This is a genomic window from Schinkia azotoformans LMG 9581 (assembly GCF_000307855.1).
Taxonomy (GTDB): Bacteria; Bacillota; Bacilli; order Bacillales; family Bacillaceae_J; genus Schinkia; species Schinkia azotoformans.
In genome coordinates this window covers 1-57,671 of the sequence record NZ_AJLR01000034.1, presented here as the reverse complement: position 1 = coordinate 57,671, position 57,671 = coordinate 1, and the positions used below count along the sequence as shown (strand labels likewise).

60 protein-coding genes and 2 tRNA genes (1 of these 62 running past the window's edge) are annotated in these 57,671 nt (G+C 36.6%); 44 read left to right on the top strand and 18 right to left on the bottom strand.

Going from position 1 to position 57,671, the window contains the following annotated elements; genetic code table 11:
* Positions 1-126 carry the 3' portion of a hypothetical protein gene (locus BAZO_RS22635; RefSeq protein ID WP_003329666.1) on the top strand. The gene continues 15 nt to the left of window position 1, outside the view, so only the last 126 of its 141 coding nucleotides appear in the window; its start codon lies beyond the left edge, outside the window; the stop codon is at positions 124-126.
* Positions 127-267: 141 nt separating this feature from the next.
* On the opposite strand, the gene BAZO_RS22545 is transcribed toward BAZO_RS22635, so the two are convergent.
* Both BAZO_RS22545 and metA read right to left on the bottom strand, forming a co-directional pair.
* Positions 268-408, bottom strand: a complete 141-nt coding sequence (locus tag BAZO_RS22545) for a hypothetical protein (RefSeq protein WP_162137830.1) — start codon at positions 406-408, stop codon at positions 268-270.
* Positions 409-554: 146 nt separating this feature from the next.
* Positions 555-1,463: a homoserine O-acetyltransferase MetA gene (gene metA / locus BAZO_RS02490; protein WP_003329665.1), complete on the bottom strand. Its 909-nt coding sequence runs from the start codon at positions 1,461-1,463 to the stop codon at positions 555-557.
* 131 nt (positions 1,464-1,594) lie between these two features.
* Here metA and BAZO_RS02485 point away from each other — a divergent pair, with 131 nt between their 5' ends.
* Together BAZO_RS02485 and BAZO_RS02480 are read left to right on the top strand one after the other, a co-directional pair.
* A complete protein-coding gene (locus tag BAZO_RS02485) occupies positions 1,595-2,122 on the top strand; it encodes a hypothetical protein (RefSeq protein ID WP_003329664.1) in 528 nt (175 codons plus the stop codon).
* Between the two features lie 14 nt (positions 2,123-2,136).
* Positions 2,137-3,480, top strand: coding sequence for a DEAD/DEAH box helicase (locus BAZO_RS02480; RefSeq protein ID WP_003329663.1), 1,344 nt, complete (start codon positions 2,137-2,139; stop codon positions 3,478-3,480).
* Positions 3,481-3,521: 41 nt separating this feature from the next.
* Here the strand turns inward: BAZO_RS02480 and BAZO_RS02475 are convergent, their stop codons facing one another.
* Positions 3,522-3,770 (bottom strand): hypothetical protein, encoded by a 249-nt coding sequence (locus BAZO_RS02475; protein ID WP_003329662.1) that lies wholly within the window; start codon positions 3,768-3,770, stop codon positions 3,522-3,524.
* A gap of 229 nt (positions 3,771-3,999) precedes the next feature.
* Between BAZO_RS02475 and BAZO_RS02470 the strand changes: the two genes are divergently transcribed.
* From BAZO_RS02470 to BAZO_RS02445, 6 genes are all read left to right on the top strand, one after another.
* Entirely contained in the window at positions 4,000-4,650 is a 651-nt protein-coding gene (locus BAZO_RS02470; RefSeq protein ID WP_003329661.1) for an HD domain-containing protein, read from the top strand.
* Positions 4,651-6,567, top strand: a complete 1,917-nt coding sequence (locus BAZO_RS02465; RefSeq protein WP_003329659.1) for an ABC-F family ATP-binding cassette domain-containing protein — start codon at positions 4,651-4,653, stop codon at positions 6,565-6,567.
* A gap of 37 nt (positions 6,568-6,604) precedes the next feature.
* The gene (locus BAZO_RS02460) at positions 6,605-6,832 is read left to right on the top strand and encodes a hypothetical protein (RefSeq protein WP_003329658.1); all 228 of its coding nucleotides are present in this window, start codon (positions 6,605-6,607) and stop codon (positions 6,830-6,832) included.
* Between the two features lie 106 nt (positions 6,833-6,938).
* A complete protein-coding gene (locus tag BAZO_RS02455; RefSeq protein ID WP_003329657.1) occupies positions 6,939-7,904 on the top strand; it encodes an AAA family ATPase in 966 nt (321 codons plus the stop codon).
* Between the two features lie 2 nt (positions 7,905-7,906).
* Positions 7,907-9,202 carry a DUF58 domain-containing protein gene (locus tag BAZO_RS02450; RefSeq protein WP_003329656.1) on the top strand — a complete coding sequence of 432 codons (1,296 nt, stop codon included), beginning with the start codon at positions 7,907-7,909 and terminating at the stop codon, positions 9,200-9,202.
* On the top strand, positions 9,202-10,542 hold the full coding sequence (locus tag BAZO_RS02445; protein WP_003329655.1) for a hypothetical protein: 1,341 nt from the start codon (positions 9,202-9,204) through the stop codon (positions 10,540-10,542). Before BAZO_RS02450 ends, BAZO_RS02445 begins: the two co-directional genes overlap by 1 nt.
* A 32-nt stretch (positions 10,543-10,574) precedes the next feature.
* Here BAZO_RS02445 and BAZO_RS02440 read toward each other — a convergent pair whose 3' ends face one another.
* Both BAZO_RS02440 and BAZO_RS02435 read right to left on the bottom strand, forming a co-directional pair.
* Positions 10,575-11,318, bottom strand: a complete 744-nt coding sequence (locus BAZO_RS02440; RefSeq protein ID WP_003329654.1) for a C40 family peptidase — start codon at positions 11,316-11,318, stop codon at positions 10,575-10,577.
* Between the two features lie 72 nt (positions 11,319-11,390).
* Positions 11,391-12,206 (bottom strand): polysaccharide deacetylase family protein, encoded by an 816-nt coding sequence (locus BAZO_RS02435; protein WP_003329653.1) that lies wholly within the window; start codon positions 12,204-12,206, stop codon positions 11,391-11,393.
* Between the two features lie 109 nt (positions 12,207-12,315).
* On the opposite strand from BAZO_RS02435, the gene BAZO_RS02430 reads away from it, so the two are divergent.
* The 12 genes from BAZO_RS02430 to BAZO_RS02380 all read left to right on the top strand — a co-directional run bounded on the left by BAZO_RS02430 (position 12,316) and on the right by BAZO_RS02380 (position 24,579).
* Positions 12,316-13,098 (top strand): class I SAM-dependent methyltransferase, encoded by a 783-nt coding sequence (locus tag BAZO_RS02430; RefSeq protein ID WP_003329652.1) that lies wholly within the window; start codon positions 12,316-12,318, stop codon positions 13,096-13,098.
* A 42-nt stretch (positions 13,099-13,140) separates the two neighbouring features.
* Entirely contained in the window at positions 13,141-13,287 is a 147-nt protein-coding gene (locus BAZO_RS21505; protein WP_003329651.1) for a YuzL family protein, read from the top strand.
* A gap of 138 nt (positions 13,288-13,425) precedes the next feature.
* Positions 13,426-14,592, top strand: a complete 1,167-nt coding sequence (locus tag BAZO_RS02425; protein WP_003329650.1) for an LL-diaminopimelate aminotransferase — start codon at positions 13,426-13,428, stop codon at positions 14,590-14,592.
* Positions 14,593-14,606: 14 nt separating this feature from the next.
* A complete protein-coding gene (locus BAZO_RS02420; protein ID WP_003329649.1) occupies positions 14,607-14,864 on the top strand; it encodes a hypothetical protein in 258 nt (85 codons plus the stop codon).
* 109 nt (positions 14,865-14,973) lie between these two features.
* Positions 14,974-15,624 carry a YpjP family protein gene (locus BAZO_RS02415; RefSeq protein ID WP_003329648.1) on the top strand — a complete coding sequence of 217 codons (651 nt, stop codon included), beginning with the start codon at positions 14,974-14,976 and terminating at the stop codon, positions 15,622-15,624.
* 327 nt (positions 15,625-15,951) lie between these two features.
* Positions 15,952-16,713, top strand: a complete 762-nt coding sequence (locus BAZO_RS02410) for a C40 family peptidase (RefSeq protein WP_003329646.1) — start codon at positions 15,952-15,954, stop codon at positions 16,711-16,713.
* 232 nt (positions 16,714-16,945) lie between these two features.
* A complete protein-coding gene (gene yppF / locus BAZO_RS21500) occupies positions 16,946-17,119 on the top strand; it encodes a YppF family protein (RefSeq protein ID WP_003329645.1) in 174 nt (57 codons plus the stop codon).
* 236 nt (positions 17,120-17,355) lie between these two features.
* Entirely contained in the window at positions 17,356-18,093 is a 738-nt protein-coding gene (locus BAZO_RS02400; protein ID WP_003329644.1) for an anthrax toxin lethal factor-related metalloendopeptidase, read from the top strand.
* A gap of 135 nt (positions 18,094-18,228) precedes the next feature.
* On the top strand, positions 18,229-18,861 hold the full coding sequence (locus BAZO_RS02395; RefSeq protein WP_003329643.1) for a TetR/AcrR family transcriptional regulator: 633 nt from the start codon (positions 18,229-18,231) through the stop codon (positions 18,859-18,861).
* A gap of 79 nt (positions 18,862-18,940) precedes the next feature.
* Entirely contained in the window at positions 18,941-22,090 is a 3,150-nt protein-coding gene (locus tag BAZO_RS02390) for an efflux RND transporter permease subunit (RefSeq protein WP_003329642.1), read from the top strand.
* A 16-nt stretch (positions 22,091-22,106) separates the two neighbouring features.
* On the top strand, positions 22,107-23,384 hold the full coding sequence (locus BAZO_RS02385; protein WP_003329641.1) for an efflux RND transporter periplasmic adaptor subunit: 1,278 nt from the start codon (positions 22,107-22,109) through the stop codon (positions 23,382-23,384).
* A gap of 184 nt (positions 23,385-23,568) precedes the next feature.
* Complete coding sequence (locus BAZO_RS02380) at positions 23,569-24,579, top strand: AI-2E family transporter (protein ID WP_003329640.1); 1,011 nt, start codon at positions 23,569-23,571, stop codon at positions 24,577-24,579.
* 16 nt (positions 24,580-24,595) lie between these two features.
* Here the strand turns inward: BAZO_RS02380 and BAZO_RS02375 are convergent, their stop codons facing one another.
* On the bottom strand, positions 24,596-26,029 hold the full coding sequence (locus BAZO_RS02375; RefSeq protein WP_003329639.1) for an ABC transporter substrate-binding protein: 1,434 nt from the start codon (positions 26,027-26,029) through the stop codon (positions 24,596-24,598).
* A 209-nt stretch (positions 26,030-26,238) separates the two neighbouring features.
* Between BAZO_RS02375 and BAZO_RS02370 the strand changes: the two genes are divergently transcribed.
* The 4 genes from BAZO_RS02370 to BAZO_RS02355 all read left to right on the top strand — a co-directional run bounded on the left by BAZO_RS02370 (position 26,239) and on the right by BAZO_RS02355 (position 27,860).
* Positions 26,239-26,529 carry a phospholipase A2 family enzyme gene (locus BAZO_RS02370; protein ID WP_003329638.1) on the top strand — a complete coding sequence of 97 codons (291 nt, stop codon included), beginning with the start codon at positions 26,239-26,241 and terminating at the stop codon, positions 26,527-26,529.
* Between the two features lie 136 nt (positions 26,530-26,665).
* Positions 26,666-27,121 carry an Hsp20/alpha crystallin family protein gene (locus tag BAZO_RS02365; protein ID WP_003329637.1) on the top strand — a complete coding sequence of 152 codons (456 nt, stop codon included), beginning with the start codon at positions 26,666-26,668 and terminating at the stop codon, positions 27,119-27,121.
* A gap of 39 nt (positions 27,122-27,160) precedes the next feature.
* A complete protein-coding gene (locus BAZO_RS02360; protein WP_051015742.1) occupies positions 27,161-27,538 on the top strand; it encodes a hypothetical protein in 378 nt (125 codons plus the stop codon).
* Between the two features lie 31 nt (positions 27,539-27,569).
* Positions 27,570-27,860: a hypothetical protein gene (locus BAZO_RS02355; RefSeq protein WP_039956918.1), complete on the top strand. Its 291-nt coding sequence runs from the start codon at positions 27,570-27,572 to the stop codon at positions 27,858-27,860.
* A 160-nt stretch (positions 27,861-28,020) separates the two neighbouring features.
* On the opposite strand, the gene BAZO_RS21495 is transcribed toward BAZO_RS02355, so the two are convergent.
* Entirely contained in the window at positions 28,021-28,128 is a 108-nt protein-coding gene (locus tag BAZO_RS21495) for a YjcZ family sporulation protein (RefSeq protein WP_081585626.1), read from the bottom strand.
* A 139-nt stretch (positions 28,129-28,267) separates the two neighbouring features.
* Here BAZO_RS21495 and BAZO_RS02350 point away from each other — a divergent pair, with 139 nt between their 5' ends.
* From BAZO_RS02350 to BAZO_RS02325, 6 genes are all read left to right on the top strand, one after another.
* Positions 28,268-30,463, top strand: coding sequence for a DNA topoisomerase III (locus BAZO_RS02350; RefSeq protein ID WP_003329635.1), 2,196 nt, complete (start codon positions 28,268-28,270; stop codon positions 30,461-30,463).
* Positions 30,464-30,727: 264 nt separating this feature from the next.
* Complete coding sequence (locus tag BAZO_RS02345) at positions 30,728-30,994, top strand: CD3324 family protein (protein ID WP_003329634.1); 267 nt, start codon at positions 30,728-30,730, stop codon at positions 30,992-30,994.
* Positions 30,995-31,144: 150 nt separating this feature from the next.
* Positions 31,145-31,780: a FusB/FusC family EF-G-binding protein gene (locus BAZO_RS02340; protein ID WP_003329633.1), complete on the top strand. Its 636-nt coding sequence runs from the start codon at positions 31,145-31,147 to the stop codon at positions 31,778-31,780.
* Between the two features lie 218 nt (positions 31,781-31,998).
* Positions 31,999-33,222: a serpin family protein gene (locus tag BAZO_RS02335; protein WP_003329632.1), complete on the top strand. Its 1,224-nt coding sequence runs from the start codon at positions 31,999-32,001 to the stop codon at positions 33,220-33,222.
* Between the two features lie 190 nt (positions 33,223-33,412).
* Positions 33,413-34,048: a GTP cyclohydrolase I FolE gene (gene folE / locus BAZO_RS02330; protein ID WP_003329631.1), complete on the top strand. Its 636-nt coding sequence runs from the start codon at positions 33,413-33,415 to the stop codon at positions 34,046-34,048.
* Positions 34,049-34,106: 58 nt separating this feature from the next.
* On the top strand, positions 34,107-34,868 hold the full coding sequence (locus BAZO_RS02325) for an SDR family oxidoreductase (protein WP_003329630.1): 762 nt from the start codon (positions 34,107-34,109) through the stop codon (positions 34,866-34,868).
* 55 nt (positions 34,869-34,923) lie between these two features.
* Here BAZO_RS02325 and BAZO_RS02320 read toward each other — a convergent pair whose 3' ends face one another.
* Positions 34,924-35,355 (bottom strand): VOC family protein, encoded by a 432-nt coding sequence (locus BAZO_RS02320; RefSeq protein ID WP_003329629.1) that lies wholly within the window; start codon positions 35,353-35,355, stop codon positions 34,924-34,926.
* A gap of 187 nt (positions 35,356-35,542) precedes the next feature.
* Here BAZO_RS02320 and BAZO_RS02315 point away from each other — a divergent pair, with 187 nt between their 5' ends.
* Positions 35,543-36,466, top strand: a complete 924-nt coding sequence (locus BAZO_RS02315) for an aldo/keto reductase (protein WP_003329627.1) — start codon at positions 35,543-35,545, stop codon at positions 36,464-36,466.
* A gap of 74 nt (positions 36,467-36,540) precedes the next feature.
* Here BAZO_RS02315 and BAZO_RS02310 read toward each other — a convergent pair whose 3' ends face one another.
* Genes BAZO_RS02310 through BAZO_RS02300 form a run of 3 tightly spaced genes read right to left on the bottom strand, consistent with a single transcriptional unit; the run spans position 36,541 to position 40,105 of the window.
* Positions 36,541-37,650 (bottom strand): Ger(x)C family spore germination protein, encoded by a 1,110-nt coding sequence (locus BAZO_RS02310; RefSeq protein WP_003329626.1) that lies wholly within the window; start codon positions 37,648-37,650, stop codon positions 36,541-36,543.
* Entirely contained in the window at positions 37,647-38,729 is a 1,083-nt protein-coding gene (locus BAZO_RS02305; protein WP_003329625.1) for a GerAB/ArcD/ProY family transporter, read from the bottom strand. The genes BAZO_RS02310 and BAZO_RS02305 overlap by 4 nt, the downstream gene beginning before the upstream one ends.
* Before the next feature lie 17 nt (positions 38,730-38,746).
* On the bottom strand, positions 38,747-40,105 hold the full coding sequence (locus BAZO_RS02300) for a spore germination protein (protein ID WP_003329624.1): 1,359 nt from the start codon (positions 40,103-40,105) through the stop codon (positions 38,747-38,749).
* A 159-nt stretch (positions 40,106-40,264) separates the two neighbouring features.
* Between BAZO_RS02300 and BAZO_RS02295 the strand changes: the two genes are divergently transcribed.
* Entirely contained in the window at positions 40,265-41,233 is a 969-nt protein-coding gene (locus BAZO_RS02295; RefSeq protein WP_003329623.1) for a YeiH family protein, read from the top strand.
* Between the two features lie 95 nt (positions 41,234-41,328).
* Here BAZO_RS02295 and BAZO_RS02290 read toward each other — a convergent pair whose 3' ends face one another.
* Positions 41,329-43,065, bottom strand: a complete 1,737-nt coding sequence (locus BAZO_RS02290; protein WP_003329622.1) for a globin-coupled sensor protein — start codon at positions 43,063-43,065, stop codon at positions 41,329-41,331.
* A 315-nt stretch (positions 43,066-43,380) separates the two neighbouring features.
* Here BAZO_RS02290 and BAZO_RS02285 point away from each other — a divergent pair, with 315 nt between their 5' ends.
* From BAZO_RS02285 to BAZO_RS02275, 3 genes are all read left to right on the top strand, one after another.
* Positions 43,381-44,253, top strand: coding sequence for a putative RNA methyltransferase (locus tag BAZO_RS02285; protein WP_039956929.1), 873 nt, complete (start codon positions 43,381-43,383; stop codon positions 44,251-44,253).
* 136 nt (positions 44,254-44,389) lie between these two features.
* Positions 44,390-44,878 (top strand): GNAT family N-acetyltransferase, encoded by a 489-nt coding sequence (locus BAZO_RS02280; RefSeq protein WP_003329620.1) that lies wholly within the window; start codon positions 44,390-44,392, stop codon positions 44,876-44,878.
* 10 nt (positions 44,879-44,888) lie between these two features.
* Entirely contained in the window at positions 44,889-45,761 is an 873-nt protein-coding gene (locus BAZO_RS02275; RefSeq protein ID WP_003329619.1) for a metal-dependent hydrolase, read from the top strand.
* Between the two features lie 121 nt (positions 45,762-45,882).
* Here the strand turns inward: BAZO_RS02275 and BAZO_RS02270 are convergent, their stop codons facing one another.
* The 4 genes from BAZO_RS02270 to BAZO_RS02255 all read right to left on the bottom strand — a co-directional run bounded on the left by BAZO_RS02270 (position 45,883) and on the right by BAZO_RS02255 (position 49,098).
* On the bottom strand, positions 45,883-46,548 hold the full coding sequence (locus BAZO_RS02270; protein WP_003329618.1) for an SdpI family protein: 666 nt from the start codon (positions 46,546-46,548) through the stop codon (positions 45,883-45,885).
* Complete coding sequence (locus tag BAZO_RS02265; RefSeq protein WP_003329617.1) at positions 46,538-46,819, bottom strand: autorepressor SdpR family transcription factor; 282 nt, start codon at positions 46,817-46,819, stop codon at positions 46,538-46,540. Before BAZO_RS02265 ends, BAZO_RS02270 begins: the two co-directional genes overlap by 11 nt.
* A 372-nt stretch (positions 46,820-47,191) precedes the next feature.
* On the bottom strand, positions 47,192-48,355 hold the full coding sequence (locus tag BAZO_RS02260) for a toxic anion resistance protein (protein WP_003329616.1): 1,164 nt from the start codon (positions 48,353-48,355) through the stop codon (positions 47,192-47,194).
* Between the two features lie 5 nt (positions 48,356-48,360).
* A complete protein-coding gene (locus BAZO_RS02255) occupies positions 48,361-49,098 on the bottom strand; it encodes a 5-bromo-4-chloroindolyl phosphate hydrolysis family protein (RefSeq protein ID WP_003329615.1) in 738 nt (245 codons plus the stop codon).
* A gap of 241 nt (positions 49,099-49,339) precedes the next feature.
* Here BAZO_RS02255 and BAZO_RS02250 point away from each other — a divergent pair, with 241 nt between their 5' ends.
* A complete protein-coding gene (locus BAZO_RS02250) occupies positions 49,340-50,848 on the top strand; it encodes a flotillin family protein (RefSeq protein ID WP_035196206.1) in 1,509 nt (502 codons plus the stop codon).
* A gap of 68 nt (positions 50,849-50,916) precedes the next feature.
* On the opposite strand, the gene BAZO_RS02245 is transcribed toward BAZO_RS02250, so the two are convergent.
* Together BAZO_RS02245 and BAZO_RS21490 are read right to left on the bottom strand one after the other, a co-directional pair.
* On the bottom strand, positions 50,917-51,726 hold the full coding sequence (locus tag BAZO_RS02245; RefSeq protein ID WP_003329612.1) for a squalene/phytoene synthase family protein: 810 nt from the start codon (positions 51,724-51,726) through the stop codon (positions 50,917-50,919).
* Between the two features lie 188 nt (positions 51,727-51,914).
* On the bottom strand, positions 51,915-52,088 hold the full coding sequence (locus BAZO_RS21490) for a Fur-regulated basic protein FbpA (RefSeq protein WP_081585625.1): 174 nt from the start codon (positions 52,086-52,088) through the stop codon (positions 51,915-51,917).
* 228 nt (positions 52,089-52,316) lie between these two features.
* On the opposite strand from BAZO_RS21490, the gene BAZO_RS02240 reads away from it, so the two are divergent.
* From BAZO_RS02240 to BAZO_RS02215, 7 genes are all read left to right on the top strand, one after another.
* Positions 52,317-53,609, top strand: a complete 1,293-nt coding sequence (locus BAZO_RS02240; RefSeq protein WP_003329611.1) for an ATP-binding protein — start codon at positions 52,317-52,319, stop codon at positions 53,607-53,609.
* A 722-nt stretch (positions 53,610-54,331) separates the two neighbouring features.
* On the top strand, positions 54,332-54,781 hold the full coding sequence (locus BAZO_RS02235) for a hypothetical protein (RefSeq protein ID WP_003329610.1): 450 nt from the start codon (positions 54,332-54,334) through the stop codon (positions 54,779-54,781).
* Between the two features lie 102 nt (positions 54,782-54,883).
* Complete coding sequence (locus tag BAZO_RS22630; protein ID WP_003329609.1) at positions 54,884-55,051, top strand: hypothetical protein; 168 nt, start codon at positions 54,884-54,886, stop codon at positions 55,049-55,051.
* 65 nt (positions 55,052-55,116) lie between these two features.
* The gene (locus BAZO_RS02230) at positions 55,117-56,631 is read left to right on the top strand and encodes a glycoside hydrolase family 26 protein (RefSeq protein WP_003329608.1); all 1,515 of its coding nucleotides are present in this window, start codon (positions 55,117-55,119) and stop codon (positions 56,629-56,631) included.
* A 117-nt stretch (positions 56,632-56,748) separates the two neighbouring features.
* Positions 56,749-57,183, top strand: a complete 435-nt coding sequence (locus BAZO_RS02225; RefSeq protein WP_003329607.1) for a DUF1284 domain-containing protein — start codon at positions 56,749-56,751, stop codon at positions 57,181-57,183.
* 211 nt (positions 57,184-57,394) lie between these two features.
* Positions 57,395-57,468: transfer RNA gene (locus BAZO_RS02220), tRNA-Trp, on the top strand.
* Positions 57,469-57,476: 8 nt separating this feature from the next.
* Positions 57,477-57,549: transfer RNA gene (locus BAZO_RS02215), tRNA-His, on the top strand.
* Positions 57,550-57,671 lie beyond the last annotated feature (122 nt).

Below are 57,671 nucleotides of genomic sequence, written 5' to 3'. Positions count from 1 at the left end.
GGAGAATGTCAAGAATGTAAAAAAGAAATTTTCTGTTTAAATGGGTTTTTTAATGGGATTGTCAAAGAAGACGGAACAATTACATGTTTTGAATGTGAGGAAAAAAAGGAGAAAAATGAAGTATAAGTTTAGAAAGTTTATCTTTTCACAAATAAGGGCTGACCGTAAAGTGTCATCAAACCACATTAGGTGCAAAATTTACTGTATTTGCAATGTGGAGTTGGACACTTTTCGGTCAGCCTCTTGTTTTTCATTCATTATTAATTTTTAATCACTTTCACTAGCTAATTGTTCGATTAAGCCGTTTATGAAACTAACGTCATTTGTAATTAATAGAGCTGGGAGAAGTGCTAGAACTGCTAGTACCATGAAATTCGGAATTATTACAAGCTTCAACAATTTTGTCAAAGAAACCACTTCCTTTTCCCTTTTTTTCATGATACCAAATACTCGTCCTAATTTCAAGAATTTTCAGATATATTAGGTAAAAATATTATAATTTTCTTATAAAAAAAGTCAGCGCAATTCATTTGCGCTGACACTGAATGGTAAGCTTACTCCCAAATATATGGTGTTTCTTGGTATACGTAATAATTTAGCCAATTTGTATAGAATAGGTTTCCATGGGCACGCCATCTGTTTAATGGCTCCTCATTTGGATCATCATTCGGAAAATAATTGACTGGAATTTCAATATCTAAGCCCTTGTTTTTATCGCGAAGATACTCGTCTCTAAGTGTTGTAGCCTCATATTCCGGATGTCCTGTAATAAAGAATTGTTTACGGTCTTTAGATGCGACGAGACAAACACCTGCTTCATTTGAATAAGAAAGAATTTCAAGATTTGAATTTTTTTCAATATCCTCTTTTTTGACATCTGTATGCCTTGAATGCGGGACAAGATATACTTCATCAAAGCCGCGAAGAATTCTCGATTTTCTATGAAATGTTTTATGTTCGAATACACCGAACATTTTTTTCTCTAAAGGATATTTAGGAATACCAAAATGATAGTATAACCCTGCTTGGGCACCCCAGCATATATGGAGGGTTGAAGTTACATTGGTTTTTGTCCATTCCATAATTTCTTTTATTTCATCCCAATAGGTAACATCTTCAAACTCCAATAGTTCAATCGGAGCCCCTGTAATAATCATGCCATCAAATTTGCGGCCTTTGATTTCATCGAAAGTACGATAGAAATTTTCCAAGTGCTCCTGCTTTGTATTTTTTGATTGATGTGTTTGCGGATGCATTAGTGTAATATTGACTTGTAATGGTGAGTTACTAAGTACGCGAAGAAGGTGTTCTTCCGTTTTTTCCTTTAAAGGCATTAAATTTAAGATTACTATATTTAAAGCGCGGATATCCTGTTGATATGCACGTTCTTCATCCATTACAAATATATTTTCACTTTCAAGTATTTCTTTAGCGGGTAAATCCTTTGGAATGTTAATAGGCACTTTCAATCACTTCCTTTTCTACCTGATTTATTAATTATAAGAACATTAGAAAAATTGTTCAATGAAAAAGTTCGTAATATATGCGAATTTTGTTAAAATGGGGAAAGAAAACTTGGGGAGCGAGGGATATTATGTTTGATCCTACCATTTTTGACAATTTAAAGGTTGTTGCAGAAGGAGCCCTTTATGACCTTGATCTAGAAGAGGAAATCTTAATTACAAATCGCAGGGATCAAATCGATCTTGCGAAGCTTTCCCGCGACTATGCCGTGACTTTTAGAAAAATGGATAAAACGGATAATTCGGTTCATGGAGAGCTCCGAATAAACGCAGGTGTCTATGATTTATCAGCAGAAATCTTGGAAAAAGAAGACAAATCGATTGGCTGCCATATTGAAGCTGTCTTTTTAATGACTGTAATAGATCCGAAAAAGGATTGTGAAGTGATTCAGTCGGCATTGTTGGAAATTTGGGGTGATCGTCCTTTAATAATCCAAGAAATCTCATACAATTATGACCCTTCCCATTCTGTGAAATTGAAAAATACAATCATTTTGAAATTTGATCGAAAAATAGGGGAAGCACAAGTTGACGATTTACCAATAATGGTGGAGTATATGATTGAGTCGATTGACTTCTTAAATGAACTAATGCTATAAAAGGGGCAAACACAATGGAACTATTAAACACAATGAAGCCTTTCCTAAAAGAAGCGTGGCAAAAGGCTGGATTTGAACAACCAACAGCAATACAACAAAAGGCGATTCCAAGTATTTCAGAAGGGGTGGACATTGTTGCCGAATCACCGACTGGAACAGGAAAAACATTGGCATACTTGCTTCCAATATTACATAATATCGATCCGGATAAAAGAGAAATTCAAGCTGTTATTTTGTCACCAACAAGAGAACTGGCGATGCAAATTCATCAAGTTATTCAGAACTTTACTTTGAATAGTGGAATCGTAAGTGGAGCGTTTATTGGTGGAGTTGACCTTAAACGACAAATCGACCGCTTGAAGAAAAATCCAATGATTATCGTTGGTACTCCGGGAAGAATTAATGAGCTAATTGATAAGAAAAAAATGAAAATGCATGAAGTGAAAACAGTTGTTGTCGATGAAGTGGATCAAATGGTTGCTCAGAAGTTGACTTACGATGTAAAAATGGTGATTCAATCTACATTAAGAGATCGTCAAGTTCTATTTTTCTCGGCCACTATTTCGGATGTAGTACAGGATTTTGCCAAAAAGGTGATGAATGCTCCAACATTTATTCAAGTTGAACGTGAGCGGAATAATGCTGTCGACCATATTTATTTTGTAAGTGAGCGCAGGGATAAGGTTGAAGTGCTAAGAAGAATTTATCGAATGGACGAAAGTATGAAGGCGCTCATTTTTATTAATGATTCTTTTCATATCGACGAATTAGCGGCGAAATTTAAATATAAAAAGATTCCAATTGGAGTTTTACATAGTGCTGCTAATAAAAAAGAACGAGCCGCAGCGATTCAACAATTCCGCAGCGGAAAACTGACTCTCCTTTTAGCAACAGACATTGCCGCTAGAGGGATGGATATTCAGGGCTTGACCCATGTCATCCATTTGGACATGCCTGAAAAAATTGAGCAATATATCCATCGCTCAGGCCGTACAGGACGGATGGGGGCACAAGGTACCGTGATCTCTTTAGTTACACCAACTGAAGAGAAGACATTACTAAAGTACGGTAAAGAATTAGGTGTTGCGATGACGAAAAAAGAACTTTATGGCGGTGAAATCGTTGATGACCGCCCAAATGTAAGAAAAAGTGATGATAGGGAGCGGGTTACAAAACGAGCGCCAAGACCTGAGCACCGGCAAAATAAAGATGGTGATGGCAAGAAAAAATCGTACAGTGTCGGGGAAAGTAAACGAGCCGTAATTAAAGGTGGTGCAGCTCCCCAAAAAGGCGGAACCAATCAAGCACCAAACGGTAGTAATCATGCTACCCCACGTAAAAAAGATAGAAAACGATAAAGAAAAAACGATGAACTCGTTTTGCGATCCCCGCAACGAGTTCATTTTTTTATAAGTACATATTGAATCTCTGTTTGTGAGATCATGGTTGTATTTATCATCGTATAACCGATGCTTAAAAACCGTGAAAGTGTCTCTGTACACGTGGGGTGGGTTGGCTCAACCGGAGCTTCAAGACTAGTGTTGATTCCAAGAAATTGATTTGTATATGGATTGCACCTGAGAATTACAACATGATGCCCCCGCCAAGCCGTTCCGATCATTGTTGGATGTGGTTGAGGTCTGTACATATGAAAATAACTCCCTTCTTATTGAGTAAAATGGAAAGTGGATAATATAATCAATAAATCGGCTAATATTTTACTAAATCCGGATAATTTCTTGATCAAACCCGATAATATAACAGTATTTCTACAGTATATGGATCCACTTCACTAATAGTTGAATGATTTTGCTAAAAAATGATAAGATTTCATTATATATAAGTCTTTGTAAATAACGAAAAGGGGTTAACCAATCATGGATAAAAACAGATTAATAGAAGAGGCAACAGCGTTTGTTCGCAGTGAGCTTGAAAACGAGGCAAGTGGTCATGATTGGTGGCATATTGCCCGGGTTACGAAAATGGCTAAGCATATTGCTGAACAGGAGGGCGCTGATGTTTTTATATGTGAAATGGCAGCCCTACTGCATGACATCGCCGATGAAAAATTAAATGAAGGCGGAGAGGAAGCCGGTCTTAAACGTGTGAAAGACTGGCTTGAAGTCCATCAAGCGGACAACGAAACGATTAATACAATCATTGAAATTATTTCTACGATGTCATTTAAAGGTGGCAACCACCCACCTATGACGACACTGGAAGGAAAGGTTGTTCAGGATGCGGACCGACTAGATGCCATCGGTGCGATTGGCATTGCACGAACATTCGCCTATGCCGGTGCACATGGTGATTTAATATATGATCCCGCTATACATCCACGTGAAAAAATGACAAAAGAAGAATATCGTGCGGTAAAAACAACAGCGGTCAATCATTTTTATGAAAAACTGCTTAAATTAAAGAATCTAATGAATACAGATACAGCTAAGGAAATGGCGGAAGCCCGCCATCAATTAATGGAGGACTTTTTACAAAAGTTTTATCATGAATGGGAAGGAAACTTGTAAATGAACATATTGTCCGTTGAAAATCTATCAAAAAGCTTTGGCGATAAGACATTATTTAATAATATAACATTTAGTGTAGCTGAAAAACAGCGTATTGGAATTATCGGAGTGAATGGGACGGGGAAGTCAACGCTTTTAAAAATATTGGCCGGGATTGAGCCGTCTGATGCAGGGGAAATCATCAAGCCGAAATCGTATAACATTGAGTATTTAGCGCAGAACCCGGAGTTTGAGGGGAATGGAACGATCTTAGATGAGATTTTTTACGGTGACACACCGCTGATTCGTTTGCTGAAAAAGTATGAAGAGGCCTTGATTGCCCTGCAAAAGGACCCGCTAAATGAACGAAAGCAAGACACGCTTTTTAAACTTCAACAGGAAATGGATGCAATGAATGCTTGGGACGCCAATACCCAAGCTAAATCAATCTTAACTAAGCTCGGACTTGATGACCACTCACAAAATGTTGGGCAGCTGTCAGGTGGACAAAAGAAACGGGTAGCAATTGCGAGAAGTCTAATACAACCGGCAGACCTGCTTATCCTCGATGAGCCGACGAACCATTTGGATATTGAAACGATCGAATGGTTGGAAGAATATATTACACGCTATCCTGGCGCGATTCTGCTCATAACGCATGATCGCTACTTTTTAGATCGTGTAACCAATGGAATTTTTGAGTTAGAGCAGGGGAATCTGTATAGCTATGAGGGAAACTATTCAACGTTCCTTGAAGCAAAAGCCATCCGCGAAGAAATTGAAGCAGCGAATGAAGATAAGCGTCAAAATCTGTTAAGACGGGAATTAGCTTGGATGAGGCGGGGAGCCAAGGCGCGGACAACAAAGCAAAAAGCAAGAATCCAGCGTTTTGAGGAGCTGCAAAATAAGCCGGGCCACCGTCAAAAAGACGATCTCGATATTGCTATCGGTGGTAGCCGTCTTGGTAAAAAAGTTTTTGAAATTGAAAATATCTCTAAGCAGTATGAACATAAAACGGTCATCAAAAACTTTTCATATATCGTACAGCCATTTGAACGAATAGGTATTGTTGGCCCGAATGGTTCTGGAAAAACGTCGCTGTTAAACTTACTGACAGGAAAGGATATCCCGGACGAAGGTACAATCGATGTTGGTCAAACGGTGAAAATCGCGTACTATACCCAAGAAAATGAAGAGATGAATCAAGAACAGCGGGTCATTGATTATATTAAAGAGACTGCTCAAATCATTAAAACAATTGACGGCAAGGAAATTACAGCATCCCAAATGCTTGAGCGATTTTTGTTTTCTCCTGCAATGCAATATACGTACATTAAAAAGCTGTCAGGGGGTGAACGCCGTCGCCTTTATTTATTGAAAATTTTAATGACAGAGCCAAATGTAATCATCCTCGATGAGCCAACGAATGATCTTGATATTGAAACATTGACAATTTTGGAAGACTACTTAGAGGAATTCCCAGGTGTCGTTTTAACGGTATCGCATGACCGTTTCTTTTTAGATAAAACAAGTGATATCCTGTTTGTGTTTGAAGGGGAAGGAAGTATTCGAATTTTCTACGGGTCCTATAGTGAATATTTAGATGAAGAAAAGCAAAAGCAAGAATTACTAAAAAAAGAAGAAGCCAAAGAAAAGGCTCAAGCTGTCACTACTTCAGAACAGTCGAACAAACCGAAAAAATTAAAACTAAGCTATAAAGAACAAAAAGAATGGGAAGGCATTGAAGACAAAATCATGCAGTTGGAAGAGGAAATATCAACCATCCAACAAGAAATTGCAAGTAGTGGCTCCGATTTTGCGAAAGTCCAACCATTATATGAAAAAGAGCAATCCCTAACAACCGAGCTTGAACAAATAATGGAGCGTTGGGAAGAGCTATCGGAGCTAGTTGAACAAATTGAAAAACAAAATGCATAGATAATCAAAACCAAAAATTAGAAGGGAGTTTTACGTTATGGCATGTGAAATCAACCACACGAAAGAGGATGTATTAAGCAAGCTTGTTAGTCAAAAGGCGTATTTGCCAACCGAGCTTTACCCAAAAATGGAAAGCTTTATTCAAACAGACCTGCCACAGGAAACGTTAAATGAAGTCTTTCATTTATTGAAAAAGTATGATCTGGCAGCAGAAGCCGAGCAACAGGAACGAAATGAAGTACTGAAGACAATGGTTAAGGGATAAACAAAGAAAAAATAAAATGTTAACTAACAATTCTCCTTATACTTAGGAACTAAAAACCTAATTATAAGGAGTTTTTATAAATTAGAGAGTGGGGGATTTTATAAAAATGAGCGCAAATCACTTACCTTCCATACAAAAGGAAGCATTGGAGCATTTATGGAAAGAGTTGTCTAAAAGCGTGATCGGACGAAAAGTGGAAATGAAGCTTCTATTAACAGCTTTGTTAACTGAAGGACATGTGTTATTGGAAGACCTTCCCGGAACAGGAAAGACAACGATGGTTAAAGCTTTTTCAAAGGGGCTGGATTGTGCCTTTTCACGAATTCAATGTACACCGGATTTACTACCGTCTGATATATTAGGTGCGTCGATTTTTAACCCGAAAACGAATGAGTTCTATTTGCGCAAGGGACCTGTTTTTACAAATGTATTATTAGTAGATGAAATCAACCGGGCATTACCTCGGACACAATCCAGTTTATTAGAATGTATGGAGGAAAAGCAGGTATCGATTGAAGGTGTGACCTATTCCCTCACCGCTCCATTCATTGTCCTGGCAACGCAAAATCCCGTTGATATGGAAGGCACTTTTCCACTGCCTGAAGCCCAACTAGACCGGTTCTTAATGAAATTAAAATTAGGATATCCAACGATAGAGGAAGAACAACAAATGCTTGGGCAAGTAGGGGATGAAATTCCTTTTGATCAAATTAATAGCATTTTTCAACCAGCTGAAATTCAAGCGATGCAAAGACAAACGCAAGAGGTACAAATTCATCCATCCATTATTCAATATATTACCATTTTGGCTCACGAAACACGTAATCATCCTTTACTATCAATCGGTGTAAGCCCACGTGCAAGTAAAGCGCTTTATAAAACAGTAAAAGCATGGGCGTTACTAAATGGACGTCATTATGTGATTCCGGATGATGTAAAAGAGATCGTCCAGCCTGTTTGGAATCACCGCCTTTTATTAAAACCGGAAGCGAGATTCAATGACACCCATTCAGAGGATATATTGAATGATATTATTTCGAAAACGGAAGTACCTGAAGAACAGGTGGTTTGACTATGAGTGAACAAAAACAAAATAGGTGTGAAAACAAGGATAATGAACTTCCTTTAAAAGAGACAAGCATCTTGTTTGAAAAATATGCGATCTGGTTTTGGCTCATTTGTTTATTAGCAGCAATCTGGTTTAGTTTCCTTCCGCTGATTGCGGTCAGTACATTATTAATTTTCATTAGTCTGATTACGATAATTTGGAAAGAAAAGTCTTTAAAAAATGTTAACCCGGAAATAGAGTTAAATAAAACAAGACTGTTTGTAGGAGAAGAGTTTCATATTGAGGCTTCCGTTAAAAATGATAAGTGGCTTCCGCTAGTTTGGCTCGAATGGGAATTTCCCAAAAAGGAGGCGGTTGTCTGGGGTGATCACGAACAGAATCTATACACGATTCGTTTATTATGGCTGTTATGGTACCAACAAGTAAAATGGACCATCAAAGGTAAAGGGAATAAGCGGGGAGTGTACAAAATTGGTCAAGTAGGATTAAGGTCGGGTGATGGCTTTCGTTTTACGGAAAAAAGAATTGTCCATTCCTTTCCAGAAAAGCTCTATATTTATCCTCGTTTGCTTCCTGTTCATGTACCCTCTTTTCGGTCTTCTATCCAATGGCAGATTAAAGGAAAACAGGGAGGGTATCTTGAGGACCCATTATTAGTGAACGGAATAAGAGAATACGAGCCGGGCGACGAGTGGAGAAAATTCAATTGGAAAGCAAGTGCACGAACAGGAAAAATGCTGACAAATGTTTACCAGCCTGTTGTGAATGAACAACTGTTTATTTTATTTGATGTAAGTGGTTTTGTCATCGATAATACTGCTTTTCAGGACAATCTACTCAAGCAGGAAAAATACGAGTTAAAAAAGAGTGAAGATTTTGAGTGGGTGCTTTCTGTCATTGCTTCAATTGCAGTTGCCTATCAAAAACAGGGGGTAAGCGTAGGTTTTTCAAGTAATGGTTGTCATTATAAAGGATATAAGTTAAAGTCAGTACCACCAATGAAAGGGTTTTTATCATTTTTGGACCAACTTGCTGAAATTATTGCTCAAGTTAGTCAAAAGGGAATGTCAATGTTTGATAAAATGTTATATGAAGGGAAATTATCCCATCCATTTATTTTTTTCTGTGAAACGATAACGAATGAGCATTATCTCTGGTACAAACGACATAAACACGAAATTGCGTTAGTCAGTTTTTATTATCTAAACGACAGTGACTTTTCTAAAAAACTAAAGAATATTTCAAAAAAAATGGATGTATTCATGACAACAGATAGTCAAGTGGTGAAAGGGTCATTTTGATGGGACAGCTTAAAATTATTACACAATCATTTATATTATTATTTAGTGAAGCATTATGGATGTATTATGTGATCGTTCTAAACACTAGTTTAGAATGGCAGCAAGTAATGGACTTAGATATTAAATGGTGGATAGCTGCATGGGTAGTTGGGTATTTTCTCAATAAAACGATGGCGGGCAAAATGAGCTTTCCTATTTTATTTTTAACCAATTCTATTATTCTATTATTTATTATTGTTCAGAATTGGAAAATGGCCGTTCCGGAAGGACACTTATTTTTGGGGATCGTTCTTAGCAGTGCTGTCGCTTTTGTATTTTTACGCAGTGCCTTCCTGAATAATCGAATACCAACACGTATGCAAATGGTCCGCCATTTTGAAGGTAATATCTTGTTATATATCATATTTGCAATATGCTTCACTGCAAATGAGTGGATGCAAACTGATGCGTACCATGCATTTTTCATAACGGCAATCATTTTGAGTTTAATGGGGATCGTCTTTTCTTTACAAAGTAATGAAAAAGAACAAATAGATGAAACAATGGAGATTAGAAAAGTAGGTCACTCAACATGGTTTACGGGGGTTATTACGGCGATTTTCGCAACTATAATATTACTAAGTTTTTTATTTTTAATTCCATCACTTCGAGGAATGTTATTAGCGATAACGATGAATAGTTGGGAAGCGCTTAAATGGGGTGGTTCCACTCTTTTAAAGGGACTCACATGGCTTATAAGTCTCTTTCCAACAAGTGAAACGAAGGGAACGCTTCCGATGATTGAGAATGGAGAGATGAAGCTCCCTGATCAGGTTCAAGAAGAAACCTTGATCAAATTGCCGTTACTGTGGATTTTTGGAGGCATAGCCTGTATTGCTGCTCTCTTATTCATCTGGTTGATAGCTAAATATAGCATACGAATAAAACCAGCAAAATCACTTAGGATACATCATGTGGTCATTGACAGAGAACCGTGGTGGTTGAATTTCAAACGGAAGTTCATACAGCTAATAATAGATCTGAAAAAGAAATGGCTCATGAAGTTTCCGCGATTTTATAAATCACCGCTCTTCTGGTATTTTTATCAAGTGCAAAAGTGGGGAAGAAAACATGGGATATTGCGATTACGAACGGAAACATCAAAGGAATTCATGGAAAAAGTAATTAGCTCTATTCCCACTCATCAAAATACTTTTTCGTACAATAATAAAAACTATCAATTATCCGATTTACTATTAAGATTACTGAATGATTATCAGGCTGCTTATTACGGCTCAACCGGAGAAACATCCATTGATGACTATAAAGTATTAATAAGCCAATTAAAAGAAATTCGCTAGAATCTCATAGATTTTAGCGAATTTCATAATTTCTAATCATATTGAGCAATTCTCTTAGAACCCAAGTATCTTTTACTCCAATAACTCTGACTGAGCTGACTAATTGTGACACCCTTTGTGGAGCCGGAGTGAATAAAGCGACCGCCCCCAAGATAAATACCGGCATGTGAAGGCCCCGGTTTATAAGTCTCAAAGAAAACTAAGTCACCAATGCTTGGTTTTTGGACCTCTATACTTTGATCCCAAATTTCACTAATCGTTCGAGGAATGGTAACCCCTTTTTTCGCAAATACATATTTAATAAAGCCGCTGCAATCGAAACCATTTGGTGTCGTACCACCCCATTTGTATGGAGTTCCTATTAAATTTAAGGCAAGCTGAAGAAATGTTCCGTCAAGTAAATGACTGTCTTTAAGTGATTGGACAGGAACTGAATCTTCATTTACGTTCTCTGTATGTATGGTTAGGGCTGCTAAAGTCTTTGCCCCAGCAATCCCATCAACCTTAATTCCGTGATGTAATTGGAATTTCTGTACAGCGGATTGAGTGTGGTTTCCATAGACCCCATCCACTCCGTACGGGTAGTACCCGAGTTGTCTTAAATTTTCCTGTAAAATCCGGACGGAAAGACCTTCATGTCCGTAGCGTAAAATAGTGCTTTCAGTAGCCGCTTTCTCGAATGATGCTTCAACATGAAGATTTGGGATCGAGACGGCAACTGCTGCCACGGCTGAGCTCATAAATAGCTTATGAGCTAAGCGCGTTTTTGAATTCATATCTTCCCCTCCTGTCTACATAAATTTGTCCATTCAGTTAAGATATTATGCGAAAAAAAAAAACAGCCCGATTCACGAGGCTGGTTCTGATGTATGCAAATTAAATTGTACAGGCTTGTTTGCATTTGTAATGGATTTGATTTTATATCCTTTTTCGTTAAGGTAGTCTAATAATTTCGGCAACATTTCAACAGTTACTTGTTTATCATGAAGAAGAACGGTTGGAATATAGCCTTTCTTTTCGGTCAAGTTTAATTGTTTAACGATATTGGTATAGACTTGGCCGGGATTATTATTTGTCCAATCCTCACTATCAATGTTCCAGTCCCAATAAATAAAATTTTCATTCTCCAGTCCGTTTTTAATATCATTTGTCAAATGAGGGAAACTGCCAAAAGGGACACGAATTAATGGGGTGTGAAACCTTGTTTGATCGTAAATAGCCCGCTGACATACCTTCATTTCATTGATGGCTACCTTTGGACTGGAATAAAACACATCTACCCGATGAGAAACACTATGGCATCCAACCGCATTGCCCTTTTTTATTATTTCTTTAAGAAGCGTTGGGTGCTTATCAATATTTCCTTTTATTAGAAAAAATGTAGCATGGGCATTCTTTGACTGAAGAATATTAAGAATATCTTGAGTATAACCGTTGGGACCATCATCAAAGGTCAAATAAATAACCTTATTAATTTGCTCATCTACTGGAAAAGAGGGGGATAATTGTTTTTTTTCAATGGAAGAAATAAAATGGGAACCCTCTTTTCCTTTTAGACCATCGGACTGAGCTTTAAAAGATGGAAAATTAAATATATTAGAAAGTATAATAGGCAGTGAACTAATAACTATTAATAGTGCAAATGTTTTTAGATAATGTTTCATGGTGTAAGATTGACGCTAATATTCACCTCTTTAACGCTTTACTATACCTATTAACTATATTACATTTATTCTATAATTTACAGGTAAAAATTTAGATTAAGGGGTTAAAATGATTATTACAACTGCAGGAAGAACGAACAATGAGATGGTTCAATTAGCTATTCGATATGCCACACTATTGCAAATACCTTACATATCGAGAAGAAAATTATCGGTAGAAGAAATAATGGTACAAGAGAAGGATGATGTATTAGTGGTCGGCCAAAACCGTTTGGATATATACCCATTGAATCATCCTCATGAGCCAATATTTTTTCACCCAAATTCAGCGATGTTTCGTGTGAAAAGAGTATTAAGAGGGGAGGATGATCCCCTTGTCTATGCAGCGGGGCTTAAGGAAGGAATGACTTTTCTTGATTGTACACTAGGACTCGGCTCTGATAGCATTGTTGCCAGCAGTGTTGTTGGGAAGACGGGGCGTGTCGTCGGGATAGAAGGAAATCGTTTTATTGCATTTTTACTCCAACATGGATTGAAGACATGGGAAAGTGGCAATGATGAAATGAATTTGGCAATGAGTCGAATTGAAGTTGTACAACGAAATAATCTCGACTTTTTAAAGGAACAAAAAAATAACTCGTTTGATGTTGTCTACTTTGATCCAATGTTCAATATGAAAATAGAAGAATCGGACGGAATAAAAGGTTTGAGGAATATTGCTCTTTACACAGATATTCTTGAAGAAACAATCGTGGAAGCAAAAAGAGTGGCAAATAAACGGATTATATTGAAGGACCATTGGAAAAGTACTAGGTTTGAAACATTTGGCTTTGCCGTTTTCCGCCGAAAAACTGCAAAATTTCATTTTGGTGTCATTGGAACGGATGATTAACAATTAAATTGGACACCTTACCGTTAGGGAGGTGGTTCGAACATGCCAAGAGAAACGAAAGCAGATCCAACAACAATCGGCCTTGGGTCTGCAGATGTGGAAGGTCAAGGAACGACTACGCAGGAAACTGGGAAATATAAAATGGACTCTTCACGTCGGAAAAAACGAAAAAAATCCGGTATCTTATAATGGAAGACTTAAAGGACTAATAGGAATTGATGCCAATAAGTTGGCATTGGTTCCTTTTTTTCTTAATGAACTGCACTCTCCCCCTCATTAATTGTGGTAAAATATTCTTCAAACAAAGAAATGGGGGCTAAGACAGTTATGGCTTTTATGACATCGAAATTAATGCAATCTTTTGAGACTAGTATATTTTCAGAATTAGCCGCATTCAAAAAAGAAAAAATTGCGCAAGGCATACATATGATTGACCTTAGTATTGGCAGTCCTGATCTTCCACCACCACCATTTATTATTGATGCATTGGTAAAGAATGTTCAGGATCCCACTCAATATGGTTATACTTTAACAGGGACAAAAGAATTTTATGAGGCAGTCCTAAGCTTTTATTCGAAGCATTATGGAGTTACCTTTAACCCTGAAACTGAAATAGTACAAATGAGCGGTTCCCAGGATGGTCTTCTTCATCTCCCTATGACTATATGTGACGAAGGGGATGTTATTCTCGTACCAGATCCGGGCTACACCGCGTACGCTGACGGTGTGCGAATGGCAAAAGCAGCTGCCTACCCCATGCCCCTCTTAAAGGAAAATGGATTTTTACCTGATTTAGATGCGATTCCAGAGAAAATCGCGGAAAAGGCGAAAATGATGATTTTAAATTTTCCTGGAAATCCGGTACCGGCAATGGCAAATAAGCCGTTTTTTGAAAAGGCCGTTGCTTTTGCTAAAAAATATGATATCGTTGTTATTCATGATTTTGCCTATTCTGAACTTGTTTTTGATGGTCAAAAACCTGTTAGCTTTCTTGAGGTAGAAGGGGCTTTTGACGTCGGGGTTGAATTTAATTCCCTTTCTAAAAGCTACAATATGGCCGGTTGCCGAATCGGCTACATGATTGGGAACAAACAGATTGTTGGAGCATTAGCGAAACTAAAATCTAACTTGGACTATGGTGTTTTTTCACCAATCCAAAAGGCTGCAACGGTCGCCCTCGTGAACGGCGATTCTTTCTTAAAAGAAAACAATAAGCGTTATGAATCAAGACGGGACGCACTGGTTGATGGACTCCGTACGATTGGTTGGGATGTGGAGCGACCACCGGCAACGATGTTCATGTGGGCAGAGATTCCAAAAGGATATACATCAAAAGAGTTCGCTATTAAGTTAATCGAAAAAGCAGGTGTTGTTGTCACACCGGGAAATGCATTCGGACCATCGGGGGAAGGATATGTTCGAATCGCTCTTGTTCAAGCAGAAGAAACATTAATAGAAGCAGTGCAAAAAATTAAAAACAGTGGTATTTTCTAAAGGAGATTTTTACAATGGATGAACTAACAAGATTACAATTATTAACGGAAGTGGTTATGGAATTTAGAACACTGCTGAGAAATGGAATGGAGGTTGATGAATTTGGGCAGATGGTCCTTGAAATTGTACAACAAGCAAATGACAGACACTTGCTCGAACTAGTTCAAGAAGCCTATGCACAAAGGCAAAAAAGCTTCGCTGCTATTGAAATACTAACTGAAGCCATGAGTTATATGCACGGTAAAATCGACCAACTCCCAAAAAGTATGTAAGTCTTTAGTTACATTTTTATTACAAAAGGGCTTATTCCTAGTTTTTTTACCAGAAACATGAGAAAATATTGAATAAATAATCAATAATAAAGACTGGGGAGACCAGCTCATGAAACTCTGGATGAGAAAACTTTTTGTCGTATTGGTAACCATTTTCACTTTTGGAACTGTTGTTCCGCAGCTATCAGTCGACATTGATAAAAATGTAAAAGAAAATAGTGATGTATCTGACCAAAATGATCGCTTATTAGTTGTTAATGACATAGAAGCATTAGAGGAAATAGAAACCGAAGAAAAAAGTGATCATTCATGGCAAAGTCTTGCGTTTTCGATTGATAATCACTCTGATTTAGTCACATCATTTACAGCTTATTCAATGATTCACGCTGAACAACAATCTATGATGAAATTTGGATCTACGATTGGTGATGTTATTGGCGACGAATTTAAACAGGTGATCCTGCCAAAAATTGAAGAGGCTATAGCTGGGCTTGCGGAAAGGGTTCCTGAAGATGATCTTCGTCAGTTGGTTATTTCAGAAAATCCAACTAGTGGACTTGGCGAAAAGATTTTTCATGTTTACCATAGCAATACAGGTAAGGATTTAATAAGATTCCATGTAAGACGGGACCATCCACCAAAGGAAGGGTATTGGTTTAACTTCCATTACCATACAGCCGAGGATGAGTTTTTAACTCATTATGATATGGGGTCGATTTATTGGGATAAAAATACTCCTCCGCATTGGATGAGTGCGTAAAAAAGAATAAAAGTTACATTTAAAAAACCGACATGGAAATTTGTCGGTTTTTTTACATTTATGCACTGGTAAATTTACCAAATGGGGAATTGTTCCAAAAACCTTCAAGCTGTGATGTAACAAATGTTATAGCTGATTGAGCTTTTTTAAAGTCCGGAAATGATCGGTTTTGGTTCCCTATATTGGCAGCTAGTCCAAGAAGTACCTAAAAAATTTGGCAGAAAAATTGTTATTATAGGGTCATAGTTTATGAGAAGCATGCGAATTATTAGTATATCAACATAATTTAATAACGAGAATAATACATACGAAGGAGAGAAAAACATCATGAAAAAGTTTATTATTACAGCAGGATTGGCGGGTACTTTATTATTTGCTTCGCAGGCTGATGCAGCCACGTACACTGTTAAAAGTGGGGATGTCTTATGGAAGATCGCGTATGACAATAATACATCTGCTTCACAAATAATAGAATGGAACGGGTTAACATCCGCAATGATATATCCAGGGCAAGTATTAAAAGTATCTCAAGATCTAACAAACTCCAAATATACTGTTAAAGCCGGTGATACAATCTATATCATTTCTCAAAAATATAATACTACGATAACAGCTATCCTTGCTATAAATGCGCAAATCACGAATCCAAATAATTTGTATATTGGACAAGTAATCAATGTTCCATCAACTTCTCAAACCGTGCCAGTACAGGAAACAACTGGTCAAGATATCATAAACAGTGGTAAGAAATACATCGGTGCAGGGTATCTTTATGGAGCTTCCACAACTAGGGCAGATGTATTCGATTGTTCTTCATTTATAAAAAGAGTATACGAGGAACATGGAATATATTTGCCAAGAACATCCCAGGAACAAGCTAATGCCGGTACGTCAGTTCCTTTTTCGCAAGCAAGAGTAGGCGATATCGTATCATATGATACAAATTTTGATGGCACGATTGATCATGCAGGTTTATTTGTTGACCCCAATACAATTTTGCATTCATCTTCTTCAAAAGGTGTGGATTACTCTAACACAACTTACTATTGGAAGGACCGTATGGTAAAGGTTACTAGAATAATAAAATAATAAAATAAAAGAAATTAAATCATGCCCTGGTACAAAAGTTTTTGACAAAAAATTATTATTTTTAACACATATAATGTAGTACCAAAACGATATTTGTCACTGTTAATGGTTTATTAATATTATTTTGTAAAAATACTACAAATTTTGTCGGAAGTTTAAAAATTCTAAAAAATAAGCATACCCTATCGAGGATGATATTATATAAGTACATTATTAACAGGGGGAGATGCGCTTGACATTAGAGGGTTTGATTCAAAAATTCGTGGAAGAAAAGGAACATAAACCAGCAAGTGCTAATGATTTACTAGATTTTTTAAAAAGGGGTTATATTCAAGGGAAACTTTCATTTGTTGAGTACAGAAAATTAATCCAAGAACTTGATCAACGTGGGGCAACAATGGCTTAAGTGAAAATTTTTTGCAAAACTAATTGAAAATTGTAAACGAATTCACAGACTAGAAAGTTAGTCTGTGAATTTTTTTTATTTAAATTTTATGTCTTTAATAAATTCTTAACTTGTTTTGCAAATTTGACAACTTTTTGATCATTTTTCTTTTATATTTTTTATACATTGTAGTATACTAAGTTAAGAATATTTAGATTATTTAATTAGTTCTGAAAATGTGAGGGATACATAACTACATGAGAAGGCTATTTGGTACCTGTTTATTTTTACTTTGTTTTTTGCCGGCATTGACATTAGCTAAAGGTGATATTACAGGCTTAACTTTAGAGGAAGCGGAGAATCATCATCAATTGAATATTGATATGGAAGACGAGAAAGTTAAGGATTTGTTGGAACAGTTGGTTATGGTTCCTCTAGAAAATGACTATAACCATCAAGAAGTGGCAGGTATGGTTTCACGTCTGGGACATATTCATCCAACGATTTTACACGATTTAGTTGTAAATAATGTTAAAATTAAGTTGTTCTCAGGAAAGTTAACGGATGAACCGTATTTCGCTGATTTAAAGGGAATATCACCAAGAGGCTGGAGCAGCCATAAAACATGGGATCAAGTGCCAGGTGCAGGTGGAACTTATATTGCTGCTGCAAAAATTGGGGCCAGCGAACCGGGAAACGGGCATGGATCCATTAACCTTGAATTACATGAAATAGCTCATTCAGTTGAGCGTACCGTCTATAAAGGACTTCGTAATAATGATGAATTTTTAGAAATTTGGAAGGAAGAGGTTCCGGTTATATTTCCGGATGATCCATATTTTAATTCTTATCCTGAAGAATACTTTGCAGAGGTCTTTGCGATGTATTATCTAAATGAAGATACAAATATAGAAGTACAGTTGAAAGCTCCAGAAACATATGAATACATTCAAAGGCTAGAAAAAAACGAAAAGATTTCAAAATTAATATTGTGACTATGCGATAGAAGGGATATCTCAAAAGAGAGGTAATCCTTCTATTTTTTGTTATATAAAATTGAATACTGAAAGATTGACCAATCGGTCATTAACGGATAAACTTAAATAAAATGTGATTTAAGGATGGTACAAATGATCGATAAAAAAACAACGATTATCGAAAATGCGATAAAGCTCTTTGCAGCAAAAGGCTATCATTCTACATCAATTCAGGAAATAGCTGATGCCTGCGGAATTGCGAAGGGAACTCTTTATAATTATTTTGAATCGAAAGATGATGTTATGCTTTCAGTTCTGAAATATTATTCAGGTATGATCATGGCAGAGGTAGAAAAGATTGCTAACGATCCATCTTTAACACCTAAAGAAGTTTTTTGGAGGCAAATTCATTATCAGTTAGATGAATGTGTGAAACATCGCGATTTTATTGAAATGCATATCCGGGAGTATGCTGTACCTGTTAATGAAGAGATTAATGATTTCTTATTTTCGATTCGATCCTATCGGATTCAGTGGTTGTCTAATTGTTTCCGTGCTGTATATGGAAAGGAGATAGAACCATTTGTATTAGATTTAGCAACGATGATGAATGGCATTTTACGGGAATATTTGGAATATATCATTTTGGATAAAAAACAATTTGATACTATTAAACTAACAAAATATATTATCAACCGTATGGATAATTTAGTAAAAGCTTTAAGGAACAGTGGTGAGTATTTCCTTGAGCATTCAGACCTTGTGGATTTCTTAAAAAATGGTTAAAATAGATTGTCATGACCAAACGGTCATTTAAAAGATTTAAAAGTTTCATAGATTATACTTGTAGAAAAGGGTGAACCTCATGAATTTATCTCATTTATCCATCAAAAGACCTGTAACGGTTTTGATGGTTATTATCGCCATGCTTATCTTTGGATTTATTTCATTTCCAAAAATGGCTGTTGATTTAATGCCAGAAATGAATCTTCCTGTTGCTGTTGTTGCCACAACTGTTGATGGTGGAACACCGGAGGAAGTAGAAAAGCTGGTAACAAAACCGATAGAAGAATCATTAGCTTCTATTGCTAATGTTGATACGATACAGTCTAGTTCTGTTTCCGGCTCTTCTTTAGTAGTGATCATGTTTAATTGGGGAACAGATATTGACCAAGCAACATTAGATATGCGGGATAAAGTTGGTATTATAGAAGGAATGCTGCCTGATTCTGCAGGCTCTCCGAAAATTCTTAAGTTCGACCCTAACAGTGAACCAGTTATGACACTTGCTCTTTCTGGACATGAGAATGTCGGAGAATTAAAATCAATTGCTGATAATCTTATCAAAACAAACCTTGAACGTATTGATGGTGTAGCATCTGTTGGTATTAATGGCGGTCGTGACCGTGTGATTAAAATTACAGCTGACCCTAATAAACTTGAAATGTATGGAATCACCTTCGATCAAATTCGTGGGGCTCTAAGTGCAACTAATCTTTCCGGTTCGGCTGGTGAGGTTCGAGAAGGCGATGAAAAGCTCCAAATTAGGGTTCAAGGGGAGTACAGCAACATAAAGGAAATTGGTGAAACACCGATTTCAATTGCTGGCGGCAGTATTGCTTTAAAGAATATTGCTAAGGTTGAGGACACTGTTGAAGACATTACGCAGCTTAGTTATTATAACGGTGAGCCTAGTCTCGGTCTAACGATTACAAAGGCGACCGGCGGTAATACCGTTGAGGTTGCTGATGCGGTTCATAAAGAGTTAGAAAGCATCAAAGCACAATTACCTAAGGGTGTCGAGCTTTCGATGATTATGGATACATCTGTTTATATTAAAGATTCAATTAAAACAGTTGCTGAGCATGCTTTATTAGGATTAATTTTTGCTGTATTTATTTTATATTTCTTCCTAAATAGTGCACGTTCCACATTAGTTGTGTCTATTGTAATTCCAATTTCAGTTATTGCAACCTTCTCTCTCATGTATTTTTCTGGAGAGACGATTAACTTGATCTCTCTAAGTGGTTTATTACTAGGTCTGGGATCACTGGTCGACTTTGCGGTCGTAATCATGGAAAATATTTTCCGAAAAAGGCAAGAAGGGATGGGAATGCTTGAAGCAGCCCTTGAAGGTTCGAAGCAGGTTGGTAATGCTGTAATGGCATCTGCTTTAGCTCAGATTGTTGTATTTTTACCGATTGTTTTCGTTGAAGGTATTGCCGCTGAAATATTTGGACCTTTAGCTTTAACCGTTATTTTTTCCCATATAGCAGCATTAGTAGTATCCCTTATGCTTGTTCCAATGCTAAGTTCACGCTGGTTAAATGAAGTTCCTAATGAGGAAATTTATACAGCAGGAACGTACAAAGGATTTAACCCAGTGATGTGGTTTAATATTGGTTTTGAGAAAGTAGCGAAAGTGTATGGACGTTTCCTTAAATGGGCACTTGGTAAGCGTAAAACAGTTCTACTTGCGACAATCGCAATTCTTGTAGGATCAATTGCACTGTTCCCGTTGGTTGGTATGGAATTTATACCAAAAACAGATGAAGGCCAAGTTAGCATATCTGTTGAGATGCCGACTGGAACGATTTTAGAAGAAACAGAAAAAACAGTAACACAGATAGAGGAAGTAGTAAAAAAAGTACCTGAATTAGAGCATATCTATACTTCAATTGGCTCTAATGGTGGGGGCGGAGCAGTCTTTGCTTCATCATCTTCTAATATTGCTAACGTTAACTTGAAATTAGTAGATTTAGATAAGCGAGATCGTTCTACTGAAGAGATTGCCAATGAAGTTCGTAAACAGCTTGATTTCTTGCCGGATGCCAAGATCACTGTCTCAGAGGTATCTTCATCTTCTGGAATGGGCGGCTCTGCAATTCAGATAAATTTACGTGGTGATGATTTACATGTCTTACGTGATATTGCTGACATTATCGCGGGTGAAATTGAGCAGGTTGATGGTACGTATAACGTGAAAACTTCTTTAGATGCAACGAAGAAAGAATTTCAAATTGTTATTGACCAGAAACGTGCAAGCCAATATGGTTTAACAACCAATCAGGTTCTTTCAGCTGTTCGTATTTCCTTTGCTGGACAAAAAGTTACACAATTCCGCACAGGTGATGATGAAATTGATGTTAAGCTTGTAATGCCTTCTTACTTAAAAGAAGATAAAACTTATTTAGATAAAATCAGGATTACAACTCCACAAGGTGGAACCATTGCACTTTCTTCAGTTGCGGATATTAAGAAAGTGGACGTACCTCAAACGATTACTCGTACAAACCAAACGAGAGAGGTTCAAATCACCGGGGATGTTATGGGAAGTGACATAGCAACAGCTTCCAAAGCGGTTCAAGATCGCATCAGCAACATAAATCTCCCTGATGGCTATTCTGTTGATTACGGTGGACAAAGTCAAGAAATGATGGAGTCTTTCGCCCAATTAGGATTGGCTATGTTACTCGCAATCGTTTTAGTGTACATGGTAATGGCTGGACAATTTGAATCATTGTTTACGCCGTTTGTTATCATGTTCTCTATTCCACCAACTTTTATTGGTGTTGTAATAGGACTGTTGGTTACCGCTCAGTCAATGAGTATAATGGCACTTATTGGTTACATTTTATTAATAGGTATTGTTGTTAATAATGCCATTGTTTTAATAGATTATGTGATTCATCTAAGAAAAGATGGTATGGATCGTGATGAAGCGGTGTTAAAAGCAGGACCAATTCGTCTTCGTCCAATCTTAATGACAACACTTGCAACGATTTTAGCAATTCTTCCTTTAGCATTTGGCGGTGGATCTGGTAACGAAACACAGGCACCGATGGCAATTGTAGTTGCATTTGGATTAAGCTTTTCAACGTTAATCACACTTGTTCTAATCCCAGTCGTTTACTGTTGGTTTGATGATATTGGCGCTAAGAGAAAACGTAGAAAAGCTGAAAAACGAGCTAAGAAAATAAAGGCTGTCGCACAATCCGTACAGGCTCAAGAATAGAGGGAGAGAATATATGATGCATAAAAAAATAAAGTTACTACTATTTTCATTACTTTTAATTTTAACAGTTGCTGGTTGTGCTCCTAAACAGCCAGCAACAACTAATAAAGAGGAAGCAGGGGCAGTACCTGTTCAAGTAGAAACTGTGAAAAAAGGTGTATTGGATGCCCAAGCTGGTATTGCAGGTAAATTTGAACCTAAAGAAACGGCTGCTATTGCCCCTAAAGTGAACGGAAAAATTAAAACAATCAATGTTAAATTAGGTCAAAAGGTCAATAAAGGTGATGTTCTGTTCACTTTAGATCCTGAGGACCTACAAAATACAGTTAAGCAATCTGAAGCAGCCCTTAAGGTGGCACAAGCAAACTTAAAACAAGCGGAAGTTAGTTCAAGCCAAGGCCTTGACCAAGCTAAAAGTGGTCTTGTTCAGTCAGATTCTGGAATTACACAAGCCCAACAAGCATATGATGATGCAAAGCTTAATTTAGAACGTACTAAACAGCTTTATGATGCAGGTGCTGTTGCTTCTGTAGAATTAGAACAAAAAGAAATAGCATTCAAAAACGCGGAGATCGCTCTTAATAACGCAAAAATCTCACAAGAAAATGCACAAAAATCTGTACATTATGCGGAACAAAAATCGGCTATACAGGTTGCTAGTGCATCTGTTGAGCAAGCAAAGGTAAATTTAGAAAATGCTCGTTATCAACTGGCTAATGCAACGGTTAAAGCACCAATTAGTGGTATTATCTCAAGTGTTAACGGGGCTTCTGGTCAAATGGCTGGACCTTCACAAGGTGTAGTTACAATTGTTAATATAAATCCTATCGTTGTTAAGGGCAGCCTTTCAGAAAGCGATGTAACATCGATCAAAGTTGGGGCGGTAGTTAAAGTTGAAGTTCCGGCAGTGGATAAAACAATTGATGCGAAAGTTACAGCCTTAAGTCCTGTTATGGATCAACAATTGAAGGCTTATCCGTTTGAAATTGAAATTCCAAATGCGAACGAACAATGGAAATCAGACATGGTCGTAAATGTTGTTTTCCAAGGTATTGATGGCCAACTAAAGGAAAGTCTTATTCTTTCAAGAGAAGCAATTTTTGAAGAAGAAGGCAAGACTTATGTCTATAAAATTGAAAATGATAAAGCAACAAAAGTAGAGGTACAAACTGGAGAAGAAACAAGTGAACAAATTGTAATCTTAGACGGAATCAATGAGAATGATGTAGTTGTTGTAAAAGGACAATCACTGCTAAAAGATGGGGCTAAGGTAACTATTCAAAAACAACAATAAACACTGTAATATATGCATTTATGTCAAACATCTATCAATGATAGGTGTTTTTCTTTTAAAATCATCATTTTTACAATTATAATGGCTTTCAATATGCAGCAATTAATTATAATATAGAATTATATTATATTGATATTACAACATTGATATTACAATGAGCTTCTTATACAAAGGGGAAAGGTCAATGGATGAACTCACAAAATGGTTTCAAAACAAAAGTTTAAAAAGGATATTTATTTTTGCGCTTATTGTCCTTATTTTATTCAGCATGAAAAGTATGATTAACTTCATATTGCTGACGTTTATATTTTCATTTTTGATGGACCGTCTTGTGACCATTGTTTCAAGCAAGGTTCCGATTAATTGGAAATTGATAGTTTTAGTCAGTTATACAGCGATTGTTGGTTTATTAACCTGGGGTATTGTAAAATATTTGCCGATTATTACGTATGAAATTACCGCACTAATAAGGCAGGTAAAGACCTTCTACCAGCAGCCACAGGATAACATCATATTAAATTATATCTTTAGCTTCTTAGGTAAAAATGAAATTTCTCAGTATTTTGAGCAAGGTCTTGCATTTGCAATGAGGTCTTTTTCAGGAATTAGCCATTTAGCACTTCAGATTTTCCTAGCTTTACTGTTAAGTTTGTTTTATTTATTAGAGAAACCGCGTTTAGTTACTTTTACGAAAAAAATGAAATACAGTAAGCTTGCCCCATTTTATAATGAAATTGAGTTTTTCGGAGGAAAGTTTATTCGCACTTTTGGAAAGGTATTGGAAGCACAGTTTATTATTGCTGTTGTCAACTGTATGCTATCGATTATAGCCCTGTCCTTCATGGGTTTCCCACAATTATTCGGGTTGGCCATCATGATTTTCTTCCTTGGCTTAATACCGGTTGCCGGTGTCATCATTTCCTTGGTACCGTTGTGTATGATTGCCTACACAATTGGAGGGCTAATCAAAGTTGTCTATGTTTTAATTATGATTGCCATTATTCATGGAATTGAAGCCTATATATTAAATCCAAAGCTTATGAGTTCCAAGACTGATTTACCAATTTTTTATACGTTTATTGTGTTAATTTTCTCAGAGCATTTCTTTGGTGTTTGGGGATTAATTATTGGTATTCCAGTGTTTGTGTTTTTCCTTGATGTGTTTGAAGTTACAAAATCCGATGGAAAAGGCTGACTTTTTTGAAGTCAGCCTATTTTTTCTGTATTTTCGTTATTTCTTTTACTTCTTCAATACTAGCCAACCATTTTTGATAGTATTCCTTTTGTGTCTCTCTTCCGTATTTCTCAGTAATCTGTTCCCATTCATCTGCTGTTTGTTGTAATGCTTCTTCCGGAGTAAGTTTGTTTATTAATGCTAGGCGCATATTCCGATCAATGCTTTGCATATAGTCCCAGCTACCTGGAATCATCAATTCGGCATTCGTATTGATTAAGCTCTCCTCCAGGGTTGAAAAGAAATGCCTACTTACATCAACACTTGGGAATGGACCTTTTTCATTAATTGAAAAATGACTGTATCGATAGGGATCATTAATAGTTTCATAGGAATTAATTGAATAAATACTGACATCCTTAGACGTCAAGTATTTGATTACCTGCCAAGCTTTATCTGGTACTTTACTATTATTTGAGATCGCTAACACTCTGCCAATCCAGGAACCACCTGCAGGCGCATTTGGACCTCCGCTTGGAACAAGCGTCCAATCAACTAAATCTGCTACTTTGGAATTCCAAGTTTTACTATCATAGGAGAACCTTGCCGTATCACTCCACTGAATCGTCATAGCAAGATGACCTTGGAGAAAGGCATTATTTAAATCGACCCAGTCGTACATAGACCCTTCGGGAACTGCATGACTATTTTGTAAAGTAACAAGATCCTGCAGAGCTTTGACGCCAATTTCACTATTAATGGCCGGCTTCATATTGCTGTCAAAGTAGGACCCACCCATAGATAAGAAGCGTTCAGCAAACCAAATGTAGCCCATTCCACCGCCATTTAATATAGCCGTACCATAGAAGTCAATTTTCCCGTCGCCGTCTTCATCCCTCGTTAAAAATTGCGCAATTTTATCATACTCTTCCCAAGTTTTCGGTGGTGCTAAATCAACTCCGTATTTTTGTTTATATTCCGCATTGTATTTATCAAAAATATCCTTTCGATAAAACAATAGATGGGCATCCCCATCATAAGCCATTCCGTAGGTATGATCGCCATACTCCATATATAGTTTTTGATAAAAGGGCATTAAATCGTCTGCGAATTCATCCGTGATATATTCTTCTAATGGCAGCAGCATATCCCTTTCAACATAAAGAGGAAGTTTTACCGGGAATATGGAGTAAATATCATAGTCTTCTTTCGTTGCAAACAAAAAATTCTCCAAGTTATCTGTGAGCCTTTCCGGATAATTGTATTCTAATCGAACACCAAATTTCTCAGCAATTTCTTTTTCGTTCATTTTAAAAAACACAACAGCCCCTGGTGATTCAGCAATTACTTTTATTGTAGTTAAATTATCGTTATTTTCTCTTGCTACTGTTTGGGCGGGATTAGCAGGTTCTTGGCATGCCCCTAATAAGAGCAGTAGGAATGAAACTACGATCCATGAAAACAGCTGCATGTACTCACCTTCTTAGCTTTTTTTACCAACTCTATTTTACACTAAACTATTTCCCTTTTGTATTATAGTTTTGCCCTGTTTTCGACAAATTTCTAAAACTTTCCACATTAGAAATATCGGATTCATAGGCAGTGGTTTAGACAAGCTTTTACCGCAATGAATATCGTATTTATATAGCATTTAATAGGTAGGAAGGAGGGGGTGTTTTTTTGCTGCAAAAAAGAAAAAGTGGCTTAAGGTTTTGTATTTTTCCGGGTTATAACTGGTGTGGTCCCGGATGCAGTGGTCCTGGTGCTCCAATAAATGCTGTTGATGCAGCGTGTAGGGCGCACGATCTATGTTATCGCAGGGATAGAAATCCATGTGAGTGTGACCGTGAATTTATGCGACGACTCGAGAGGCAAATCAACCTAAGGACAGAAGAAGCAAGACATGCACGTATGCTCTATCAATATATGAAACTCCAATCCTTGTTTACTTGCAGATTTTACCGAAAATAGTACTAAAATGATCGCCACTTCCATTTCTTCAGTGAGATGAAGTGGTTTTCTTTTGTGTTATTTTAAGGACCTTTGAAGGTTTTAAATTGTCCATATTTGAATATATATATTTAAGATAGGGTTGGGAGGGATTGATTTGAACAAAAAGAAGATAATGAGTTCCCTAGGTGAAGCCAGTGAATTTTTAGGCGAAGAGTTTTGGGATGTAATTAATGATTTTCTCCCATTAGTAAATCCGCGAATTGATATCATTCGAACGGAAAAAGAGATGACCATTGTTGGAGAATTGCCCGGAATCCAATCAGAGGAAGACCTCTCCATTCGTATGCAAGGGCGGTTGCTTGTTATTGCAGGAGAAATTAAAAGGCCTTATATCGTGGATGGTCAAGAATTGATTAAGGATGAAAGGTTTACTGGTCCATTTAAACGAAAAATAAGGCTTCCAGAGGATTGTATGATAGAGAAATTAGCAGCTTCCTATATAAATGGTTTGTTAAAGATTGTGATTCCTGTTTACAGCGATGAGCAAAATGATCCTCAGCATGAAATACCAGTTCGTTTTTTAGAAAGCAATCATACCACCAACAATTAACAAGGACATGTAACTTTTTCCGAAAAAGGAATGATGTTAATGAATGGGGAAAAAAGCAACATTCTCCAAGATATTGTAGAAAAAATAGGTGCAATTGAAAAAAGGCTGCAGGAGATGCCCAGTCAACCAACAGTTTATCATATTACGATACAAAACTTGGATATACATGATCCGATATTAAAGGAACTGACATTTAGTCTAGAAAGCTTGGATATAAAGGAATTAAGCGGGGCTTTAAATATGGGGAATAATTTTGGACCAAAGGTTGAACAAAAACCGAAAAACGAGCCAGAAAAGAAGCAAACAAAAAAAGAGCAAACCGAGGAAGAACAGGAGAAAAAAGTTCCAGAACAAACTGATATTAGCAATATCATCGTGAAGGTAAATGGCACTCCAGTAAATTACACAGTTAGTTAAATGCTGAATGCGGTATGGGGAGGGATCCATGATGGCTGGGTATTTATCACCCAACTTCGTTATCGGATCGATTAAAATTGGTTCCATCGAGGGGGCATCTTGCCTTAATATGGGAAATAATTTTCCGAGTAACTTTTCGAGCCACAAAAAACAAAATCAAGGGTTTGGTTCTATAATGGGTGACCATAATGATATTAGAGATATTTTATCAAGGTTGGATGATTCGGATGTGTTAGATATGTATAATCAAATGGATCAGGACGACCCTCCGGAATGGATCAAAGAAATTGTTTCAGCAAAAAAATCAAGGAAAGACCAATAAAGGAAAGGAACCTATCCGTTTTGAAATAGGCTCCTTTCAATGTACTATCAGAATTTAGATTAATTTGTAGATAGTATAGAAAGGATATCGAGGGCCTTTAGGTCATCCCCTCGTGGGACTTGCCACCATTATTGGCGGCAAGTCGTGTTTTTCTAATTAATTAATAAAATCCGCCTCCCATCCAAGAAGCACCAACAATAATTAAAAGGATAAACAGGACAACGATTAAAGCAAATCCTGCTCCATATCCACATCCAACGCCACTCATTTATTACACCCCCTCTTTTATTAGATAATCCATAATATGTACAGCAATACAGACCGACATAGGAAGAGCGTTTATTTTATAAAAAATAGGCTGTAAATGGTACAATTGAAAGGACATGAAAAAGTGGAAGGATGTTACGATGAAAAAAACTGTAGTTTTAGCTGAAAAACCATCTGTAGCCCGTGATATTGCACGAGTGCTAAACTGTCAGAAAAAAGGAAATGGTTTTTTAGAAGGTGATCAATATATTGTGACATGGGCATTGGGGCATTTGGTTACATTAGCAGATCCTGAAAGCTATGATGATAAGTATAAGACGTGGAAGTTAGAAGATTTACCGATGGTTCCAAAGGATTTGAAGCTTGTTGTAATAAAACAGACAAGTAAGCAGTTCCATGCTGTTAAGAGCCAATTACTTCGTTCTGATGTTGGGGATATAGTAATTGCAACTGATGCCGGTCGTGAAGGCCAGCTTGTCGCGCAGTGGATTCTTGATAAAGCAAGGGTGAACAAGCCAACGAAACGATTATGGATTTCTTCGGTTACCGATAAAGCAATAAAGGAAGGCTTTCAAAGGCTAAAGAATGGCAAGGAATTTGATCCTCTATATCATTCAGCCGTTGCCAGATCTGAAGCAGATTGGTATGTGGGATTAAATGCCACAAGGGCATTAACATGTAAATTCAATGCACAATTATCATGCGGACGGGTCCAAACGCCAACACTTGCCATCATTGCCAAAAGGGAAGAAGAGATACGTCAGTTTAAAGCGAAACCGTATTATGGCATTCAAGCCCAGACAAATGAGAAGATTGTTCTGACTTGGCATGAACGTATAAGTAATGATACAAAAACATTTGCAAAAGAAAAGGCAGATGAAATATTATCAAAAGTCAAAAATAAGCAAGCAAAGATTATTGATGTGGATAAGAAAGCGAAAAAAAGCTTTGCTCCACAGCTCTATGATCTAACAGAGCTGCAGCGGGATGCTAACAAAGCATTTGGATATTCTGCAAAAGAAACACTGCAAATCATGCAAAAACTCTATGAACAGCACAAGGTTTTAACCTACCCAAGAACAGATTCACGGTATTTGTCATCCGATATCGTCGACACTTTAAAGGAGAGAGTTAAAGCTTGTGGAGTTGGTCCTTATAAACAATTGGCGCATAAACTTTTGCAAAAGCCGATTAAAGGAAATAGCTCCTTTGTCAATGACAGCAAAGTATCGGATCATCATGCGATTATTCCAACAGAGGAAACCGTATTTTTGAATAAATTCACAGATAAAGAACGGAAAATTTATAATTTAGTTGTAAAACGCTTTTTAGCTGTTCTTTATCCAGCTTTTGAATATGAGCAAACTACGATTAAAGCCGACATCGCAGGTGAAACATTTGTTGCAAAGGGGAAGAGGGTTCTCTCGTCGGGCTGGAAGGAAGTTTATGAAAATCGTTTTGATGATGAAGAAGATGGTGTTAATGAGGTGAAGGATCAGCTTCTTCCGTCTGTTGCAAATGGTGATGCATTGACTATTTCTGGGGTTATCCAAACAAAAGGTGAAACAAAACCGCCTACACGCTTCAACGAAGCATCATTGCTGTCAGCAATGGAAAATCCGGCAAAATATATGGCGGGTGAGAGTAAGGATTTAATTAGAACAATTGGTGAAACGGGTGGACTTGGAACCGTTGCTACGAGAGCTGATATTATTGAAAAACTGTTTAATACGTTTTTAATCGAGAAAAAAGGCAAGGAAATATTTATCACATCAAAAGGAAAACAACTGCTTGAGCTAGTCCCAGAGGAATTAAAATCGCCGGCCTTGACCGCCGAATGGGAGCAAAAGCTCGAATTGATTGCAAAAGGGAAGCTTTCGAAAAATGTATTTATCAATGACATGAAAAACTACGCCAAATCTGTTGTACACGAAATAAAAAATAGTAAGGAAAAATTTAAACACGATAATATGACGGGAACAAAATGTCCTGAATGCGGCAAGCTTATGCTTGAAGTGAACGGCAAAAAAGGGAAGATGCTCGTCTGTCAGGATCGTGAATGCGGGCACCGCAAAAATATCAGTAAAGTAACGAATGCGAGATGCCCTAACTGTCATAAAAGACTGGAGCTGCGTGGACAAGGTGAAGGTCAAATATTTGTATGCAGCTGCGGTCACCGTGAAAAGCTTTCTACATTCAATGAAAGAAGAAAGCAAAATCAGAATTCAAAAGTATCGAAAAAAGATGTCGCTAATTACATGAAAAAGCAAAATAAGCAGGAAGAACCAATTAATACAGCTTTAGCAGATGCTTTGGCTAAGTTGAAGTTGAAATAAAGAGCTTTTTCTTGATTGCATTTGAATCGCGGATTTGATAATTTATCATTAAATAGGAATTTTTATGTAATTTTAGGAGGTGATCATATGGCAATAAGTTTGAAATTGCCATTGAGTGCAGCTCCTCATGCAAAGCCTGGTATCGGAAAGGCGATACTTTGCATGAGTAGAGTTTAATGAATATCGCCTGATGGGCTTTTACGACCATTTCTGATCAAGGCTTTGCACCTTATTTTATTTAGATTAAATAAGGGAGCTGGCGGAATGAATTATGTAAAAGCAACTGCGGTATTACCGCAAGAATTAATAAAAGAAATTCAAAAGTATGTTCAAGGTGAAACGATCTATATTCCGAAACCTGAAGGTAGCCACCAGAAGTGGGGGACACGTTCCGGTGCGCGTCAATTGATTGCTGAAAGAAATGACCGCATTAAGCATGACTTTAGAAACGGAATGTCAATTGCTGAATTGGCAGATGAATATTTTCTTTCTACGGAATCTATTAAAAAAATCGTTTATTCAACTAAATAATGGGTGAAATCAAACAAAGCACTGACATTTTCTTATGGGATGTCAGTGCTTTTCCTTATGTAAACAACAATTCTAAATCATCTTTTACATTTTAGTAAGAGTGAATTTTCACTATAATAGTAAAGTAATTTAGTATTTGGAGTGATGAAAATGAAACCATTTATTCGTACAGATCAGTACAATTTCATAAGGGTGCAGGCAAGAAAACTAGTCAACGGACATTCAACTGCAAAAGATCCGGATGTAATAAAAGCTATAGAGGATATGGTATTAGAAAATATTTTAGCGATGTTTATAAATATGAATGATGAACAAAAACAATTAATTCAGCCTGTCGTTGAGATTCATGATAAAGAAATGGCTGAAAAATTTTTAGCACAATTAAAACAATATGTTATACCTTTTAACGTATCGGAACAGGCAGTTCGAAAATTGTTCCCGAAGGTCAAAAAATTATCGGTTCCACCTTTAGATAAGATGGATTTAAGGGATATTGTATATTTAAGTTGGTTTGGTAACAGTACTAGTAAAAAATATATTGTATCAAGCCATGATAATAAGTTGAGCGGGATTTATGGTTCTTTTACACAAGCAAATCAAAAAGGAATTTGCTCACTTTGCAATGGTCTAGGGGAAGTAGGCATGTTTCTAGCTGAAATAAAAGGGAAGGAGCAAGGGACGTTCACAAAACGTGGAAATTATATTTGCAGTGATAGTCAAAAGTGTAATGAAAATCTGACCTCACTTGATAAATTAACTGATTTTATAGAGCGATTAAAAGGTTGATTTATTGGATAAAATTGGCGCAACAATTGAGCAGTGATTTGGTGGTAGATAATTTGCGTTTATCCTCACCAAACAGAGGTCAATGTCGATTTGATTACGGACAATGACCAACTATTATGAAACTATACATAAAAATCATGGAACCTTTCTCAAATCTTATCGTCTAATTTGTAAATCAATTTAAGAGATACATTGATACAAAGGAGGACGACCATTCAATGAAAGGCTTTTATTTAATACTATCCCTTATTCTTTTTCTTACAGGCTGCGGTTCATCTAGTTCACCAGACTTTGGTTCAGCAAAATTTGGGAAAGATGATTATAAAATGATTACGGAAGCAAATAACCGTTTCGCCTTTAAATTACTAGACGAGCTAATCAAAAATAAAGAGGAGCAAAATACATTTTTCTCCCCATTTAGCATTCATTCTGCTTTATCAATGACCTTTAATGGTGCAGCAAGCGATACTCAAAAGGAGTTGGCTAAGGTATTACAAGTGAGTGATTATGAACCGTCAGATATTAACCGTGCTTATGCATCTTTCTTAAGTCGGACATACGAACGGAATTACGAAGCGACATTGAATATTGCCAATTCTTTATGGTTAAAAGAAGGCTCTCCTTTTTTAGAGGATTTTGTAAAGAAAACAGAGGATTATTATTTGGCGAAGGTCTCTGAAATGGATTTTTCAGATCCGAAGACAACTGATGAAATAAATCAATGGGTTAAACAGAAAACAAACGGCAAGATTGAAAAAATGATAGAAAATATTGAATCTAATACTGTAGCCTATTTGATCAATGCTATTTATTTTTATGGAGAATGGGATCATTCATTTGACGAAAAACAAACGTTTGAAGATACATTTTATGTATCAACAGACCAGCCCCAAAAGCTACCATTTATGAGGCAAACGAATGAATTTAAATATTTTGAAGATGAGCTAGTACAAGTAATAGATCTCCCTTATAAAGATAATGAATTAAGCATGATTGTGATACTGCCCAAAGAAGGGGCCTCTTTGGATGATTTTTACCAACGGCTAACATATGATCAATGGGTCAACCGGATAAATCAGTTTAATAAACAGGAGGTATCTATCACCCTTCCAAAATTTAAAATGGATTACTCTACTAATCTGAATGATTCACTGATCAATTTGGGAATGCCATCGGCTTTTTCTGGTAACGCTGATTTTAGCCGAATGGTAGAAAATGGTGGGGTTTGCATCGATGAAATTCTTCATAAAAGCTATATTGAAGTTAATGAAAAAGGAACGGAAGCTGCTGCTGCAACATCTGTGGAAATAGAAGAGACAGCGAGCCCCGTGATGAAAATAATGAATGTCAATCACCCGTTCTTTTTTGTCATTCTGGATAACGAGTCAGGAATTATTTTGTTTATGGGAGAGGTTCATTCTCCAGAATACCGTTATATATAAATTGATAGTATAAAAAACCTATGAAATTAACTGCGGCTATGAACCTATTTTTTATCTTGATAACAATTAGCGAATCAAATTAATTGACTTAATTAAAGGTAATAGGCTATTTTTTATATTATATTGTTTATTAAAAATTCACTTTAAATAACATCTTTGTTTTATTGAAATGGCAGAGGAGAGTAAATTTATGTCTATTGCGGAAAGTAATTTAATATCTGAAAAGGTACTTGAAATATTTAAAAACGATCCTGATCAAGAAATAAAGCTCGCTCAAGCGCAAAATGTAATGAACTCATTGAAGGAATTAATAAAATTATGCGGAGACGATCCTACTCGAGATGGGCTTCATGAGACGCCGGTTCGTGTCCTAAAAGCTTTTCTAGAGTACACAGAAGGCTATCGAGAAGATCCGAAAGAGCATTTAGAGAAGATTTTTGCAGTGGATCATCAGGAATTAGTCCTTGTACGGGATATTGAATTTTATTCAATGTGTGAGCATCATTTTGCGCCGTTTTTTGGAGTTGCCCATGTGGGTTATGTGCCAAGTGAAAAAATAACAGGATTATCGAAAATTGGCCGTATGGTAGAAGGGTATGCTAGACGGTTTCAAGTACAGGAAAGACTAACGAATCAAATTGCAGATGCGATTGAAGAAGTGCTACATCCTCAAGGTGTGATGGTTGTAGTAGAAGCAAAACATATGTGTATGTGTGGCAGGGGAATTAAAAAATCTAATTCATCGACAACAACGACAGCTGTGAGAGGGATGTTTGCTAATCAGTCTGATGCACGTATTGAGTTTTTATCATTATTAAACAGGTAATATTTCAATGGAAGTAAGATGAATTGACACGATTCGAAAAAATAGGCAGGTGAATTTATTGAGGCATGCAGTAATAACGGCAGGGTCGAAAGGGCTTGGGAAAAAGGTTACGGAACAATTTCTGGAAATGGGTTGCTCCGTTACGATCAATTATCGAAGCGATGTTACTCGGGTGTCTCAATTAATGACCGAATGGGAGCCTTATCAAGAAAAGCTACAATTCGTTCAGGGTGATGTGACCAAGAAAGAGGACATTGCGAATATAATTGAACAAGCTATGAAACGCTTTGGCAGAATTGATTATCTGGTCAACAATGCAGGTCCCTATATTTTTGAACGGAAAAAGCTCGTTGATTATGATGAAAAAGAATGGTATGAGATCATTAATGGCAATTTAAATGCGGTCTTTCATTTTTTGAAGCTAACCATTCCGATTATGAGAAAACAGAAGTTTGGCAGAATTATAACCTATGGTTTCCAAGATGCAGAGCACACACCTGGCTGGATTTATCGGTCTGCATTCGCTGCAGCCAAGGCTGGGCTTGTATCATTAACTAAAACAATCGCCTTTGAAGAGGCTGAATACGGGATTACAGCCAATATGGTTTGTCCTGGTGATATTATTGGAGAAATGAAGGAAGCAGATATTGAAACAGCTAGATTAATTAAAGATAATCATACACCTGTCGGACGTTCCGGTACCGGGGAGGATATCGGACGGATTATCTGCTTTTTATGTGAAGATAACTCGGATTTTATTACCGGGAGTGTGATTTCAGCGTCAGGCGGTATCCAGGTTGTAAATCGTGGCTTGAAGTAAAAAATAAAGGATAAAGAACTTTTTAAATGAAAGCTCCTTATCCTTTTTTATTTTACTATTCTCCCTGATGGGCAGAGCCATCGTCATGGCTGACTTGCCATTCAACACCAAATTTATCTGTTAGCTTGCCGTAGCATTTGCTCCAGAATGTTTCCTGCAACTCCATTTCTACTTTGCCGCCTTCTTTTAGCTGATTGAAGATTGATTTGACCTCATCCATATCCGTGCTAACTATGGCTAGCTCAATGTTGTTCCCTTTTACATAAGGACGCCCAGGGAAAGAATCCGAGAACATAACTCTTGAACCTGATATCATAAGTTCAGCATGCATAACAAGGTTTTTTGCTTCCTCAGGCATAGGAAACTCAGGATTAGGGGGTGCATCTCCGAATGACATGATTCTTGCTTCAGAACCAAAAACCTGTCCATAAAATTCTACTGCTTGTCGACATTCTCCATTGAAAATCATATAAACATTTAAGGCCATTATTTCACTCCTAAGTAAATATTTGCATAGGCATTTCAATTTCTATTGTAACCAAAAGTATGAATAAATAAAAATGATAATTACTTTTAAAAAAATAAGACAATCGGCTGGCCATACGATAAAATAGAGATGTAACAAACTTCCAATTAATAGTTTCAAAAATCTAATAGAAGCAGGGGGTCCAATAATGAAGAAAAACCAATTAGGAACTTCAGACCTATATATAAGCGAAATTGGTCTTGGCTGCATGTCTCTTGGTACAGATGTAGAAAAAGGTATTCGAATTATTCATGAGGCGTTACATACAGGTGTGAATTTCCTTGATACGGCGGATCTTTATGATTTCGGAATTAACGAAGAAATTGTTGGTAAAGCGATTAAAGGTCGTCGTGGTGAGGTCATTGTTGCTACGAAGGTTGGTAATCGCTGGAACGAGAATAAAGACAGTTGGATTTGGGATCCATCGGCTAATTACATAAAAGCTGAGGTAAAAGAAAGCTTGCGCCGGCTTCAGACGGATTATGTCGATTTGTATCAACTACATGGGGGTACAATCGAGGATCCGATTGATGAAACGATAGCGGCTTTTGAGGATTTAAAAAAAGAAGGTCTTATCCGTCACTATGGAATTTCATCGATTCGGCCGAATGTTATAAATGAATTTGTAAAAAAATCAAATATTGTCAGTGTAATGATGCAGTATAGCTTACTTGACCGCAGACCTGAAGAACTTTTTCCACTCCTTAAAGAAAAGCAAGTTAGCATTATTGCCCGTGGCCCATTAGCTAAAGGGTTATTAACAGAAAAAATAAAGGACAAGACCACTGCACAAGTTTTCGAAAAAGGGTATCTTGATTATTCTTATGATGAAATTGTAGCTATTAACGGGGAAATACAAGACCTGTTGATTCCACCGCAAACGGTTAATAATATTGCATTACGGTACCCATTGTTTAATGAAACAGTTGCGACAATTATTCCAGGTGCAAGTAGTATCGAGCAGCTCAGAGAAAATGTGCAAGAAACAATAAAAAATCAAATCACATTAGAGCAATATGAAAAATTACAAGCAATTACAAAGCCAAGTATTTATATGCAGCATCGCATCTAGCCATACAACCAAAAGAAAAAGGGTATGAAATCAACTGGATCTGGATTTCATACCCTTGCTGTCAGGTGAAATATTTACTCAATGATGCCCACACCTTCTATCTTTACGTTCGCTTTTACTCTAAACTCGATTTCAGGGTAAATCGACTGCCACATTTCCCATTCTGTTTTGTTATTAAAATGTCTTGAGCGATATCGAAGTCCAAAGCCGATAGGGTCAAGATTTGCTTTTTGAAGGGATACCAAAAAGTCCTTGATCCTATTTTCTAAATCTTCCTTAGCCGCTTTTTCGTATTTAGGAATATCCTTCATAGAAATATTAAATAGCGCTTCTTCCATGGTACCATTGATGTCTATTTGAACTGTGATATACGGTTTATTTCCAGTAGGTGTATGTATTATATATTTCGAATTCACTTTTTTACCGAATATTAAAAAATAGAGGTCATCTTTTGAGACCTTGAGCTCGAATTTGGGGACATTACCAGTAAGTAAGTTAAATAGTTCCGTTTCATCCGGTGACAGGGTATGTATTAATTTTCGTTTATCCATAATACCTAACTTGTTAATTTCCAGAAGGTCCTTATCGGCTTCAATAATTGGTAAATAGGGATCTTGTCCTCTTTCTATTATCCTTCGTTGAAATTCAAAAAGTGGTGCGGTAATGGTATAGGGTGTTTCCGTTCCAGTTTTGCCAAATGCCAGGAACATTGCATTGGATGGCAGCCGTTCCGACTTCGGTTTCACCTTCAAAACGTCCAAAGCTGTTGGCTTCCCAATGCTCATATAAGCAATTTGTTGAATATCTCTTCTGCGAATAAACCAATAAACTAGGTGTCCTGGCATGTCATTCTTAATTAACTCCTCACCATAAATAATAATCTTTGCATGGCTGAATTCCAGCTCTTTATCTACTTTTGATTTAATCATTCTAACAGCCTCGGTTATTGTTTTAGCTTTCTCCGAAACAATGATAAATTCGTTTTTGCCCGTGCTTAAATCGGAAGCAGGGATTGCAAGTTTAAGGCTCACTAAATATTGTTCTTCTTCGTTTTTAATTGAGTCAATTCCGATCCCTACAACAAAAAAACGTTTATCAATATCTTTAAAGCCACATCCACTACTGATTAAAACAAGAAAAACGAGTAATGATAAAAGCAACAAACCTTTAAAGTAACGCCTCATTTCCGTTTCCACCTACTTAAAAAAAACAATAAAATTAGAACTCCAATTTCAAATAATATCCGGACATTCATCCAGTACCTTGTAAAGGTGTTAAGTAATCTACTCTCTAAAATATTCACTAAATACCCGCCTGCAATGACTAATAAGGCAATGATGCCCCATGTAATCCACTTTGTTTTCTTTTCTGTTTTCGCTGGAAAAGCACCTTTAGCAAGGTATAAAGCAACATGCCAATGAATGGTAACACTTAATAAAGAAAGGGAAAGATATAACATTAAAAATAAAAAAATAACTCTTTCGATCGGACCATAATCAATTCGTAAAGAATCAGCTGTAGTAATCCATGGATAAGTATAGTCACTAACACCATCAGCACCATGAAAAGCAATGGGAATAAAAAAGGTTGTTAGTAAATTAATAATACTGAAAACAAATATTACTACAAACCATTTTTTAGTAATTTTTTCTGGAAATAATCGATTAAAAATTACAAGGTTTAAGTACCCAGAAAAAATATAAGTGGCTGATGCTACAGCACTCCAGGTGGGTGCCTCATTAATATATGTACTTACCTCTAACATCGCATCCCAACTGAAATACTCGCTTCCCATTGTCTTAAAAAAAACAAAAGCAAGGAGTGGAAGATTTAAGATCAATATTATTTCCAATAGAAATAGGACTTTATCAGATTTTAGTTGAATCGCGAATGAGATTGCCGCAACAAAAATCAAATATAATGGGAAAGTTAGGGCTTCTGGGTTCATGAATACTTGTGTAATATTAATACTGGCTATAAGCGTAATAGCTCCAGCAGAAAACCAAATCAAGCTAAATAAAAATAGAATGAGCTTTTTAATCCACTTTGTTTTTAGAATATCTAATATTTCCGGAAGCCCTTGTTGCGGGAAATTTGAAATGCAATTAACAAATAAAACCGTTAAAGTCATCCCAATTGGAATGGCCAAGAGGATGGACATAACAGCTCCTTCAAAACGCTGATCCAATAAAATTTCAGGAACAAAAATGATGACATTAATTAACATGTTTAACAATACTGTGTAAAAAAAGTAACGGTTCAATTAAATGAGAACTCCCTTCAAGTCTTAAACATTTTCTTTGACTCGGAAGGCTTTGCCAAAAATAGTTTTAGATAAGGTTGACCAAAGCTATCAAGATTAACTAGATAAGCAATTAATACAAATATACCGATTACGATCCCCACCAGTCCAAAAAAGATTGCAATGAACAATAGAATGTATTTCGTCAATCTAAAGGAAAAACTCAACGTACTAATAGGAATGACAAAATTAGAAATAGCAACGGCAGAGACTATAATAATCATGATGTTACTAACAAGACTTGCGTCAGTGGCAGCTTGACCTAAAATTAAACCACCTACGGTAGTAGCGGTTTGGCCGATTGTTTTTGGTAAGCGAATACTAGCCTCGGTTAATAATTCCATCATCAATAACATAAATAATACTTCTAAATAGGAAGGATAGGGTACGTTTGCCCTGCTCCCAGCGATTGATAATGCGAGCTGTACTCGAAAAAGTTCCGGGCTATAAGATGTAACCGCAACATAAAATGCCGGCAATGTGATCGTAAATAGTAATCCAATATACCGTAGTGAAAGTAAAAATCGACTAGTCCAAAAGGGCTGATACACTTCCGCCATTGATGTCATAAAGTCATAAAAAACCGTTGGAATAATAATCGCAAAAGGTGAACCAGATACGATTAGTACGATCTTCCCTTGAGCTATATTATAGACAACTCGATCTGGTCTTTCAGTCATCATTATAGTGGGAAATAAAGACCGGTTTCGTCTTGTTATCAGATCATTTAATTGCTCTCCTGATTGAAATAGATCTACATTTAATTCATTAAGCATTTTTTGGGCCTTTATTAATACATCCTTATTTACTGTTTGCTCATCATAAAGTATTGCAACTTTTGTTCTTGAAACGGACCCTACAACTGTATTTTTTACTTTTAAAGATGTTTGCGGGTATCGTTCCCGAATTAGCGTAATATTTATTGCCAGATTGCTGCTTAATGCCAGATGAGGCCCTTGTATCGTCGTTTCGACAGATGATTCCGACAGCGTATCATCAACATCTTTTTTAAAATCAATTAGAAACAAAAAATGTTCCAGGAGTAATAAAATACGACCTGATAATAATTCCTGCAAGGCATCAGCTTCATCCTGAAAGTTCTTCGTTTTTGGATTTGATTGAAGATGGTTTGAAAATTCACTTAATTGCTCTATTTCAAAAAAGGGCTTGATGACTATAGTTTGAATATTCATTTCATCAACTAAGCTTTTGTAATATAGAATAGAGAGCTTTTTTCCTTTTGATTCTACATCCTTTTTTACAATATCAATTGATGGGGATAGTTTTTCATTAATCTGATTGAATACCTTTTCTGAATTATCATTTTTGAAAAACATAAAAATCCTCTTTTCACTTCTATTGGAAAATCCTAGAGTATAATAAGGTTACTTTGCCCAATTTAAATACTTTTTATTGTATTTTTAAGGCGAAAAAATCGGAATTATATTAAAATAAAATAACTAAGTCGCAATTGGTTTAAGGTTAGGGGTGTTTAAATGTATAAGGGTATTGGGTTCACGTTTTTAATTGCATTATTGGGGTATGGTCTGGCTTTGATTCCGGGATTTAAACAGATTGGGCCAATGGCCTGTGCTATTATTTTGGCTGTTGTATATCGACAAATTTGGGGTTATCCAGATACTTTCCGCACCGGAATCCAATTTGCTTCCAAGAAATTATTGCGTTTTGCGATTATTTTGTACGGATTGAAATTAAATATGGATGTTATTTTTCATGAAGGGCTAGGATTGCTTGCCTGGGATGCGGGAACAATTATTTTTGCAATTACTGTAACGCTTTTACTGGCTAAATGGTTGAAGGCGGACACTTCGATCTCTCTTTTATTAGGAGTAGGAACGGGAGTATGTGGAGCGGCGGCGATTGCAGCAGTTGCACCGATTATTAAAGCGAAGGATGAGGATACGGCAACTAGCGTTGGGATCATTGCCTTAGTCGGAACTGTTTTTTCGATTTGCTATACACTGTTATTGCCTATTTTAGATGTGACGGCAGAAAAATACGGCATCTGGTCTGGCATTAGTCTTCATGAGCTTGCCCATGTTGCACTAGCCGCAGCTCCCGGTGGACAAGATGCTTTGGCTATCGGTTTACTAGCTAAACTGGGAAGGGTGTTCTTACTCATTCCATTATGCTTTATTCTTGTCTATTGGATGAAACGAAAAAATCATTCGGAATCGAACGGGAAAGTTGATATTCCATGGTTTCTCTTTGGATTTATTGCAATGAGCTTTTTTGGAAGCTATGTTCTTGGTACATACTTACCTGTGACAGATTCATTTATGAGCGGAGTTGCTACAGCTACAACTTTTATATTAACAACGGCAATGGTTGGGCTGGGATTAAATATTAGTCTTGCGGACGTCAAAACAAAAGCAATGCGCCCTTTTGTAGCGATGTTGATTACATCTGTAGCTCTTTCACTGTTGACTTTTGTTTTACTGTAAAAAACCAACAAAATAGCAGATTGAGATTTTTGTCCTCAATCTGCTATCTGACTACAAAGAAGTAATTTAGATTATATATTATCACGTACTTACTTTTATTTACTTTGCCTTAGTTGTTTTTCATACTCTAAATCGTTTAAAAGCTCATTAATACGTTGTAGGACTTCTTTGGAGGCTTCTTCTAGATTGGATAAGTGTTCTTCTGCTTGTACCATATCTTTAGCTAAATAGGCTTCGGCTGCTTTCTTGGCACACTCATGGACATGGCGGTGTGGTTCATTTAACTTTTGATAGCTGGAAAAGTGTCTGCAACGCTCCTTTGTATTTTCATGAAAATACCATTTGCCTAATCGACAATGATTGTGGGATGTTACTTCATTTGGATCGATTGTTTCCAGCCCCAAGAACATATTATAGATACGCCACTTCCATAATATATGATCTGTTTTGGATAGGCTTAATAATGCCTTTGTAGATAAAAGGATATTATTATTATTAATCATATTTTGTCTGAATGAATCGATTGTCTGACTTAGTGTGTAAACAGCAGATCCCGTGTTTCTTCCTAATTCTCGTACATCTTCAGACAAGTTGGAAATCGAGGCCATACGGTTTGAAATGTCATCAGTCGCAGCTGCCTGTTCCTCACATACTGCCGCTATGCTATTCGTATTTTCATTAATTTCTTCAACGATTTCAACAATCTCTGATAATAAAGGTAAGGCTTCCTGAGCTTCCGTGGTAGCTTTTTCAATAACAACGGAAGTAGAATTGATAGAGTCTGACACTTCAGTAGAGAAGGCACGCAAATTTTGAACATTATGATTTACTTGCTTCACGGAAGAAACTGTATTTTCAGCTAACTTCCTGACTTCATTCGCAACGACAGCAAAGCCTTTTCCATGTTCGCCGGCTCGTGCAGCTTCAATTGAAGCATTTAGTGCCAGCAAATTTGTTTGGTCGGCAATCCCGTTAATTAAACCAACAATGTCTTCAATAGTGGAGACATATACTTTTAATTGTGAGAAATTTTTTACAATGTTCTCAAATGTATCACGGGTATGGACGATTTCGTCTAAAGCATTACTTATGACATGCCTTCCATTTTCAGCCTTATTAACAGCAAGGGCTGTTTTTTCAGAAACATGTGTTGCAGATCTTGCAACGTCGGCAATCGAAGCAGAAATTTCTTCAGTTGCGGCTGACGCATTCTGTATCTCGTGATTTTGTTCTTCTAAGCTTTGAATTAATCCTTTAATGAACATAATTTCTGCATTTTTATCCATTAACTGGGCAATGCCTTCAGAAACCTGCTCCACTACTTTTTCAGTGAAAACTTCAATCAATATTTGCTGATCTATGTTAATGGCTCGTTGAAGTACTTCTAATAACTGTAGGCATTTATGAGGATTTTGCCCCTTCTTAGCCAATAGGTTGGTAATTAAATAAAAATTAAACTGATTGAATGCAACGACGAGCTTGCCGATGTTATAATGATGTGTTCGAAGTTCCTCAAAAAAGGAAATAATCTGATCAACGTATTCTTCGTTCCGTTCCTCATAGAAAAAAATGTTAATATAGCGTTCAATGGATGCTGTTGAAATCCTTTCAATTCCTTCAGCTTTTAACTCTTTTAAATATGTTTCAAAAATTCTGACCATTTCATTTGTGCTTGATTCTAATAATGATACGATTTCCTTTAGCCTTGCTTGATCCTCGGTTGTGAAATGATTATAGGCTAACGTATCTTTAAATCGTCCCTTAACTTCAATATCAGTTCCATATTGAAGGAACTTATCAATATTGACTCTTGGTTTTAGCTTATCGAACATATTCATCTCTCCTATTAGTAATAAAATCCATCTTTCAGACTATAAGCCTATTATACTGGTAAATATTCCATATGTTAATTAACTTTATTGTGATAAAAGTATAAAATATGGATTATTCATTATCCGGCTAATAGTAGGCGCAGTGATCAGCATTACGAAAAAGCGGATACAAAAGGGTTCTAAGCTCCTTTGAGATTTTTACATTGTTTTCTTTGGCTTTTTCTGATAAATAATATAATGAGGTAGCTGTGTATCACAGGCAAATCACCTGTGATTTTTTAACTTTTAGGAGGTTTGAAAGGAAGTCCATTTATAATGTCAAAAAAAATAAATAGTGCGAGACGTGTTAGCAAAAATATATTGGCCTTTAAATGCCCACTTTGCGAAAGTGAGATGAGAGTGGTTGAACATAAAAGTTTAATTTGCACCAACAATCACACTTTTGATTTTGCAAAACAAGGATATCTCAATTTGATGACTCAGCAGTCAAATAGCCATTACAGCAAAGAGCTTTTTGAAGCAAGACACAAAATAATTAATGGCAGTGAATTATATGATGAGATGCATAAGTCAATATCCAACGTTATTAAAAATAGTATGGATACGTCTATAAATCCATGTTTGATCGTTGATTTAGGGTGCGGAGAAGGGTCACACTTACAACGAATAATAGATGGATGTGAGATCGAGGCGATTACTGGGGTTGGTCTTGATATAGCAAAAGAAGGGATTGTTGCAGCGGCTAAAAGGTACGAAAATCCGATTTGGCTTGTTGGAGACTTAGCAAAATCCCCGTTGGCCGATCACTCATTTTATGTTATTCTCAATATTTTATCGCCATCAAATTACAAGGAATTCAAGCGAATGTTAGTTCAGGATGGTCTCGTCATAAAAGTGGTGCCAGGTCCCAACTACTTAAAAGAAATTCGAGAGGCACTTTTTGAAAGTACTGAGAAAAAAGATTACAAAAATGATGATACAATATCACTTTTTAAAGAACATTTTAAGGTAATACATAATATTAAACTTAATTATACAAAAATACTTACTAAAGAAGAACTTTACAATTTAGTGGGGATGACACCGCTTGCTTGGTCTGGGGACCAAGATCGGATAAATGCCTTCCGCAATCAGGCTTCCGCAGAAATCACCGTTGATTTAGAAATCTTAGTTGGAATAAATAAGTAATCAAAATAATGGATGTGGATAAGTGATGCAAGCGAATGGTTTTCCTGGTAGGTACAAAAGCATTGGTAGAAGCAGGAAAACCATTGGTAAGAAGAGTGAATTAATGAACCGGTGAAATCAAGAGGGGAGAAATAGTATGTTCAAAATACGAAACGCAAAAATGGATGATCTACAGGATGTAGTAGACATCGAAAATCTTTGTTTTATTAAAACAGAGGCTGCTACGAAAGAAGCCTTTATCAAACGTATTCAATATACTCCTGATAGTTTTTTTGTAGCGGAAGATGAGAACGGGAAAATTGTTGGAATTGTCAACGGTCCGGTCATTGAAAATGAGTTCATAACAGATGATCTATTTAGTGAAAGTAAGGAAAATCCAAAACTAGGTGGTCATCAAAGTGTGCTAGGCTTGGCAGTAACTCCGCAATATCAAAAACGGGGGATCTCATCAATGCTGCTGACACATCTTGAAAATGAAGCAAAAGCGAAGAACCGTAAAACTGTGACGCTCACCTGTAAAGAAAATTTTGTTCCTTTTTACGAAAAGATGGGCTATATGAATCGGGGGCTTTCAGAATCTGGGCATGGAGGCGTTACTTGGTATAACATGACAAAAAAATTATAGGGGGATAAAAATGGACACGATCACCCACACATTATTTGGTCTCTCCCTATATGGCGCCTTCAAAAATGAAAAAGAAACGAAACGTTATAACCGCGCTTTGTTAGTATCAACCATCGGCGCCAGTCAAATTCCAGATATCGATATCGTTTCTAGGGTTTGGGATACAGAAGGCTTATATCAAATGTGGCACCGCGGAATTACCCATTCGGTATTTTTAACACCTTTATGGGCGTTCACATTTTTCTTCCTAATGTGGATCTTCTTTCGCGTAAAAGATAGGCGGCTATTTTATATTTCGTGGCTGGCTGTTCTTATCCATGATACAAGCGATTTGTTCAATGCATGGGGGACCGGCTATTTAGAACCCTTTTCTAACACTAGGATCACGTTTGGAACGATTCCTATTGTTGATTTTGTGCTTTGGATTATTATCCTGGCGGCTTTTGTCATTTCCAAACGACCGACATTGCCGACTCAAAAAATATTTCGACTGGCATGGCTTGCAATGGGTCTCCATGTCATCATCCAATCAGTATATGGTTTTTATATTTATAGTCAGTATGATGGGAACTATGAAGAAGTCGCACTTTCTGCCGGTTTTGTCCCTTTTAACTTCACCGTCATTGGCAAAAGTGAAGAAATCGTTGATATCATTGATACTAGTTTTATTAAAGAGGACCAAATTCTTTATCATTTAAAATCTAATGAAGGGGCTGATTTAGACCTGCTTTTTGAAAAACGCCCAGAAGCTAAAACCCTTTATCAGTGGGCTCCGTTTGTCGTCATTGTCGATGATGAGAACTATTTAGGCTTGTACGACCCAAGATTTTATCGAAAAGGGCAGTCGTTTTTATTTGAATATATTAAAAAGGGGGAGCTGTAACTATGTCAGCTCCCTTATTTCGTTGAATATTGTAAATAACTTAAAAAAATGTAAATGCTGATGGTGTTTTGATATCATGTGACGAGAATAGTTTAAAGCAGGTATTTTTAGTCAGTACTCTTTATTGTTGATGATCCAATTTCTTAAAAAGAAAATAAGAATAAACCATTGGTATTATTGTAATAATGGCTAAAACGATCATCATGTAAACAAAGGCTATATTTCCGGGTAAAAACGCCAAAATTACAACAAGCAATCCACCAGTTAACCAAAGTGGTCCGCCAAGACGATGTGTTCGGCGCCAAACTTCTTCATTTGCCAACGTCCAAGGTGTTCGAATTCCTATCGTATAGTTAAATCGAATACGTGACATATAATTGCCAAGAAACATAAAGAGAATTCCTATACAAATTAATATAATCATTTGAATATTAACGGAATGCCCAAGATTATAAAATAGTAATGTTATCATCATAACACTTAGAAAAGCAGAAAAAATTAAGCGAAAAATATCATAAGTTGGTTCAAATTTATCATAATTTCTTTTTTGGGGATCGATGTAGCGAGTTACCTTCATTAATAATGGAACGCCAATGAGTAAAAAGATGTTGAACAGTAAGAAGGTAATCTTCCCTTGGTAGCCGTTCGGTTTACCGCTTATTCCAAAATGAGTGGCTAATTCATTAGGGAGTTTATTATAAAACGTTACTAGTAACCCAGTTGGAATTAGAATAATAATTAAAATGAAAAAGTCATATTTATTCCATTTCATTTTACTAGTGCTCATTGTTGGTTTCCTCCTCTTTTTCTAGAATATCCAAAAACCAGCCAACCATTTCTTGAACTACTGAAGTATTTAGTGAATAGATGATGTGCTGGCCTTTTCGTTCATCAATCACAAGTTTTGCTTGTTTTAACTGATTGAGGTGGTGGGAAATGCTTGGTTTAGTCATATTGAATTGATCCGCAATTTCGCCTGCAGTCATATCCTTTTCCCTAAGAAGGCGTAGAATTTTTCGCCGCGTCGGGTCAGACAATGCCTTGAATGATTCATTCATTGAGATCGCCTCTTTTTATTGATTAGATATTTAGATAATTATCTAAATGAATTTTACCATGATTTCGTATCCTGTGACAAGTGGGGTAAATTAAAAAACACATGACTATTATAAAATAAAGGTCATGTGTTTTATGTTTGGGAAAGGTTCTACTTAAACGCATACTCCGAGTTTACGTAACAGATGGCATTCTTCCTAATTCCCGTAACTTTAACGATACATGATTAAGCAGGTTTACCATTCGATAACCAAAGAAAAGGATGGTTAGAAATAAGCTAATTAGAATATTCAATATAGATCCCTCCACATTGAAGTTTTGTGTTAGTGACTAACACTTAGCTTATTTTTTATCTAAGTAAAAAAGTTATACCACTATTTCAAACTTAATAGCGTTTGTTTCATCTCATCTTCCATTTTGATTAATTCCTGTTCAGCCTGTTGGCGTTTCATTCGTCCTTCATGCTGTATGCGGATAGTTTCTTGTAATGTTGTAATTAAATTTTCCTGTGTTTTTTTCAACGTTTCAATATCGACCAGGCCGCGTTCGTTTTCGATCGCGGTCTCAATACTGTTTGTTTTTAGCATTTCCGCATTTTTAAGTAAAAGTTCATTTGTCGTTTTGCTCACTTGCTTTTGTGCTTCTACTGCGCGCTTTTGTCTATAAAGTGTTAAGGCAATCGTAATTTGATTTTTCCATAGTGGTATGGCTGTTAAAATCGATGATTGAATTTTTTCCACTAGCGCTTGATTCATATTTTGAATCATCCGGATTTGCGGTGCGCTTTGAATTGTAATTTGACGGCTTAGCTTCAAGTCATGCAGGCGTTTTTCAAGTCTGTCTGCAAACTGGACTAAGTCATTTAAATCCTGATAAACCATTTGGTCGTCCGATTGTTCGGCTTTCTGCTTTAATGCGGGTATATCCTTTGCATGAAGCTCTTCTAATTTTAGTTCACCAGCTGCAATATAAATATTTAGGCCATCAAAGTATTCCTTGTTTTTTTGAAACAGTTCATCAAGCATCTTATTATCAGTTAGTAGAATATTTTTTTGATGATCAAGTTTTACCCCGATTTTATCAATTTGGGACCCAATTTTTTGATACTTTGACAAAATTTCATTGACTGAGGTTGATACCTTATTGAAAATCCGCTTAAATATATTTTTCTTTTCACCGCTTAATTCCTCTGGATTGACCTGTTCAAGCTTTTGCATAAGCTCCTTTAAAATGTCGCCAATTGGACCAGTATCTTTTTTCTGAACGTGCTCAAGCATTGAATGTGAAAAGTTGGAAAGCTTTGTTTGCGCTGCTGTTCCGAATTGGATGATGGCCTGCTGATCCTTAGGATTGATTTGTGTAGCTAATTCCATTGCTTTTTGGCGGTAGACTTCAGGCAATGAATCGATCATTCGCCTTGGTCTATCTTCTTTAAATTGGGTAACAACAGGCTCGTTTTCAATTTCACCAAATGGGTTTGCCAGCAGATCGTCTAGAGCATTGTTCATCTCGTTTGAAGATTTTATTTCGTTACTCATATTTTTTATCTCCTTTCGTCCGGTACCTTATTTTTTTCCCGACGGGCTTGGTCTGTAAAATTAATTTTAATTGATTGTGGTGGCTCTTGGATTAGGTTTTGATTTTGCGTTTGTTCCATAAATCCATTTTGCAGGTCATGGGTTTGCCGTGCAACATCAAGTTCCATATTTAAGGTCTCAATATCGTTTGAAAGGACGGTAAGTAAGTCTTCATTCAGTGATTTCACTAGTTTTTCCAATGTTTCTTCTGTTTCTGAAAGCGACTTTCGAACCTCTAAATCTTTAATATTTTGGCGTGACAAAAATACGTAGCGTTCCGATAATTCAACAACAGAATCTAAATGATAGAAGAAAAATCGTTCTGCTTGATAAAAACGCTTTGGTTCCTTTTTTACAATTTGATAAATCTGTTTAACAAGTCGTTGCAGGTTGCCCAGTAGTTTCGCTGCACGAAAAGAGCGAATGCTAAGTAGCACTTTATTAAGACGCTTGATCTTTTGGTTTGCCTCTTTAACATTTTGAGCAATATACTGATACTCTTTTTTTGTTAATTGATTTTCTTTTAAAAGTTTATTCTGTCCGCGCTTTTTTAAAATGAAATTGGCTAATCCACCCCCAAGTATTGCTAACAAAGAGGAGTTCAAGAATGATTGCTCAAATCCAAAATAAGCGGTCGGCCAGATGATTCCAACTATTATCACTGAAATCAAACTGCGAAATAAAAACGTTAAGACGGATCTCATAAAAAATTCTCTCCTAGAAATGAAATTACGATTACTACTATTATACGACAAAAGATGCAGACAAGTTTCATCATTGATGGTATTTTCTTAGGAAGCGTCAAATCTAGGTACAATATCCTAATTATTAATAATTTTGTAACTTTTTTGGAATGGCTGTCGTATTAATTAATGGGAGCGGGGAAAACAATGTTTATTCAATTATACCCTGCTTACCATCTCTCAGGAGGAGTGGTTGGTTGCAATGCTTAATATTATCTGGTTAAGTTTAGGTGGTATTATTCTTTTATTTTTACTTATTGGTGGTGGGATTGGCTTTTTTATTTTAAAAAAGCATTACCGAACGGCGAGTTCTAACCAAGCGCTTATTATTACAGGTCCGAAACTGGGGAATCCTGATAGCGACCCGCGTATTTTTGAAGACGAAAACGGCAGAAGTTTAAAAATTATCCGCGGAGGTGGGGTTCGCTTAAGATTGTTCCAAACATGTACACCCGTTGATTTAAATTCATTCCAAATTAAATTAACAACTCCAAAAGTGTACACAGCTCAAGGGGTGCCGGTTATAGCAGATGCGATTACCTCAGTTAAAATCGCTGACTCTTTAATTGGAATCGCTAATTATGCTGAACAATTTTTAGGAAAAAAACAGCATGAGATTGAAGAAGAGGTCTCAAAGGTCCTCGGGACAAATCTGCGGGCTATTTTATCGAAATTAACAGTAGAAGAGATTAATAATGACCGGGAATCCTTTAATCAACAAGTGCAGGAAATAGCGCAAAAAGAACTTGATAACATGGGTTTTAAGATCACTTCATTTGGTTTAGATGATCTTCGAGATGCGGATGAGGAAAATGGATATTTAGATAATCTTGGACGACCGCGGATTGCGGAAATTCGCAAAAAAGCTGAAATGGCAGAGTCAGATGCGGAAAAAGAAACACGAATCTATAAAGCGAAAAATGATCAAGAAGCCCAGGATGAGGAAAATAAGCGTCTTACTGTAATCGCCGAATCAAAGAAAGAGAAGGATATTAAGGAAGCACAAATAAAAGAAGAAACGGAAAGAGCACGGGCAAAGGCGGAACAATCTTATGAATTGGAAAAAGCAAGACTCGCCCAGCAAGTCAAGGAAGAGGAAATGAAGATTCAGTTCATTGAGCGTCAGCGTCAAGTAGAATTGGAGCTTGAGGAACAAAAACGCCGGAAAGCACTGGCAGATTCTAATGCCTATGATATTAAAGCAAAAGCAGAGGCAGAAGCGGATAAAGCGCGAATTGATGGAGAGACAAAAGCACTCATTGAAAAGCAAAAAGGATTGGCTGAAGCTGCAGTTATCCGTGAACGAGGGCGTGCTGAGGCTGAGGCGAAGGAATTAATGGCACAAGCGATGGCGAAATACGGGGAAGCGGCAATCCTCGAAATGTTCATGGATATGCTGCCTAAGTATGCTCGTGAAGTAGCACAACCACTTTCCAAGATTGAAGGCATGAAGGTGATTGATATGGGTGGCTCTGATTCCAGTGGAGCTGCGAAGATCACAAACAATGTGACGAAAACAATGCTTGGACTACAGGAAAGTTTGAAAGAAAGCACAGGAATGGATTTAAAGGCGATGTTAGAGAGCTTTGTATCTCGTGGGAATGTAAATAATTTTGATGACTCGAAATCAGAAATAGCCGTAGGAGGGGAAGAGGATAGGGAAACACAGCTTCATGAGCCAGTTATGGACCAGGAGAAACAAGATAAATAGTGATTGATAGATAGAGGCCGCCTCCAATTTAAGAGTCGGCCTCATTCATTGTGTAAAGGGGAAACCTATCATCCAATGATCGTATCAACAATCTTGATTACTTCCTCACGTTTCAATTTTTCCCGGTTGTTTTCAATAACTCTCAATGTACCGTAGGCAAGAGCTAGTGGAATAGAACAAAATTCATAAATATGCTTGGAGTGAATAGAGGCAATATATTGATCTGCTTGGGACAATTGCTTTTTAGCATATTCAATCATTCTTTCCTGTGTCCAACCATCTGGATAAAAGGATACACCGCGGTCTTGATCCTCCCCCCGGTTACGGATAATGTTTACGGCTTGTAAACCTCGTCCAAAAGCTATGGCTAGATCTGCATCTGTATTAATACCATCATGCCATTTCCATAAAGTAGATAGTAATTCACCAACCAATCCAGCAACGTAATATGTATAATCATCAAGATCCTTCTCTGTTCGAACAACCCAGTTCCGTTCCGTCCAAGACGCCATCCCATAAGCCATTTTTGAAACGAAAAATCGTACCTTTTCCGTAATCTCTGATGGTAGTAGGGTAAGCCAATCATCAATCCGGACTGTCACCTCTGGCAATACGTCGTCTAAATCGGCAAATACTGGGGAAAGGGGAGTTCCGATCTTAAGAATTTGTTCTCCGATAGATCTAAGGAGGCGAATTTTATCTTCTTTAGGTAAGATTGGGTGGTCTTCAATTTCATCAATACTGCGCATACAAAGGTATGCTGCCATGACAACATGATTGAGCGAGCCTTCCAAACGGGATATAGGAATAACAAAAGTACGGCTCGTTTGAGTTAGCACCTCTTGTGCCTCCTGTAATAAATTTTTTCTATCTTTCATAGGTTTCCCTCATTTCTTTCAAGGTGGTCAGATTGATTATTCAGAAGAGCTCAAAATCATTATATTCCTTCTATTATATATCATATAAGAAATTCCCGGATAGAGCCAATAATTAGGCTAAAAAAGAATATAAAAAAACTGACCTGTTGGTCAGTCCTATCATAAAACAATAAACAAATAAAATGTTATTATTGAGAAAGAGTACAGAATGTAAATTGATTATTGGTTAATGAACATAGTTCCTTTTTAAGTTCGTTTTCGGTTGCTTCATATAATTGACGGCCATCTGGCATTTTAAACAAACCGATATTTAAAAGGATATCAATGAAGTAGTCTTTCCCTTCATGACTGTTATACAACATAATCCTCACCTCTAAATTGAAAGCGTTTACAATTATTATTATAAATCTTTATTTAGATTTTGTCAATGTAACAATTGCCTTTTGAAAAGATAATTGTATCCATCTTAAGTGAATTTTGTAAAATAAATATACTAAAAAATTGACTTACTTTAAAAGGAGTTCTTCTGTATATGTCGAATACTTATTGGACGGAAAAGGGAAAAATGGAGAAAAAAGTAGGAATAGATAATGTTTGATTTTATTAGAGATATTGCACCAAATTTATTTTTTATATTGTTTTTAGTATTTTTGTACCAATATTGGTCTGAAAAGCGGGAATGGTCTAAGCCAATAAAGCAAATTGCCGTTTTTCTGTTTGGAGCTTTAAGTATTGTCTTATGCATGAAATTTACAATACCTACCGATAATGGTTTGGTTTTCGATTTGCGCTACATTCCATTTATAATTGGTGGTTTATATGGTGGACCACTTGTCACGATTGGATTATACCTTATTATGTTCATACTGCGTCTTTCGATTGGTGGAATGGTAGGAATTATAATAACGACAACAATAGCGACATTGATCGCTGTTCTTATCTTATCGATTTATGAAAAATTTACGACATGGTCTTCTATTGAAAAAATATCGTTTGCTACTACACTGGGTACCTATTCAGCGTTAACTGTTGCCGTTATGACGGTTCTTATTAGCCCTGGAGCGGGTATGGATCAAAAAAATTGGATTGCTTATATTGTTGCTTACCTTGTAGGAACATGGATTAGTACGAGGGTTGTGGAGGATATTCGCCAGCATGAGCTTCTCCAAAGGAAATTGATAAGAAATGAAAAATTGGAAGCAGTTAGTCATCTCGCCTCCAGTATTTCACATGAAGTACGAAATCCGTTGACGACAAGTAGAGGATTTATGCAACTTCTAAGTGAACAGGATGTACCCGTTCATTGTAAAGAATACATTAAAATTTCAATTGAGGAGATTGACCGGGCGGCCGGTATAATCCAAGATTATTTAACGTTTGCCAAGCCATCCCCGGAAAAGGTTGAAATCCTTCAAACAAAGGACGAACTTAAGCGTGCGATGGATGTTATGCAGCCGTTAGCAAATATGAATAATGTTGAGCTTCAATCCGTTTTAATGGAAGGTTCCATAAAGGCTGAGCGATCCAGACTGCAGCAATGTTTAGTAAACTTAATGAAAAATGCAATTGAAGCCATGCCAAATGGTGGGTTATTATCAGTCTATTCGAATGTTATAGATGACAAAACGGTTGTGATTCGGATAAGGGATACCGGAATTGGGATGGATGCCAATCAGCTTTCACGCTTAGGAGAACCTTATTTTTCAACGAAAGAAATAAAAGGAACGGGTCTTGGTATGATGGTCGTTTATCGCATCATTGAATCGATGAATGGTTTTATTGAGGTGGAAAGCGAAGTAGGAAAAGGGACGTGTTTTACGATTACCTTGCCAATGAAAAAGAGAGCAAAAGAAAAAATTAGTTTGCAAAGAGAAGTTGTATAGAAAATGAAAAAAGCCTGTAATCTCATTTGATTACAGGACTTTTGCTAGATAGTAAAAAATCGACCACTCCATAGTTGATAAAGAAAGAGTATTGACATTTTCCGTTAATACCCCATATAGTATAAGTGAATACCAGATAGGGTAAGTAAAACGAATTGAATTCACAAAAATGGAGGAGTTTTATGGTTAAAATAACAGGGGCAGCAATAACGGAAATTATGAAGGAGTTCCAAGAAGCATTTGATGCAGGAAAGGATCTATTCGTTCGATTGAAAATGGAGCTTTGTTGAGGTGGACCTAGGCTTCAACTGGCTCTGGAAGAGTCAGTTTCAGAAAATGACGAGATCATCGAAGTAAGCGGAATTAGGTTAATAATCAGTGAAAGAGATCAAGCCTATCTTAATCATGGGAAAATCGATTATGTCAAAAACATTTTTGGTGAAGGTCAGTTTGTTGTCCTTCGGGTATAAATAGGGGGAGCTATAGGCTGCTCCTATTTATTTTGTACTATAAAGTATAAAATTTTATGGATTATAGTATAAGAAAAGACATCGTAATTTGCCATCATGGGGAAATTACGTATTTTTTTAACGTTAGATGGTATATTTTGTAATAGAAATGTTGAATCTTCAAGCTAATTCCAGTTGAAATATATGCTAATGTTGAATTGGATATGTATTTCCGTTTTAGCATCTACTTTTTTCATTAAGGAAGTGGTAAAGATGGAAAACTCGAATTGGTGTGAAGAAGTTTCTGAGAGAATTTTAAATGTGTTGTTAGTAATAGATGAAAAACAGGCAAAAAAATATAAAGTGAGCATGCTTTTCCGGATTGTTCAACGTTTGGACCATTTCTCCATGACCAATGGCTGTTCCGATTGTGAAAGCTTAAAAGAAAATATTAATGATTTGCTTTTATTTTTAGAGACACAAAATGATATGGATCATAAGCAATATAAAGAAACTTTTAAATTGATTATTAACCATCTGGTGAAAAAGCACGGTTTAGTTGAGGATGGAACATATCTAAGCCTTGGAATGACTTACGGACTAATCTTAGGGGTAGCATTGTCTAGTATTTATTATATGGCAATTGCTTTTGGGATGTTGTTTGGGTTAATATTTGGCTCAGCTCTGGACAATAAAATGAAAAAACAGGGTAGGGTCATTTAAATTTTTAGGTGGATATGCACCTATTAAAGAATCTAGATAGAGGCAAGATATACCACTAGTGGTAAAAACTTCATCACTGCTTTTTTGAAAGGAGATACCAATATGAGAAATCGGTTGTACACTTTTTATTTTGCTGTAATCGGAATTATAGCCTTTTTTACACATGAAATCGTTACCTTCCTAATGCTTGGATTTGTTATAATCGCCCTACATAATATCAATTCTACTTTGAAAGATATTTTAAAAAATATGAATGAAAAAAAGCAGTAATTGTATATTTTCTCTTGAATTAAGAACTCTATTATTTATATGGAAAATAGATGGAGGGTTCTTTAATGAAAAAACATCTCATTTGGATTGCAGTCATTCTTGTTTTTACGAACGTTTTATTAATGCAGGATGTAACTGTGGCAAGTGACCCAGCTGAGCTAAAAATGAATCTTGAAAAAGCAATTAATAATGAAAAATGGAACTATGCTGCTACCTATAGCAAAGACTTAGCCGAGTTTTATGATACAAACCAAGACTACAACAAAGCTGTCCAATATTATCGGGCGACAGCCGATTATTGGGCAAAGGCAGGACATGCCGATTGGGGAATTGTGAATTTAATTAGGGCCGATCATATCGATACGGAGCTGGACCTATTCGTTGAAGAGACCAATTCAGATCAAGAAAAGCTAGCGAAATTTGAACCTCCAAGCGGGACTTATTTAGGTATGTTTGTAGCCGGAAAACGGGAAAACGGTAGCGTCAATAAAGTGAACGAGCTATATGGGAAGAAACACGCCATCTATTTAACATATACAACATGGAGGAAGAAATATGATGATACAAATTCATATTTTCCATTGTCATTTGCTCAAAAAGTAAAAGAAAATGGTGGGGCAATGCAAATTGGCTGGGAACCATCCAAAGGTTTGGATGATGTAGTAGATGATGACTATGTAAGGCAATTTGCAAGAGAGGCAAAATCTACAGGAATTCCTGTGTTCCTTCGATTTGCCGGTGAAATGAACGGCGAATGGGTCCCATGGAGCGGCAATCCGGAGAAATATCGAGAAAAATTTAAATTAATTCACGATATAATGGCGGAAGAGGCCCCCAATGTAGCCATGGTTTGGTCGCCTAATTTTTTGCCGCGCCACAATATTGAACCCTATTATCCAGGGGATGATATTGTCGATTGGGTAGGTTTCTCCCTGTATACAATTCCATTTTCACATGGGAAAGAGGTGCCGGGCGGAAATCCAATTGATTATTTGCGACCGCTTTATGAAAAATATAGTCATAAGCCAATCATGCTATCGGAAGGAGCAGTTTCCCATTATAGTTATGAATTAGGTAAGGATTTTTCAGAATGGGCTGCAGGGCAAATTGGGAATATGTATGGATTTTTACCAAGGCTTTACCCTAAAGTCAAAGCCATTACTTATTTTAATCTAGATAAAAGAACAACAAATTATGATAATCAGAATAATAATTATGATATGGGCGATAGCAGGCTTGTTGATAACACCTATAAAAGAATTATTGCCAGCGATTGGTTTTTATCAGATGTTACAGCAAGTGGTTCAGGGCAAAAGGCTTCTAAATTTGAACGCATTGAAAATATTTCAAAACTAGCCAATAAACGAAATTGCTTTGTTTATGTGAAATTACCTTTAGGTGAGCAGCCTTATGTTGTCGCCGCCTACCAAGGAAAAAACAAATTAGCTGAATCCTATGTCCAGCCTTGGGAAATGCAAATTGATTTTTCTAAGGTACGGGAGAGTGAACCGATTACAGTAATTGCCTATGACCGTAACTTGAAGAGTCTTGCTAAGGAGAATTTTATGAGTAGGAGATGAGCCGCATCTCCTTTTTTTATTTTCCCTAGTATTGTTGTAAAAATGTTACAGTATTATAAAATAGAGAAAAATAGTTTAAGAGGAAGTCATCAAAAAAATTCAAAGGTGGGGAAGAATTTGAAAAAGAAGATTCTTCGTGGGCATCATCTACTATGCGTTCACGGCTTCAAAGGGATGGGATACAGTTCGGACTTCGTTGAAAAAATGAGTGAAATAGTGGAAGAAATACGTGATCAAACAATTGATTTTCCGATTCAGGTAGTTGTAGGATTGGATGAAACCTGTTCCTTTTGCCCGAATAAAAAGGAGGACTACTGCAACTCGCCTAAGTCAAACTCGTTTGTTATCAACTTAGATGAAAAAGTAGTACGTCATTTAGGTTTAAAAGCAGGTGAAGAATATAAAAAAAGTGAGCTCGTTTCACTTGTAGCCCAAAAGGTTAAGCCTGAAGACCTTGATCACTTGTGTGAAGACTGTTCATGGCTTTCCTATGGAGTTTGCAAGGAAGGAATTGCGAATCTGAAAAAGGGAATAATATTGGAAAATTATTAACAGATAGTTGCAGAGGACCGGTAAAATTTTGTCGGTCTTTTTAATATAATTCACTTGAGTAAACAAAATTCTTGATTTTCCATTAATGTGTGGTATTATTAATTTTCAGCGTCATTCTAATATGTATTACTTAAATTTTATTTAAAGCGTCTATTGACTTCTGCGAAGTAATTTGATAATCTTATTTTTGTCGTTAAGAGAATTTTAGATTAGGGGCATAGTTTAACGGTAGAACTGAGGTCTCCAAAACCTCCAGCGTGGGTTCGATTCCTACTGCCCCTGCCAATATAATGGCGACTGTGGCGAAGTGGTTAACGCACCGGATTGTGGCTCCGGCATTCGTGGGTTCGATTCCCATCAGTCGCCCCTTTCAAACAACATGAATTATCTTTTTAAAAAAAGTTATTGACTTCTTGGAAGATAAGTAGTATGATAGCTTTTGTTGCTGAATGGTAGTAACAAACAAGAATGAAATGATCTTTGAAAAC

Excerpts from the sequence above, each read along its gene's own strand:
- BAZO_RS02485 (WP_003329664.1), top strand. The coding sequence starts at position 1,595 with ATGTTTGATCCTACCATTTTTGACAATTTAAAGGTTGTTGCAGAAGGA.
- BAZO_RS02480 (WP_003329663.1), top strand. The coding sequence starts at position 2,137 with ATGGAACTATTAAACACAATGAAGCCTTTCCTAAAAGAAGCGTGGCAA.
- BAZO_RS02475 (WP_003329662.1), bottom strand. The coding sequence starts at position 3,770 with ATGTACAGACCTCAACCACATCCAACAATGATCGGAACGGCTTGGCGG.
- BAZO_RS02470 (WP_003329661.1), top strand. The coding sequence starts at position 4,000 with ATGGATAAAAACAGATTAATAGAAGAGGCAACAGCGTTTGTTCGCAGT.
- BAZO_RS02465 (WP_003329659.1), top strand. The coding sequence starts at position 4,651 with ATGAACATATTGTCCGTTGAAAATCTATCAAAAAGCTTTGGCGATAAG.
- BAZO_RS02460 (WP_003329658.1), top strand. The coding sequence starts at position 6,605 with ATGGCATGTGAAATCAACCACACGAAAGAGGATGTATTAAGCAAGCTT.
- BAZO_RS02455 (WP_003329657.1), top strand. The coding sequence starts at position 6,939 with ATGAGCGCAAATCACTTACCTTCCATACAAAAGGAAGCATTGGAGCAT.
- BAZO_RS02450 (WP_003329656.1), top strand. The coding sequence starts at position 7,907 with ATGAGTGAACAAAAACAAAATAGGTGTGAAAACAAGGATAATGAACTT.
- BAZO_RS02445 (WP_003329655.1), top strand. The coding sequence starts at position 9,202 with ATGGGACAGCTTAAAATTATTACACAATCATTTATATTATTATTTAGT.
- BAZO_RS02440 (WP_003329654.1), bottom strand. The coding sequence starts at position 11,318 with ATGAATTCAAAAACGCGCTTAGCTCATAAGCTATTTATGAGCTCAGCC.
- BAZO_RS02435 (WP_003329653.1), bottom strand. The coding sequence starts at position 12,206 with ATGAAACATTATCTAAAAACATTTGCACTATTAATAGTTATTAGTTCA.
- BAZO_RS02430 (WP_003329652.1), top strand. The coding sequence starts at position 12,316 with ATGATTATTACAACTGCAGGAAGAACGAACAATGAGATGGTTCAATTA.
- BAZO_RS21505 (WP_003329651.1), top strand. The coding sequence starts at position 13,141 with ATGCCAAGAGAAACGAAAGCAGATCCAACAACAATCGGCCTTGGGTCT.
- BAZO_RS02425 (WP_003329650.1), top strand. The coding sequence starts at position 13,426 with ATGGCTTTTATGACATCGAAATTAATGCAATCTTTTGAGACTAGTATA.
- BAZO_RS02420 (WP_003329649.1), top strand. The coding sequence starts at position 14,607 with ATGGATGAACTAACAAGATTACAATTATTAACGGAAGTGGTTATGGAA.
- BAZO_RS02415 (WP_003329648.1), top strand. The coding sequence starts at position 14,974 with ATGAAACTCTGGATGAGAAAACTTTTTGTCGTATTGGTAACCATTTTC.
- BAZO_RS02410 (WP_003329646.1), top strand. The coding sequence starts at position 15,952 with ATGAAAAAGTTTATTATTACAGCAGGATTGGCGGGTACTTTATTATTT.
- BAZO_RS02400 (WP_003329644.1), top strand. The coding sequence starts at position 17,356 with ATGAGAAGGCTATTTGGTACCTGTTTATTTTTACTTTGTTTTTTGCCG.
- BAZO_RS02395 (WP_003329643.1), top strand. The coding sequence starts at position 18,229 with ATGATCGATAAAAAAACAACGATTATCGAAAATGCGATAAAGCTCTTT.
- BAZO_RS02390 (WP_003329642.1), top strand. The coding sequence starts at position 18,941 with ATGAATTTATCTCATTTATCCATCAAAAGACCTGTAACGGTTTTGATG.
- BAZO_RS02385 (WP_003329641.1), top strand. The coding sequence starts at position 22,107 with ATGCATAAAAAAATAAAGTTACTACTATTTTCATTACTTTTAATTTTA.
- BAZO_RS02380 (WP_003329640.1), top strand. The coding sequence starts at position 23,569 with ATGGATGAACTCACAAAATGGTTTCAAAACAAAAGTTTAAAAAGGATA.
- BAZO_RS02375 (WP_003329639.1), bottom strand. The coding sequence starts at position 26,029 with ATGCAGCTGTTTTCATGGATCGTAGTTTCATTCCTACTGCTCTTATTA.
- BAZO_RS02360 (WP_051015742.1), top strand. The coding sequence starts at position 27,161 with ATGAATGGGGAAAAAAGCAACATTCTCCAAGATATTGTAGAAAAAATA.
- BAZO_RS02355 (WP_039956918.1), top strand. The coding sequence starts at position 27,570 with ATGGCTGGGTATTTATCACCCAACTTCGTTATCGGATCGATTAAAATT.
- BAZO_RS21495 (WP_081585626.1), bottom strand. The coding sequence starts at position 28,128 with ATGAGTGGCGTTGGATGTGGATATGGAGCAGGATTTGCTTTAATCGTT.
- BAZO_RS02350 (WP_003329635.1), top strand. The coding sequence starts at position 28,268 with ATGAAAAAAACTGTAGTTTTAGCTGAAAAACCATCTGTAGCCCGTGAT.
- BAZO_RS02345 (WP_003329634.1), top strand. The coding sequence starts at position 30,728 with ATGAATTATGTAAAAGCAACTGCGGTATTACCGCAAGAATTAATAAAA.
- BAZO_RS02340 (WP_003329633.1), top strand. The coding sequence starts at position 31,145 with ATGAAACCATTTATTCGTACAGATCAGTACAATTTCATAAGGGTGCAG.
- BAZO_RS02335 (WP_003329632.1), top strand. The coding sequence starts at position 31,999 with ATGAAAGGCTTTTATTTAATACTATCCCTTATTCTTTTTCTTACAGGC.
- folE (WP_003329631.1), top strand. The coding sequence starts at position 33,413 with ATGTCTATTGCGGAAAGTAATTTAATATCTGAAAAGGTACTTGAAATA.
- BAZO_RS02320 (WP_003329629.1), bottom strand. The coding sequence starts at position 35,355 with ATGGCCTTAAATGTTTATATGATTTTCAATGGAGAATGTCGACAAGCA.
- BAZO_RS02315 (WP_003329627.1), top strand. The coding sequence starts at position 35,543 with ATGAAGAAAAACCAATTAGGAACTTCAGACCTATATATAAGCGAAATT.
- BAZO_RS02310 (WP_003329626.1), bottom strand. The coding sequence starts at position 37,650 with ATGAGGCGTTACTTTAAAGGTTTGTTGCTTTTATCATTACTCGTTTTT.
- BAZO_RS02300 (WP_003329624.1), bottom strand. The coding sequence starts at position 40,105 with ATGTTTTTCAAAAATGATAATTCAGAAAAGGTATTCAATCAGATTAAT.
- BAZO_RS02295 (WP_003329623.1), top strand. The coding sequence starts at position 40,265 with ATGTATAAGGGTATTGGGTTCACGTTTTTAATTGCATTATTGGGGTAT.
- BAZO_RS02290 (WP_003329622.1), bottom strand. The coding sequence starts at position 43,065 with ATGTTCGATAAGCTAAAACCAAGAGTCAATATTGATAAGTTCCTTCAA.
- BAZO_RS02285 (WP_039956929.1), top strand. The coding sequence starts at position 43,381 with ATGTCAAAAAAAATAAATAGTGCGAGACGTGTTAGCAAAAATATATTG.
- BAZO_RS02280 (WP_003329620.1), top strand. The coding sequence starts at position 44,390 with ATGTTCAAAATACGAAACGCAAAAATGGATGATCTACAGGATGTAGTA.
- BAZO_RS02275 (WP_003329619.1), top strand. The coding sequence starts at position 44,889 with ATGGACACGATCACCCACACATTATTTGGTCTCTCCCTATATGGCGCC.
- BAZO_RS02270 (WP_003329618.1), bottom strand. The coding sequence starts at position 46,548 with ATGAGCACTAGTAAAATGAAATGGAATAAATATGACTTTTTCATTTTA.
- BAZO_RS02265 (WP_003329617.1), bottom strand. The coding sequence starts at position 46,819 with ATGAATGAATCATTCAAGGCATTGTCTGACCCGACGCGGCGAAAAATT.
- BAZO_RS02260 (WP_003329616.1), bottom strand. The coding sequence starts at position 48,355 with ATGAGTAACGAAATAAAATCTTCAAACGAGATGAACAATGCTCTAGAC.
- BAZO_RS02255 (WP_003329615.1), bottom strand. The coding sequence starts at position 49,098 with ATGAGATCCGTCTTAACGTTTTTATTTCGCAGTTTGATTTCAGTGATA.
- BAZO_RS02250 (WP_035196206.1), top strand. The coding sequence starts at position 49,340 with ATGCTTAATATTATCTGGTTAAGTTTAGGTGGTATTATTCTTTTATTT.
- BAZO_RS02245 (WP_003329612.1), bottom strand. The coding sequence starts at position 51,726 with ATGAAAGATAGAAAAAATTTATTACAGGAGGCACAAGAGGTGCTAACT.
- BAZO_RS21490 (WP_081585625.1), bottom strand. The coding sequence starts at position 52,088 with ATGTTGTATAACAGTCATGAAGGGAAAGACTACTTCATTGATATCCTT.
- BAZO_RS02240 (WP_003329611.1), top strand. The coding sequence starts at position 52,317 with ATGTTTGATTTTATTAGAGATATTGCACCAAATTTATTTTTTATATTG.
- BAZO_RS02235 (WP_003329610.1), top strand. The coding sequence starts at position 54,332 with ATGGAAAACTCGAATTGGTGTGAAGAAGTTTCTGAGAGAATTTTAAAT.
- BAZO_RS22630 (WP_003329609.1), top strand. The coding sequence starts at position 54,884 with ATGAGAAATCGGTTGTACACTTTTTATTTTGCTGTAATCGGAATTATA.
- BAZO_RS02230 (WP_003329608.1), top strand. The coding sequence starts at position 55,117 with ATGAAAAAACATCTCATTTGGATTGCAGTCATTCTTGTTTTTACGAAC.